Below are 55,958 nucleotides of genomic sequence, written 5' to 3' on the forward strand. Positions count from 1 at the left end.
TCAATCATTCCTGCACTTCTGGCCATGAAGTGAGGCGATGACCGCTCTGGGGCGAAAACGGCCGTTGGCTGTGGCTGTTTTCGACCCAAAGCGGACGGTGGGTCTGAGCTGTCAGCTCGTTATTCTCGAACAATCGTCCGCGCGAAACAGGTGAGTTAACCATCCACTGGGTCTCATTAAGTACGCGTACTGGACCATCTCATCATCGCAAACACGACAGCCGGTTCCCTGGCGGGTTGGCACCCACATCTCAAAAATCAATCGGACCCACCGCCCAGCGCACTTCGAACAATTTCATCGAGTTCTGGCGCATATACATAGTCGTGCCACGCCTGTTTGACGCCGTAGCGTTCGCCGTACCTTGATACAAGTGTTCGAAATCGCTCTTCAGTATCGTCACCAAAAATCGTCAGTTGTCGGTCAAAGACGCGAAAGGTATATGGGTCTTCAGAAGGCCTCCACGGAAAATAAACCTCTATATAAAGTTCTTTTAGCAACTTGAATTCTTTGGATTTTTGTATCTGAGAAGCGATTTCATTAGTTTCTCGCTTGGCCGAAAAATACTTAAATCCCGCTTTTCGGAATCCCTGATTACGGACACGGCACGACCCGGAATATGATTTCTGGTTAGAGAATATGGCCCGGATGGCCTGTTTTATCGGCTCGATCATCTCCTTGCGCGCTTTTTGTATGGCAACGTATTTACCGAAATTCCATCCATCATTCCAGATGAGCCGAGCCACACCACTCCTGTTCTCGCTTGTCATCACCAAATCATAGGGACAGACGTCTTTCGGCAAAGATACTTGGGCAGCACGCAGGCCCTGCAAAAAAATCTCGTCGCTTTCTTGTTTATGGTTCGATGCCATATTTACCTCGTGCTTCACTCAATGTTTTCAGAGTTTGAAATATTCGTATGCTTGGGTCATAAGCTCATCGAACCTAACGAGTAGCTGCAATCAGTTGATTCCGCAGTCTTAAGCAGACCCTTGTGGTCGTGCTTGTATTTCCGCCCATGGTCAGAATTCGACCCAAAGCAGACAGTCAAACTACTAACGTTAGACTTAAGCAGCGCCCTCAGACGTCCGCTTGAAGGAGGGGTTAGGTGCTGGCGCTCCGCATAATCTCTTGCCTGAAATGACGATGGATAAGCTATGTGCAGGCCGTCTTGAATTGCCTTCCGTACTCGTTGACGTAAAGGATGCTGCGAATTGCCGTCAGCTCCAGCTCCAGCTCGGGGTTTGCACGTCGATATCGTTCGAGGATAGGAATTAATTCTGGATGACTCTGAAGCTCGTCGTAGCTATCATTTCCCGCAGTCCGATCGAACATCAATTCAACGAGGCCAAATTTACTAAGCCTTAATATGCTTGCTGACGTGTCGAAAATGTCATGCCCATCAATCTTCCATCCGGTGAACCATTCGGGAACTGCGTTGACGAATATCTTGCTTTGGCTCTTGATGGCGACATTGGGATTGATCACTTTCTGATATCCAGTCTTGTTAGCCAGCCTTTCAAATACCTTTGCATCTATCGCGCTCATCTGCTTGATCAAGTCAACGAACGAAGGATGGACGCTTTTGTCCATTGCGGTGTCCATTGAATTGGAAAGAAGATTGAGGTACATCTCGCGCAACGTCTCATTCTGCGCCGTATAGGTGAGAGCCTGAATGAGCGGAACAGCAATTTCTGGATCGGGTGTTTTTCGCTGTTCCTCAGGAATTCTTTCGAATCGACGATTTACTCCATCTACAACGAGTTGCTCAATCCGTTCCCAGCTCCAGAGAAATGCCCTGACAGGTGACAGCAGTGCTTTCGCGGAGCGGCCTGCGACCACACCCACCTCTTGAGCCGCAGGTTTTACCAAGTCTTTGTAGACCTCTGGCGCGAGCTTTGTCACTTCGTCTGTCAGTTTGTCTTCGACGCTCATTCTTCCTCCCGGGGTGTTGATTCGGGAGTGTAACTAGATTTAAACGACATGCAAAGATGCTCGGCGCTCTTATAAAAATGACTCTATCCGTACCGATGAGAGTGAGCAATCGCAAGGAGGCCTTTTAGGCAAGCCTAAAAATTTCGAGATTAAAGCCTTTTGTGAGTCGTCTAAGACCAATGATGGAATGACTGCTCCTGGCCGTTTGCTGCCTCATAACTCTGATGGCCCTTTCTTTTTTAATGTAAAACGTCTTGTGTTCAACGTCTCACTTCCACAATTTGTTCCCAATCCGTTGTGTAGCAGGGCGTTTTTCGCTCTTGCCGCATTGTCCATGCTGCACCGCTTTCCTGCAATGCACAGGCAGGCACCAGAGTTGATCGCCCATAGCGCTGATTGACGCTATCCATGGCTAACATGGCTCGTGCGCTTCTGGAAGCCGTTTTGTCTGCTCCATTGCTGTCGAACAGGGGCATCTGCTGTGTCACGCTGGTCAACGGGGCGATATCAAGCAAGCAGACACCAGCTTTTGAATACTTAAACCCGGGCCTGAAGATCACCTTCAGGCCTTTTTTGACGGCGTGCAGCAACACCGAGGTGTCAGCGGTCGGGGTCCCCAAGGGAACCAGGGTACTGCCAGAGTAGGGGGCATCCTTTCTAAAGAAGCTGGTGCGCGCAAATACATTGATGGCCCCCGTGACGCTATTCTGACTTCGCAGACGCTCGGCGGCTCGGGTGGAAAATACACTTAGCGCCTCCAGTAGGTCACCAAAGTCCTGCACGGGCGAGCCGAAGCTGCGTGAGCACATGATCTGTTGTTTGCTGGCCGGCATATCGTCCCAAGCTAGGCAGGGTTGGCCTGCCAGTTCCTGCGCCGTTTTGGCCAGAACCACCGAAAACCGATCACGGATCGCGTTCGTATCGGCCTGCGCCAGATCGGCCGCTGTATTGATGCCCAGTTCACGGAGTCTGGGCGCAAGTCGCCTGCCGACGCCCCAAACATCCTCAATCGGCACATGCGCCAGTGCACGTAACCGCCGGGCGTCATCCACTTGCGCGAGGTCGCATACGCCCAACAAGCGCGGTACTTTCTTTGCTAGGTGGTTGGCCAGCTTAGCTAGTGTTTTGGTAGGTCCGATACCCACACAGGTCGGGATGCCGATCCATTGCTTAATGCGGTTTCGAATCGCCGTGCCAATTTCTCGCCCCGAGCCTGGTACACCCGTCAGGTCAAGGAACGATTCATCAATGGAGTAAATCTCTTGCCTTGGGGAAAACTGCCCAATGATATTCATCATGCGGTGGCTTATCTCGCCATACAGCGTGAAATTGGCCGACAAGGCGACCAGTCCGTGCGTATCGGTAAGGTGTTGAATCTTGAACCATGGGTCACCCATTTTGATGCCTAGATCTTTGGCTTCTTGTGTGCGGGCAATGGCGCAACCATCGTTGTTGCTGAGCACCACCAGGGGTTTACCTTCGAGGCTTGGGCGCATCACGCGCTCGCAGGAGCAGTAAAAGCTGTTGCCGTCGATCAGGGCGATACGCTGCTGGTGTGTGGTCGAAACGTCCATGTCACTACTCCCCAGACATACAGCTCTTGCCCGTCCTTAAGCTCAATGTTGGCAAACGTAGGGTTGGCGCAGTCCAGCCGAACCAAGCCTTTGCGCTTGTAAAGGCGCTTGACGGTGTATTCCCCGTCGACTACCGCCACCACAATACGCCCATGAGCCGGTGTGACTGACCGATCCACGATGACGTAATCCCCGTCTTGAATGCCAGCGTCGCGCATGGAGTCGCCGCGCACGCGCATGAAGAACGTGGCGTCGGGCTGCTTGACCAACAAATCATTCAGATCCAGCCGTTTCTGGGCATGATCTTGAGCGGGGCTAGGAAAGCCGCATTGCACAGTGCTGGGTATGCCCCAGACGGTGACTGGCAGCTCGCTTAAAGGGATAGGTTTGCCCATAGATAAACTGTATATAAAAACAGTATTTTAGCGTTATATGAGCAACAAATTAATCGTCGGCGGAAAATTCCTAACGAGGAAAACGGTTCGAGCCCTATCTGGGCTAACCTGACATCATTGGTGCGAGCTTCTTGGCAAGAAGATCAAGAGCTTCCCTTCGTTCATCGAAGTAGTCATGACGATTGTAGATGCCCTCTACACCTTTGAGCTTATGGTTAAGGCACCGCTCTGCCACATGCCCAGGAACGCCCAGCGAAGCTAACAAGGTGCGGCAGGTGCGTCGTAAGTCGTGAACGGTGAAATGCGCCAGATCTTCCATTTTGTTTTCAGGTTGCACATCTTTGCCAGGCTCCCTACCAAACAGTTTGCATATCGCCCGATTCAGTGTGTCTTTACCCATGTGGGGCATTTTGCTTGACCGTCGATTTGGGAAAACATAGTCAGACCCAAATGCACGCACTTTAAGTTCGTTTAGCCACTGAATGGCTAAGTCAGGTAATGGGATGTCAATCGCAACACCCGACTTGCTTCGTTCTTTGGGTAGGTACCAAACCTTTTCGTTCAGGTCGAATTCGCTCCACTTTGCTTCCGTTAGCTCGCCTTTTCTGACGCCCAACAAGACTAAAAGCCCACAGGCCAAGTAGTTTTCCCGGGTAAAGCTAGTTGCTTCTTCTCTGAACTTCTTGAACGCAAATGTAAGCTCTTCGAAGCTCAGGGCTCTGTCTCTGCTTTTTTCTATGCCGCCAGCATCGTCTACCGAAAAGGCAAAAGCTGGGTTGCTGGAAATGATGTCTAGTTTGATGGCGTGGTTAAACATCTGCTTGCAGTACAGCAACGCATCGTTGGCAATCGTTGGCCTGCCGCTTTCCGTAATGTTACGCAGAATCTGCCTGATATCGCGCCCCGTAACAGCCGCTGGCTGTATTTGCCCAATGACTGGGGCGATGTCTTTTGTGTAGACCCGAAAGGGGATGTGGTGGTGCTTCAGGCGCTTTTTATTGCCTTCGTGCCAGTCCTTGAAAAGGTCGTCGACGCAGTTGATCTCGCCATAACTGGCTCTCTTCTTTGCAACGAGGGGGTCAAGACCCTCTCGGAGTTGCTTCATCTGCAAAGCCGCCGCCACTCGGGCATCTGCAAGCGAAAGGTCGTCCACCTTGCCTAGAGTCATTTCTTTGCGCTTTGCGTTGGATGTGTAACGCAACATCCAGTACGCACGACCAACTTTGGGAACGACAAGGTAAAGGCCATTGCCATCGGCGAAACGTCCGGGCTCCCCCCTAATTCTTGCGCTTACGGCCTTGCTGGTAAGTTCTGCCATAACCCCCTCCAAATGTACCCACCACTAGGCTTGGTGGGTATTACATCATACCCACCATTATACCCACCGATTTAGACTTGATTCTGGTGGGTATCAGTAGACTTCCATGGAGTTAGGTTTTTATATAAATCATTGATTTTGTTGATTATATTGATCTATATTGACATTGATTTACATCACTCAATGTTCTGCGCCTGCTCCCGCATCTGCTCAATCAGCAACTTCAAGTCAATCGCCGCGCGCGTTACTTCAATACCTGCCGCCTTTGACCCCAGCGTATTGGCTTCACGGTTCATTTCCTGGAACAGAAAATCCAGCCGCTTGCCTACGCTGCCGCCCGGGCTTTTACCTTTGCCAGTTCCCGCTGCTTTGGCCTCGCCGGTCGTCAATACATGCGACAGCTCGTGCAGATGCGATTTCAGCCGTGACAGCTCTTCGGCGACATCTACCCGCAGCGAAAACAATGAAGTTTCCTGGGCAATTCGTGCCGACAATTCGGCACCCGAAATCTGTGCAAACCCGCCGGGGTTTGCCGCTTCAAGCGCCTCGCGCAGACGTGTGGCCAGTTTGGCCTTGTGGTCGGACAGCATTTGGGGCAGGGCGGTTTCAACCTGGGCCACAATGTCGTTAATCGAGGCCGCGCAATCAAGCATCATTTGTGCCAGTCGTGCGCCTTCGCGTTCGCGGTTGGCCTGCATGTCGGCCAGCGCGGCATCCAGCGCTTGCACCGACAATTGCGTCCAGACCTCAGGGTCGAAACCTTCGGCGTCGCCAGCACCGGAGCCTTTGATCAGTTCAGCCAGGGCAGGCGAGGCCGTTTCGGGTAAAACTGCGCGGGCTTGCGCCAGTTGTTCGGCTACTGTCTGTAAATAGCTTGTATCCAGTGCCTTGGCCGTTTCTGTACGGGTACGGGTATACGACAGCCGCACTTCGACCTTGCCGCGCGTTAATTGCTGCGACAGCCGTTCACGCAAGGCGCCTTCGGCAAAACGCAAATCGTCCGGCATCCGGAATGTCACGTCCAGATAGCGGCTGTTGACGCTGCGCACCTCAAGAGAGGCCAGCCCATCGGGGCCTTCGGTGCGGGCATTGCCGAAGGCGGTCATACTGCGAATAGTCATGAAAGTATCCTGTGTTGTGGTTCGTGGCGTGCGCTGAAATGCTTTAACATTGACGCTTCTTCTGTGTCTGTCCGGGTAGTTGCCGTGCTGTGCCGTTAACGGCTCGCAATGCCCAACTTCAAAGGAATACACTTTTGTCCGTCACTCAAGCCGCTCGCCCGTCGGGTCGCGAGCTCAACGCTCTGCGCCCATTGTCTATCGTTACCGGTTTTACACGCCATGCCGAAGGCTCGGTGCTTATTAAGGCCGGCGACACGCATGTCTTGTGCAACGCCAGCGTTCTTGAAAAAGTGCCGCCATTTTTAAAGGGGCAGGGCCAAGGCTGGGTTACCGCCGAATACGGTATGTTACCGCGCTCTACGCACACCCGTTCCGATCGCGAAGCCGCGCGGGGCAAACAAAGCGGCCGCACTCAAGAAATTCAGCGCCTTATCGGCCGCAGCCTTCGGGCCGTGTTCGATCTGGAAGCCTTGGGCGAACGCACCTTGCACCTGGATTGCGACGTTTTGCAAGCTGACGGGGGCACACGTTGCGCCAGCATTACCGGCGCGTGGGTGGCTGCGGCCCTGGCGGTACGTACCTTGCTTAATAACGGCCTGGTCCAGCGCAACCCCATTAAAGATCACGTAGCCGCTGTGTCGGTGGGCTTGGTCAACGGCCGCCCGGTGCTTGACCTCGATTACCTTGAAGACTCGGGGTGCGACGCCGACATGAATATTGTCATGACCGGTAAAGGGCAATTTGTCGAAGTGCAGGGTACTGCCGAAGGCGAAACCTTCGATCGCCCGACGCTGGATGGTTTGCTCGATCTGGCAACCGTCGGGGTAGCGCAACTGGTCAAGTTTCAGCAACAGGCGCTCGATCTGGCGCAGTCAAAAGGGTAAGGCCATGCGAAAAGTCGTACTGGCCTCGAATAACGCTGGCAAGCTCAAAGAGTTCTCTGAGATCCTCGCGCCTGCGGGGATTCAAATGGTGCCCCAAGGTGAACTTGGCGTACCCGAAGCCGACGAGCCTTTTGGTACGTTTGTCGAAAACGCCCTGGCCAAAGCCAGGCATGCCGCCAAACTGACGGGTTTGCCCGCCCTGGCTGACGACTCGGGCCTGTGTGTAGACGCGCTGGGCGGTGCACCGGGTGTGTATTCGGCACGTTTTGCTGCGTTAAACGGTTTTGAAAAGTCTGACGCGGCCAATAATCAGTATCTGGTCAGCCGGCTGGCCGGGCAAAGTAACCGCAAGGCGCGTTATGTGGCGGTGTTGGTGTACGTTAGTTCGGCCGACGATCCCCAACCCATTATTGCCGAAGGCGTTTGGCCTGGCGAAATCATCGACGCCCCAAAAGGCGGCAATGGCTTCGGTTATGACCCTCATTTCTATTTGCCGACATTGGGTAAAACCGCGGCCGAGCTGTCGGCGCAAGAAAAGAACCGTGCCAGCCACCGCGGCCAGGCCCTGCAGCAGTTGTTGCCCCGGTTGGCCGACCGGCTTGGGCATTAAACCTCATGCGCACCATTATTCCCATACAGCCGGCAAACTCTTCGGCTAGTGCGGCCCCTGCAACACCGGCGGGTGCGGCGCTATCGGCAGGCAGCGGCATTACGCTAACCAGTCTGCCGCCGCTATCACTGTATGTTCATGTGCCCTGGTGCGTGCGCAAATGCCCTTATTGCGATTTCAATTCGCACGAGCTTAAAGGCGATCTTCCCGAAGCCGAGTATCTGTCGGCCCTGCAGGCCGACCTGGAGCAGGTGTTACCCTTGATTTGGGGCCGCCCGGTCGTGTCGATATTTATTGGCGGCGGCACGCCTAGCCTACTGTCGGCGCAAGCGCTTGACCAAATGTTGGCAATGTTTCGCGCCTGCCTTACCGTTTTGCCCGGTGCCGAAATAACATTAGAAGCCAACCCCGGCACGGCCGAAGCAGGTCGTTTTCGCGATTTTGCCGCGAGCGGCGTCAGCCGTATCTCGCTGGGTATTCAAAGCTTCAATAATGCAGCCCTGAAAGCGTTGGGGCGCATCCACGACGCCGACCAGGCGCGTGCCGCCATCGCTATGGCACAAGCGGCCGTACCCCGGGTTAATTTAGACCTGATGTTTGCCTTGCCCGACCAAACCCTGGATCAGTGTGATGCCGACCTGGCCGAAGCTTTGGCGTTTGGCACCGAGCATCTGTCGCTGTACAACCTGACGCTTGAACCCAACACAGTATTTGCCAAGTACCCGCCCAATATCCCGTCGGAAGACGACGCGGCGATCATGCAAGAGCGGGTCGCCGACACGCTGGCGGCGGCCGGGTACGAGCGTTACGAGGTCTCGGCTTATGCCCGTCCGGGCAAACGTTGCCTGCATAACCTTAATTACTGGGAATTTGGCGACTATTTAGGCATTGGCCCGGGTGCACATGGCAAGCTATCGTTTCACGACCGCATTATCCGGCAAGCCCGCCTGAAAAATCCGGCCAGTTGGATGACGCAAGTACACCAGCGCGACGGCAGTCATTTGGCGCAAGACGATGTTGTGCCTGCACAAGACCTGCCCTTTGAATTCATGCTGAACGCCTTACGTCTGCGCGGCGGTGTCAGTGCTGCCACGTTTACCGAACGTACCGGCGTACCGGTGTCGGCCATTGCGCCGGCCGTTGATCGCGCCGTACGCAAAGGCTTGTTGGTTGACGATCCCACTCGCTTCCAGGCCACGGCGCTGGGGTGGCAGTTTCTAAATGACCTGCAATCCGAATTTTTGGATTAATGTGTAAAAACGGTACAACCGCACCTTCAAACGCACCATAATAGTGCGTATGCACCAATGTGAGTCAGTCGTCGCCACGGCAGCAGGCAAATTTATTTATCCGTGGTGCATTTCCCATCCATTTTGGCGAATTAAAAGTTGGCACGCTTATTGCTTGTATAGGCGTACGCAGTATCGAATTGTTGACCCCTCATTGCTCAGGAGTTCTTATGTCCACCCCAGAAGATGTTGTGAAGTTCATTGCAGACAAGGAAGTCGCCTTTGTGGACTTTCGTTTTACCGACACGCTTGGTCGCGAGCACCACATGACGGTGCCTGCCCATACGGTCGATGAAGAAAAACTCGAAGCCGGCCAGGCTTTCGACGGTTCTTCGATTGCGGGCTGGAAGGGCATTGAAGCCTCCGACATGCTGCTGATCCCCGATGCCAAATCGGCACGTATGGATCCGTTCCGTGAAGAGAACACCCTGATCCTGACATGCGACGTTGTCGAGCCGTCGGATCTGAAAGGTTACGATCGCGACCCGCGTTCGCTGGCCAAGCGCGCCGAAGCCTACCTGAAGTCCAGCGGCCTGGGCGATACTGCCTACTTTGGCCCAGAGCCCGAGTTTTTCGTTTTTGACGGCATTACTTGGAACGACGATGCGTCCGGTTGCTTCGTCAAGATCAAGTCCGAAGAAGGTTCGTGGTCGCGTGGCCTTGAGCTTGAAGGCGGCAACCTGGGCCATCGCCCCAGCGTTAAAGGCGGCTACGTGCCTGTGCCCCCGGTTGACTCTTTCGCCGACATGCGTTCCGAAATGTGCCTGCTGCTCGAACAGCAAGGCGTACCTGTCGAAGTGCACCACCACGAAGTGGCTGGCCCCGGCCAGCTCGAAATCGGTACCAAGTTCAGCACGCTGGTCGAGCGCGCCGACTGGAACCAGATTCTCAAGTACACCATCCACAACGTCGCCAACGTTTACGGCAAAACAGCCACATTCATGCCTAAGCCCATCGTTGGTGATAACGGCTCGGGCATGCACGTTCACCAGTCCATCTGGAAAGACGGCCAAAACTTGTTTGCCGGCAACGGTTACGCCGGTTTGTCTGAGTTCGCCCTGTATTACATTGGCGGCATTATCAAGCACGCTCGCGCGCTTAACGCCATTACCAACCCTGGTACCAACTCGTACAAACGCCTTGTGCCTCACTACGAAGCCCCGGTCAAGCTGGCTTACTCGGCCCGCAACCGTTCGGCGTCCATCCGTATCCCATACGTAGGCAGCCCCAAGGCCCGTCGTGTCGAAGCGCGCTTCCCCGATCCATTGGCCAACCCCTATCTGGCGTTCTCGGCACTCATGATGGCCGGTCTCGACGGTGTACAGAACAAGATTCACCCTGGCGATCCAGCTGACAAGAACTTGTACGATCTGCCGCCCGAAGAAGATGCAAAAATCCCGACCGTCTGCGCATCGCTGGAAGAAGCTTTGGCAGCCCTCGACGCCGACCGCGAGTTCCTGACCCGTGGTGGCGTGTTCAGCAACGACATGCTCGATGCTTATATCGACCTGAAAATGGCCGAAGTCACTCGCCTGCGTATGACTTCGCATCCGGTCGAATTCGACATGTACTACAGCCTGTAAGCCAGGCAGGGTGGATCGTGACATGACACACCCCGAAAGTTACGATCTGCTCGCTACCGCAGTTTTGCTGCTCGATGGCAAAGGCCAGGTGGCCTTTGCCAACAGTAGCGCCGAAGAATTGTTCGGCGTGTCGCGGCGTCAAATGCAGGGCGTGCCTGCGCAAGCCTTGTTTCATGCCGACGACGCGCTGGCGCATCGTTTTACCGACGCCTTGGCGGGCCGATTTGGCATCTTGCGTCAAGATGCCGCCATCCGTACGTCAACGGGGCAAAGCGTACCCGTTGGCCTGGTGCTGGTGCCGCTCGAACATCAGCCCTGGGTAGCGTTGCTCGAAGTCCGTAGCCTCGACCAGCACGATATGCTCGATCGCACGCTGCAGCTGACCAAAGAGCTCAATATTCAGCGCGAATCGTTGCGCAATCTGGCCCACGAGGTAAAGAACCCGTTGGGTGGTTTGCGCGGTGCAGCACAACTGCTCGAGGTCGAGCTCGATGACTCGGCGCTGCGCGAGTACACCCGCGTTATTGTGGCCGAGGCCGACCGGCTCAGCAGCCTGATCGACCGCCTGATTGCGCCGCAAGGCGACACGCTGGTGCGTAAGCGCTTCAATATTCACGAGGTATGCGAGCGCGTATATACGCTGGTCAGCGCCGAATATGCGCAAAAAATTCAGTTTGTACGTGATTACGATGCCTCTGTGCCCGACGTGCTGGGCGATCTGCCGCGCCTGGTTCAGGCCTTGCTGAATATTGCGCGAAACGCTTGCCAGGCGCTAACCGAAACGCCCGGGGCAGCGCCGCCGCGTCTGGTGTTTCGCACCCGCATTGGGCGTCAGTTGGTGTTGGCCACTCGTCCGGTCAAGATGGGGGTCATTGTTTCTGTGATAGATAACGGGCCGGGTGTCGCGCCCGACCTGCACGACAAAATTTTTCATCCGTTGGTGACTGGCCGTGCCAGCGGGAGTGGACTGGGGCTCAGTCTAGCCCAGGAATTTGTGCAGCAACATGGCGGAGTGATCGAATTCGACTCCCACCCGGGGCATACCGAGTTCCGCCTAATACTGCCGTTGGAGTAGTTTATGAAACCTGTCTGGATAGTCGACGATGATCAAAGCATCCGCTGGGTGCTCGAAAAGGCCCTGGCCCGCGTTTCGATTCCGACGCAATCATTTGCCAGCGCCGACGACATGCTCGAAGCGCTTGAACACGACGCGCCTTCTGTATTGGTAACCGACGTCCGCATGCCGGGCAAAGACGGGTTGACGCTGCTGCAAGAAATCAAAAGTGAGCATCCCAACATGCCGGTGATTGTGATGACGGCCTACACCGATCTGAACAGTACCGTAGCTGCATTTAAGAAGGGCGCTTTCGACTACCTGGCCAAACCCTTCGATATCAATGACGCGGTGTCTTTGGTGCAACGTGCCATTCCGCCCGAGCCGGTAGCCCCCGTTGTGGCAACTTCCGCACGGACCGAGTCTGCAGATGCCCCCGGGCCGGTCATGATGAAGTCATCGTCAGTGGCTATGCAGGAAGTTTTCCGCGCCATCGGGCGGCTGGCAGTATCGCCCGCAACCGTGCTTATTACCGGCGAGTCGGGTACCGGCAAAGAACTGATCGCACGGGCCTTGCATCAGCATAGTCCTCGTGCTGCCGGGCCTTTTGTTGCGCTTAATGCTGCGGCCATCCCCCGCGATTTACTCGAGGCCGAATTGTTTGGTCATGAAAAGGGCGCCTTTACCGGCGCCACCCAGCAGCGGCGAGGTCGGTTCGAAGAGGCCCATGGCGGGACGCTGTTCCTCGACGAAATTGGTGACATGCCTTTCGAGCTGCAGACCCGACTGTTGCGCGTTCTGGCCGAAGGTAGTTTTTATCGGGTAGGCGGCTCGCAAGCGATCAAGGTCGATGTACGTATTGTTGCGGCAACGCACCAGCCGCTCGAGCAACGGGTGGCGCAAGGGCTGTTTCGCGAAGACCTGTTTCACCGGTTGAATGTGATTCGGCTGCGCTTACCGCCGCTGCGTGAACGAAAAGAAGATATCCCGGCACTGGCCGAGCTCTTTTTGCAAAACAGTGCCCGTGCGTTGGGCGTTGCCCCGCGTCGGCTGACCAGCGCGGCCCTCGAAGTGCTCAGGGCATTTGATTACCCGGGTAATATCCGGCAGCTTGAAAACTTCTGCCATTGGCTTACCGTCATGTCTTCCGGGCAGGTGGTCGATGTTAAAGACTTGCCCCCCGAGGTTGCCCAGGCAAATATGCAGCGCAATGCCTCGTCGAGCGAGAGCTCATCAGCTTCTGTTGCGCTTGCTGCGTCTGCGGGCTCAGGCCTTCAAAGCCAGCCCCCCGCTGCAGGCGACTGGCTGAGCTTATTGAGCAAAACCGCCCAAGACAAACTGGAGCGCAACGAGCCGGCCATTATGGCCACGCTGACGCGAGAGTTCGAGACGGTGATGATCAGTACAGCGTTACGCCATTGCCGTGACCGTAAAGCCGAGGCCGCGCAACGTCTGGGCATAGGGCGCAACACCCTTACACGCAAGTGCCAGGAACTGGATATCAGCAGCGCAGACTAACACCCGGGGGGTTTAGTCTTTGTTGCGGGTGTCGTGTTTCATGATGCGTTCTTTCTCGCGTGCCCAGTCTTTGTCGCGGGAGGTGTCACGCTTGTCGTGCAGCTTTTTACCCCGACCCAAACCGAAATCCAGTTTGATACGGCCGTTTTTATAGTGCAGATTTAACGGCACCAGGGTGTAGCCGCGCTGTTCGACCTTGCCAATCAGTTTGCTGATTTCTTCGGCGCGCAGCAGCAGCTTGCGCGTGCGGGTATTGTTGGGGTGAACGTGGGTAGACGCTGTGGCCAGCGGGCTGATATGCATGCCCACGATAAAGATTTCGCCATCGCGCACAATGACGTAGCTTTCTTTGATTTGCACGTGCCCGGCCCGTATCGCCTTGACTTCCCAGCCCTCGAGCACGAGCCCGGCTTCGAAGCGGTCTTCAATAAAATAATCGTGAAAGGCTTTGCGGTTGTCGACAATGCTCATTAGGGTAGGGGGCTTGGTGTATAAACGTTAAAATCAACCTTACATTCTATCTACTAAACCGAATCAATGCATACTGTTCAGCGATCTGTTCTTGTTCCTTACAACTGTGCCCAAATGTTTGATCTGGTCGCAGATGTCGAAAAGTACCCCGAATTCATGCCCTGGTGCGGTGGATCAACAGTGCAATCGCGCGACGAGCACGGCATGCAGGCCTCCATTACCATCAGCTTTGCCGGTATCAAGCAGGCCTTTACTACACGCAATCGGCACGCCTACCCCACACAAATCGACTTCGAACTCGTCGACGGCCCGTTTTCAAAACTGTCCGGCAAGTGGGAGTTCATCGAACTAGCCCCCGACGCCTGTAAAGTCCTCTACACCATGGAATATGCGTTCTCGAGCCGTGCGCTCGAAATGGTCGTCGGGCCGGTGTTCAACCGCATCGCCACCAGTTTTATCGATTCGTTCACCCAACGAGCGCAGGCGTGTTATGGCTGAGGCCACCGTCGTGCACATTGAGGTTATCTACGCGCTGCCCGACACCGTCTGGCGTAAATCGCTAACGCTGCCGCAAGGCGCGAGCGTCAACGATGCCCTGCAGGCCAGTGGCTTAGCGGTTGACTACCCCGAGTTGTTCAGCGACCCTGTGTCAACGGGCATTTACGGCGTGGCCTGCGCAGCCGACCACATACTGGCCGATGCCGATCGGGTCGAGGTGTATCGGGCGCTGCGTTTCGACCCCAAAGAGTCGCGTCGGCGCAGGGCGCTGCACCGCTTTGCGACCAAAAAATCCCTTAAAGGCGGCAAGCCTTCGCGTCGAAACGTGCAGGTGCGTGCATGACATCGACGCAACCCCAGCTTGGGGCGGGTGAGGTCGCGTCTGTATTGTTCAGCACGCTTGCTGCCGAAGGCGGCTATCGCCTCGGGCTTATTACCCTGAACCAACCTCAGGCACTCAATGGGTTGTCGCTCGATATGGCACGGGCCATATCGGCGCAACTTACCGCGTGGGAGGCCGACCCGAGCATTGCCGTGGTGCTTATGCGCGGCGCGGGTGAAAAGGCGTTTTGTGCTGGCGGCGACCTGCAGGCCATTTATCCCAGTCTGCCTCAAACGCCTTACGCCAGCGGCTGGCAAAACGAATACCTGCGTACTTTTTTTCAGGTCGAATACACCCTTGATCACCACATCCATTGCTATACCAAGCCGGTGTTGTGCTGGGTCAATGGCATTGTGATGGGAGGTGGAGCAGGGCTGATGATGGGCGCCAGTCATCGCGTTGCGACTGAAACCACCCGTTTTGCCATGCCCGAAATCGTTATCGGGTTATTTCCCGACGTGGCTGGCAGCTGGTTGTTTAACCGGATGCCGCAGGGCATTGGCCGGTTTCTTGCCTTAACGGGCAGCATAATCAACGCGTCCGATACCCACTATCTGGGCATCGTGAACCACCATCTTGCATCAAGTGCATGGCCCGTTTTATTGCAACGCTTACAGGCAGTTAGATGGCATCAAGACAGGGCAAGCAATGATGCCTTGCTTGACGCCTGCCTGAATAGCCTGAAAACGCCGGCATTGCCGCCCGGCCCGGTTCAGCAGTATGCGCATGCTATGGCCGATTGGACCAACGCCAGCGATTGGCGGTTGGTGTATCGTAGTCTTTTGGCGCTGACCGAAGCTGATGACGCCTGGTTAACGCAGGCTGCGCAGCGTTTACACAAGGGTTGCCCGGCGGCGATCGCGCTGGCATTTCAGACGCTGACCCGAGCTAAAACAATGTCGCTGTCTCAGGTGTTTCAAATGGAGTACACCGTGGCGCTCAACGCCACGGCGCGCAGCGATTTCCGAGAAGGTATCCGGGCCTTGCTGATCGATAAAACCGGAAATCCGCACTGGTCGCCCTCAAACATTGACCAAGTCGATGATGACCAGATTGCCGCGTTATTCGAACCCGCCTGGCCGGCGTCGCAGCCTCATCCGTTGGCCGCAATAGGGTAGGGCAAGTCTTGCAACACAATGGCGGGGCCATCGGCTGCGCCAACCCGTAAGTCGGCTTGACCAACGTCAGCCAGTTGTACCTCGAACAGTACATGGGTCAGGTTGTTGACCACCGCAGCGTTAACAATTCGGCCCACAGGTGCATCGGGCGCGCCAGCATGAAACGTGTCTTGACCGGGCGTGATGTTGGCCAAAGACTCTTTGGCAGCGTCTAGCGTAATGACGCCACGCGCCATGCGTCGCTTTACGGTACCCCGATAATGACTACGCGCCACGACTTCTTGCCCCGGGTAACATCCTTTGGTGAAACTTACGCCGCCAATCAGGTCAAAGTTCAGGGTCTGCGGGATGAACATGTCTTGGGTGGCCAGTTCGACCCACGGCAAACCTGCAGCGATATCGGCAGCATGCCAAGCGCCGACTGCATTACTTTCGGCGGCATCAAGGGTTTGGACGTCGTCGCGGGGGTCGATATGCCACCAGCGGGCCTGGTCGGGGTTTGCGCAGGGTGCGGCAATAAATGCCCCTGCCGTCGTTTCGACAACGGTATAGGCTGCAGGTTGTTTGGGCCAAGACGCGGCTGCGGACGCAGCGGCCGGGGGCACCGCATCGGGCGTTGCGCAGCTTACGCCTTGAACCAGGGCAGGCAGCAGGCTTAATTTAACTTTGGCCCGCAGGACAAACATGGACAAACGTTTTACTATGGCGGGCGCGATGTCGTGGCGGATCAGGGCTCGGTAGGTAGGGGCTTGGGCATCGGCCACTTGCCACACCACCATGCTGGCAAGCATGCGCCCTTTGGGCGTGCAGTAAGCTGCCAGGCAGGCTTGCCCGGGCGTCAGACCGGCAATGTCGTTACTAAGCTGGCCTTGCAAAAAGCCGGCAGTATCTTCGCCAACGGCTTCTATAACAGCAAAGTCAGGCAATACGGTTGTCGTGCATGGGGTTTGATTCATGGGCTTTACGTCAGGTTCGTAAGGTTAGGCATTAACGTTTTATGATAACGACCTTCGTTAGGGTTTGTCAGGATAACTCGGCTGGTTGAAGGGCTATAGGGCCCCAGGCGGCCACAGGACGCGAATGATACGGATGTTTAAAAAAGGTTTGTTGTGGCTTTTGCTTTTGGTCATGGTGCTTTCGGCAGCGCTGGCCGGCGGCGCCTGGTACTGGGCGCACACGGCCGTTACGCTCAAGCAGGACCCGGCCGACTATCTGGTTGAAAGCGGCGCCGGCCTGAGAGCTGTTGCCCGCAGCATGAACGAGGCCGGCGTGGTCATCAATGAAGACTTGTTTGTTGTTATGGCGCGTCTGACTGGCTACGACACGCAAATCAAGGCGGGCGCCTACGAGGCCCGTCAGGGTGACACCCCCCGTAGTTTGCTCGAGCGTATGGCCGCTGGCGACATGATGCAAACGCGGCTCACGCTGGTCGAGGGATGGACGTATGCGCGTATCCGCGACGAATTGCGTCAAAACCCTGACGTCAAACAAACGCTCGAGGACGTAAGCGATGCCGCCTTGAAAGATCGTCTGGGCATCGACAGCCCCAGTCTTGAGGGGTGGTTTTACCCCGATACCTATGTGTTCACACCGGGCACGTCCGACTTCGACATCTTGCGCCGCGCTTATGCCGCACAAAAAGAGATGCTCGACAAACTCTGGGCGGCACGCCCAGATGGCCTGCCCCTTAAATCACCCTACGAGGCGCTGATTCTGGCTTCTATCGTCGAAAAAGAAACCGGGCATGCTCAAGACCGCGATCGCGTCAGTGGTGTATTCATAAACCGTCTGCGTCTGGGCATGCCGCTGCAGACCGACCCAACCGTCATTTACGGTATGGGCGACAAGTACCAGGGGCGCATCCGTAAAGTCGACCTTCAAACCGACACTCCCTGGAACACCTATACTCGGGGCGGCTTACCGCCCACACCTATTGCCAGCAGCGGGCGGGCGGCGCTCAAGGCCGCACTCAACCCCGAGTCACACAAATTTTTGTATTTCGTCTCGCGTGGCGACGGCACCAGTGAGTTTTCCGAAAATCTGAACGCGCATAATCGTGCCGTCGCCAAATACATTCTGGGGCGTTGACATGTCGGTTAAACAAGGGCTTTTTCTTACACTTGAAGGTTTGGATGGCGCCGGCAAGAGCACGCATATCGACGGGTTGATTCAGCAGTTGCAAAGCTATGGCATTAACGTGGTGTCTACCCGAGAACCGGGGGGCACAGCGGTTGGTGAGGCTCTTCGCGACATGTTGCTGCATCAGCCCATGCATCTTAAAACCGAGACCCTATTGATGTTTGCCGCACGCTGCGAGCACATCGAACAGGTCATCCGCCCGGCACTGGCGCGTGGTGAATGGGTGCTGTGTGATCGGTTTACCGATGCCACCTTCGCCTACCAGGGCGGGGGTCGTGAGTTGGGCGGTGCGGCCGTTACGGCGCTCGAGCAGTGGGTGCACCCCGACCTGCAACCCGATTTGACCTGGTTGTTCGATGTACCGCTTGAGGTTGCGCGGCAACGGTTGACGGCGACTCGCACGCTGGACCGGTTCGAGCAAGAGGGTAACGCTTTCTTCGAACGCACCCGTGCGGCCTATCATGCGCGTGTCGCCGCACAGCCTGGCCGCTTTCGGGTAATTGACGCGACGCAATCCATCGAACAGATTCGCACGGTTCTGCAGCAACAAGTCGAGGCCGCCGTAGTGGGCTGGCGAACCGAAGGTGTTGCGCGCCCAGTCGCTGACGGGCCTTCGTTATGACGGCAGCCGTTCCACAGTTTTTGCCCTGGCAGCTCGAGCAGGCCCGTGCCTGGTTGGGCAATCGTGAGCGTTTTGCGCACGCATGGTTGATTCATGGGTTGGCCGGTATTGGCAAAACCCAGTTTGCACTTGCCGCTGCGGCGGGGTTGCTGTGCGAAAGCCCTAAGGCCGGGCTGGCTTGCGGCGCTTGCGTAGCCTGCCAATGGGTAGCCTTGGGTAATCATCCCGATTTGCGGCGTATCCGCCCCGACGCCGTTGCGGCGCTTGAGGGCGAAGAGGCCGAATCTGCCGAAAGCACCACGTCGACAACTTCGAAGAAAGCGCCGTCCAAAGATATCCGTGTCGAGCAACTACGCAGTCTTTATACCTGGTTTAATACGGCTACCCATCGCGGTGGATACCGCGTTGCGGTACTTTACCCGGCGCATGCCCTGAATCAGGTGTCGGCCAATGCCTTGCTCAAAGTGCTTGAAGAGCCGCCTGAACATACCGTGTTTTTGCTGGTGTCCGATGCCCCCGACCGCTTGTTGCCCACCTTGGTTTCGCGGTGTCGACGCTTGCCGCTGGCCGTTCCTGGGCGAGCGCAAAGCGCAGAATGGCTAGAACAACAGGGCATTCAAACGCCCGACTTGTGGCTTGACGCTGCAGGCGGCGCGCCTTTAAAGGCGCTCGACGCGGCACAAAGCGGTGAAGCGGCATGCCCGCAATGGCTGGAATTATTGGCGCGCAGTCTGGCTGCCACGGCGCCGCCCGACCCGGGCCCAACGGCCGACGCGCTTGAAAAGCTACCCGTATCGGTTTGGGTCGATGTCTTGCAACGCTGGTTTGTTGACTTGATGCTGGCAACCCACAATACAGCCCCGCGTTACTACCCTGGTTTGTCAAAACTATCGCAACAAGTCGGGTGCGCGGCGTCGCCTCGGGCGTTGGCCGATGCGGCCCGCTGGCTGGCGCAACAGCGCGCGTTGGCTGATCACCCCTTGAATGCCAAGTTGCTGGCTCATACTGCAGCCCAGCGCATTATCGGGGCCTGCGCTCGTGCGCAAACCCAGCTTGGCTGACGCAAGTACAATACCTGTATTCGTTTTTTGTTGGTTTCATCATGTACGTCGACTCACACTGCCACCTCGATTTCCCCGAACTCGCCGATAATCTCGACGACATCCTCGCGCGTATGCAACAAAATCAGGTGGGCCACGCACTCGTTGTCAGTGTTAATTTGCCGAACTGGCCGCGCCTGCTCGAACTGGTCAAGCCGCACGCCAACCTGTCGGCCTCGGTTGGCGTTCACCCCGACTACGAAGACACCGTCGAACCCACCGTCGATGATCTAGTGCAGCGGGCGCAGTCTTCAGAAAAAATCGTGGCCATTGGCGAAACTGGGCTGGACTACTTTCGTCTGTCCGAGCCGCTCGACTGGCAGCGTAACCGTTTTCGTACGCACATCCGCGCGGCTCGCGAGGCTGGGCTGCCGCTTATCGTGCACACGCGCGAGGCTCGCGAAGACACCTTGCGCATCATGAAAGAAGAGGGTGCAGATCAATGCGGCGGTGTGCTGCATTGCTTTACCGAGTCCTGGGAAATGGCGCAAGCTGCCATCGACATGAATTTTTATATTTCTTTGTCGGGCATCGTGACGTTCAAAAAGGCCCAAGAGTTGCAGGCGGTTGCCGAACGCCTACCCATCGATCGTTTATTGATCGAAACCGACTCGCCGTACCTGGCGCCAGTGCCGCATCGCGGCAAAACCAACGACCCGTCAAAAGTCATTCATGTGGCCGAAAAAATCGCCGAATTGCGCGGCGTGACGGTAGCCGATGTTGCCCGCCAAACTACCGATAATTTTTACGCGCTGTTCAGCAAGGTCAAGCGCCAGGAAAATGCCCATGTCCAGTAAAACTGTTCACTTTGGCCTTACGGCACGTTTAGGCACGTTAAGCGCTGCTTTGCTGCTGGTTGCGGGCACTACGGCTTGGGCCGTGTCGCCCAACTGGTGGGTCGATATCAGAAACGACCGTGTTGACAGCGTAAAAGCCGAATTGGCTTTGGGCGAAGACCCCAACTTGAAATCGGCCGCCGGTGAGCCGGCTATCATGCAAGCCATACGCGACGAGGCATGGGGCGTATTCGATTTGCTATCGCGGCATCGCGCGCTCGATGTCAATGCCACCAACAAAAATAACGAAACCCCGCTGATGTATCTGGCCATTGTGGGCGATGTCGATCGCGCCAAGGTCCTCATCAAACGCGGTGCGCAAATCAATCGCCTGGGTTGGACGCCGCTGCACTACGCCGCATCCAAAGGTCAGGTCGATATGGTTCGTTTCTTGATCGACAATAAAGCATTGGTCGATGCGCCGTCGCCCGACGGCACGACGCCGCTGATGATGGCGGCGTTCTCGGGCAGCGAAAATACGGTAAGGATGCTACTGGACGCAGGTGCCGAAGTCACCACGCAAAATCTGTCCAAGCTCGATGCCGCCGACTGGGCGCGTAATAAAAACTTTACGTCGTTGGCCGACCGGCTTGATGCCTTGATTGATAGCACCCTGGCTCAGCGTTATGGGCGGCAGAGTGGTTCGGCAGCTGTGGCGCAGCCTGTAGCCCCACGCGCTCCGCAGATGCAAGCACCCGAGGCACCTGCCGCACCGTCATCTACATTAGCCACCGACCCAGACCAAACCCCAGAAGCGGGCTCTACATCGCGCTATTTCGACCTTGACCGCTTCGATCGTCAAGACAACTAAAAAAAACCATACCGGAACTTCCGGTATGGTGTTGAACGTCAGTTAGCTAGCGGCGGCTGCCGGCAAATATTCGCTGCGCAAAATGCCTTGCAGTTTGGCGTAAGGCACTAGAAGCTCAGGTAGGCCCGACGAATACGGTGCAAGTTCGTACGAGCCATATTTAGCCACCAGCCCCATATCGGTCAGGGCAAAATTATCGGTGGCTTGAAACGGCCATAGCCGCAAATAGCCGTCGGGGTCGTTTTTATAGTCGGGCTGCGTTTCAAGCCACTCGGTGTGTGCCGCTTGAAGCGCCGCCACATACGCGTCGTACTGCCCTGGGCGCAGTACATTGGCAAGACCAAGCACTTTTTCGGCCTGGTTGTCCCAGTTCAAAAATTGCGTGGCCGTAATGCCATGTGCCGCACCTGTGAAATATTGTCCGGTTGTCAGTTCGATGACGGTCAACCCCTGGCTGCGGTAGCGTGTTTTCGCCGACAAAATGACCTCGTCGCGCGACGCGGCGGTTTTCCAGAAGTAGTCTTCGAATTCGGCTATGGTCGTGTAGGGCGGCGTGGGCGCTTCGCCGATGCCCGTCATGGTCGCCAGGGCGTGATCGACCAGCGCGCTTAACTTGGCGTGGCCGGGGAACATGATCGAATCAACCACCAGTTTTGGACAATCGCCCTTGCATCCGGGGCGGGTGCGTTCGTACTTGACGGGTTGCGTAAACAACCCGGCCTTTTCGGTTTGCGAAGCCACCTGACCCGCAGGAATCAGTGAAATATTTTGCGCAGGCCCGCTGGCGCAGCCCGCCAGTACCAGCAGGCTTGCCAATGCCCAAGCAGGCCGATTCAAAAAAGAAGCAGACGTCATGTGCTTTACCTTACTTGACGGTATGGGCGCCTTGCCCAAACAAAATCTTTTTGGCTTCATCCGATTGCACTGTCGGGTTGGGATTGACCCGGGCGGCATGGGCATAGGCACGTTGCGTCGCCGGACGCGCCGCAATGGCATCGTACCAGCGCTTCAAGTGAGGAAAGTCGTCAAGGTTTTGCTGTTGTTTATCGTGCGACACAATCCAGGGGTAGCTGGCCATGTCGGCGATCGAATAATCGCCAGCGATGAATTCGCGATCGGCCAGACGTTTGTTCAGAACGCCATACAAACGTGCCGTCTCGCGCACATAGCGGTCGATGGCGTAGGGGATTTTTTCGGGGGCATAAGTGCCGAAATGGTGGTTCTGGCCCGCCATAGGGCCCAGGCCGGCCATTTGCCAGAATAGCCACTGCATGACTTCGAAACGGCCGCGCACATCGGCTGGCAAAAATTTACCTGTTTTTTCGGCAAGGTACTGCAACATGGCGCCAGATTCGAACAGCGCGACTGCAGGGCCGCCATCCGCCGGCGCATGGTCGATCATGGCCGGAATTCGGTTATTGGGCGAAATGGCAAGAAAATCGGGCTTGAACTGATCACCTTTGCCAATATTGATAGGAATGATCTTGTACTCAAGTCCGGCTTCTTCCAGAAACAGGGTGATTTTATGGCCGTTCGGGGTGGTCCAGTAATACAGATCGATCATGAGGTTCCTTCGAGTGCAGCAACAATGTCTTTTTCGAGGTCGGCCGGCGCGGTCGTTGGGCTATAGCGCTTAATGACCCGGCCGTCTTTGCCCACCAGAAACTTGGTGAAATTCCATTTGATGGCTTCAGAGCCAAGCAAACCGCGTTTTTCTGATTTTAGCCATTGAAATAGCGGGTGTGCTTTTGGGCCGTTGACATCGATTTTGTCGAACAACGGAAACGTGATCCGGAAGCGAGTGTCGCAAAAATCGCGGATTTGCGTAGCGTCGCCCGGTTCTTGGCTGCCAAACTGGTTGCACGGAAATGCCAGCACCACAAAGCCCTGCGCCCGGTACTGCTCGTAAAGGGCTTGAAGCCCTTGATATTGCGGCGTAAAGCCGCAATTCGAGGCCACATTGACGACCAGGGCCACCTGGCCTTCGTAGTGGTCAAGGGCCTGGTCGGTGCCATCGTTCAGACGGGCAGTAAATGTGGTCAATGTCGTCATTGGGGCTGGCCTGTGTTGTTTAACCGTCGTTATGCCGCTTCCAATTGCGGTGTGTAACCGGCTTCTTCAATAACTTTTTTAACTTCGTCCGCGCCGGGTACGTCTTCGACCCGCACTTTATGCTGGGCCAAGTCAAATTCCAGTCGCGCTTGCGGGAACGCAGCCTGAACAGCCTTGGTGATGGCGCCAACGCAGTGGTTGCAGCTCATATCGTTAACGGTAAATTCAATCATGATGGCCTCCTGGAGAGATGGATAGTGCTCATCGTAAAGCTTCCTATAATAGGAAGGTCAAGCGGCTAGGTGCCGGGCGGTCAACGCATCGCCTGTGCAAACCCTACGCTATCGCGCTGCGGTTTTGGGTACGCCGCCTTTTGAAGGATACACGATGAATATCGGCCAGGCAGCAAAGACCGCAGGGGTCAGCGCCAAAATGATAAGGTACTACGAGTCGATCGGGCTTATTGCACCGGCCGGGCGCACCGAGGCAGGCTACCGTCAGTACGCGCAAGCCGATCTCGACACACTTAAATTTATCAAGCGCGCCCGCGAGCTTGGTTTTTCGCTCGAGCGCATTCAAACTTTGCTCGAGCTTTGGCAAAACCGCAGCCGCAAAAGCCACGAAGTCAAGGCGCTTGCCCTGGCGCACATCGAGGCGCTCGATCGCGATATCGCCCGTCTCGTGGGTATTCGCAAGCAACTCGAAAGCCTGGCCAGACATTGTCATGGCAACGATGGGCCAGCGTGCCCCATACTCGACGACCTGGCGCGCAGCAGCACCGACACTACGGAGAAATAATGGGTTTACTTGTCGACGGAAAATGGCACGATCAATGGTATGACACCAGCAAAACAGGCGGGCGATTTGTACGCACTGAAGCCCAATTCCGAAACTGGATCACCCCCGACGGCAGCGCCGGGCCAAGCGGGCAGGGCGGCTTCAAGGCCGAGCCTGGACGTTACCACTTGTACGTTTCACTGGCTTGCCCTTGGGCGCATCGTGCCCTGGTTTTCCGCGCCATCAAAGGTCTTGAAGACATGATCGGCGTTTCGGTGGTGCACCCGCATATGGGCCAGCAGGGGTGGGCGTTTACCCCTGGCGAAGGGGTTGTTCCCGACACCGTCAACCAATGCGAGTTTATGCACGAGCTGTATACCCTCAACCAGTCTGATTATTCAGGGCGGGTTACCGTCCCAGTGTTATGGGACAAGCAGCGGCGATGCATTGTCAATAACGAGTCATCCGAAATCATTCGCATGTTTAATTCGGCGTTCGACGCGGTCGGCGCTAAGGCAGGCGACTACTACCCGGTGTCTTTGCGTCCGGCCGTAGATGCAGTTAATGCGCTGGTGTACGACAAGGTCAACAATGGGGTATACAAGGCTGGCTTTGCCACAACGCAAGCGGCCTACGACGAATCTGTTACCGATCTGTTTAACGCCCTGGAAACGCTGGAGGCCCGGTTAGGCGAGCAGCCCTGGCTGGCGGGCGATCAGATTACAGAGGCCGACTGGCGCTTGTTCACGACGCTGATCCGTTTCGATGCGGTTTATCACGGCCACTTCAAGTGCAACTTAAAGCGCATTGCCGATATGCCTAAGCTCTGGCGCCTGACCCGCTTGCTTTATCATTGGCCCGGCGTCGCAAACACCATCAATTTCGATCACATCAAGTCGCACTACTACGGCAGCCATCCCACCATCAACCCAACCGGTATCGTACCTAAGGGGCCAACGCTGGTTTTTGACCCGGTCTAGCGCCCCTGCCGGGGATCAAGGCTTGCGGTGGAGCGGGTCATGCGTACCTTGACGCTCGCTCTGCTGATCGTGGCCTGAACCTATCTGGCTGGTGTGGCCTTCTTTCTTGCTGCGGTGCTGTTCGCTGCGATGACTGGTCTGTTGTTCGCGCGTCGTGTCATCGCTTTGGGGTTTGACTGGCTTTTTTTTGTCCGAACGCAAAGTCATTTGACACCTCTATGGTTTAAGCTAGCACAGTAAAAATGTGTAGATTTGGAGTTGTTGCGATGGATATCGATGCTTTGTTGCTTGCCCGAATACAGTTTGCCTTCACGATATCCTTTCACATTATCTTTCCGGCCATCACCATCGGGCTAGCCAGCTATTTGGCGGTACTCGAAGGGTGTTGGCTTAAAACCCGCAACCCTGTTTATCGCGATCTTTATCATTTCTGGATAAAGATCTTTTCCGTCAATTTCGGTATGGGTGTGGTGTCCGGGCTGGTAATGGCTTACCAGTTCGGCACAAACTGGAGCTTTTTTTCCGAGTTTGCGGGCAGCGTTACCGGTCCGTTACTTGCATACGAAGTACTCACCGCTTTTTTCCTCGAAGCCGGCTTTTTAGGTGTGATGCTATTCGGCTGGAGCCGGGTCGGCCCGGGGTTGCACTTTTTCTCAACCATCATGGTCGCGCTAGGTACGCTGATGTCAGCCACCTGGATTCTGGCGTCCAACAGTTGGATGCAGACGCCGGCAGGCTTCGAAATCGTTGATGGTCGGGTCATCCCGGTTGACTGGCTAGCGGTTATTTTCAACCCGTCGTTTCCGTACCGGCTGGTTCACATGGTGATTGCGGCGTTTCTTGCTACGGCGCTTATGGTCAGCGCATCTGCCGCTTGGCATATGTTGCGCGGCAACCGCAGTGCACCCGTTAAGAAAATGTTTGCCATGGCCGTCGCCTTAATTGTTTTGGTGGCGCCATTGCAGGCGTTCGTGGGCGACGCCCATGGTCTTAATACGCTCGAGCATCAACCCGCCAAGCTGGCCGCCATCGAGGGCCACTGGGAAAACAAACCTGGCGAATCCGTGCCGTTGGTGGTTTTTGGCTGGCCCGACATGCAGGCCGAAACCAATCGTTTCGCCATCGAAATCCCGCACTTGGCCAGCCTGATTCTCACGCATAGTCTCGATGGGCAGATCCCGGCGCTTAAAGAGTTTGCCCCCGAAGATCGGCCCTACGTGCCTATTGTGTTCTGGTCATTCCGTGTCATGGTTGGTCTGGGGTTACTGATGATAGGTTTGGGGCTGTGGGCCGCGTGGTCACGTTGGCGAGGGCACTTGTACGAATCGCGCAACCTGCATCGTTTTGCGCTGGCCATGGGCCCTGCCGGCCTGGTTGCCATTCTGGCCGGTTGGTTCACCACCGAGGTAGGGCGCCAGCCCTGGGTGGTGTACAACGTCATGCGTACGGCCGATGCGGTGTCGCCGCACGGCCCTTACGAGGTCGGCCTGACGTTGCTACTGTTCATTGTGGTGTATTTCATCGTGTTTGGTGCGGGCACGGTTTATGTGCTTAAGCTCATCGGCAAAGGCCCCAAGCCTTTTGTCGAGCCGCCGTCCGTACCGCCAAGTTCATTGGTGTCTGCGGTCTCCACGACTGCCACGGCAGCGGCGCCAGCGGCAACGGCCAGCCGCCCCTTGTCGGCGGCCCTGCAAGATGACTCGACCAACTCAAAGGAGCACTGAGATGGGTATCGATCTGCCTTTATTGTGGGCCATTATCATTCTGTTCGGCGTCTTCATGTACGTGGTTATGGACGGTTTCGACCTGGGTGTCGGGATACTGTTTCCATTCTTCAAAGCTAAAGATGACCGCGACGTCATGATGAACACCGTCGCGCCGGTGTGGGACGGCAACGAGACCTGGCTGGTTCTGGGTGGGGCCGGTTTAATGGCTGCGTTTCCCCTGGCTTATGCGGTCATTCTTGAAGCCTTCATGCTGCCGCTTATTTTCATGCTGCTGGGCCTAGTGTTTCGCGGTGTGGCATTCGAATTTCGTTTCAAGGCCGCCGAGCAAACCCGGCATTGGTGGGACAAGGCCTTCATTTTGGGCTCAGCCAGCGCCGCATTTTTCCAGGGTGTAACGCTGGGCGCGTTTATCGATGGTATTCATGTGGTAAACCGCAGCTATGCCGGTGGCGTTCTCGACTGGCTCACGCCGTTTACGGTATTTACCGGGTTTGGCGTCATTGTGGTTTACGCGCTGCTGGGCTGCACCTGGCTGATCTTTAAAACCGAAGGGCAGCTGCAGACACGCATGTTGCATGTGGCCCGCCCGTTAACGGTTGTCATGCTGGCTGTGATCGGGGTCATCAGTTTATGGACCCCGCTCATCCATCCCGAAATCGCGCAGCGCTGGTTCTCAATGCCCAACATCTTCTACTTTGCGCCGGTACCGGTGCTGGTATTGCTTGCTACGGTCATGCTGTGGCGGGTTTTGGGGCGCAAGCCCGAAGCTGGGCCGTTCTTGTTGACCCTGGCGCTGGTGTTCCTGGGGTATACCGGCATGGGGATCAGTATCTGGCCCAATGTCATTCCGCCCGATATTTCCATCTGGGACGCCGCCGCACCGCCTCAAAGTCAAGGGTTTGCACTGGTCGGCGCTTTACTCATTATCCCGCTCATTCTGATGTACACAGCGTGGTCTTACTACGTATTTCGCGGCAAGGTCCGCGTCGGCGACGGCTATCACTAATGACGGCACCTCAAAATTCGCCTCCGTCGTCGTGGCGCAAGCGCCTGGGCTGGCTGGTGTTGCTATGGCTGGGCGGCGTACTGGCATTAAGCGCTTTTGCCGGGCTTTTACGCCTTATCATGAACTGGGTAGGGATGACGGCTTGACCTTCCCATAAGGTAAAGGTTTATGCTGATGTCATCTTCTAACTATCGGCATTAAACCATCATGAAAACTGTCCACGCCAGTCTGTCCGTCCAGGGGATGACCTGCGCATCTTGTGTGGGTCGCGTCGAACGTGTGCTTCGCGCTTTGCCCGGCGTCGCTCAAGCCAACGTCAACCTCGCCACCGAAAGGGCCGAACTTGAGCTTGACGATGCTGTTTTGGTCGATCAGGCGATCGCCGCAATAGAGAAAGCAGGCTACAGCGCGTCGCGTATTCATAATCAGTCAGAAGACAATCTTGCCCAGCGCCAGGCCGAAGAGGCTGCCCGACTGAAGACCTCGTTGATTATTGCTGCTGTGTTTGCGCTGCCGGTATTTGTGCTCGAAATGGGGTCCCACCTGATTCCGGGGATGCACCACTGGGTAGCGCAACACATAGGGCTGCAGAACAGCTGGATCATGCAATGGTTGTTAACGACTATTGTGCTGTTCGGGCCGGGTTGGCGGTTTTTCAAGGCCGGCCTACCTGCCTTGCGGCGTGGCTCTCCCGATATGAATTCGCTGGTCGCAGTAGGGACCAGTGCAGCCTATGTGTATTCGGTCGTTGCCGTTTTGGCGCCCCGGTGGTTGCCCGAAGGTACCGTTAACGTCTATTTCGAAGCGGCCGCTGTCATTGTGGCCTTGATATTGCTCGGGCGTTTTCTCGAAGCGCGCGCCAAAGGCAACACCTCTGAAGCTATTCGGCATCTGATGGGGCTGCAGGTAAAAACCGCGCGCGTCATCCGCGACGGGAAGGCCATTGATACAGATATCCAGCAGGTAAAGCGGGGCGATATCGTCGAGGTTCGTCCGGGGGAGCGTATTCCAGTCGATGGCGAGGTCATCGAAGGGCATAGCTTTGTCGACGAATCCATGATCAGTGGCGAGCCGGTACCCGTGGAAAAGGTGATTGGCGCCCGATTGGTTGGTGGCACAGTCAATCAGACGGGTGCCATGACGTTGCGAGCCACCAATGTTGGCAGCGACACCGTGTTGGCTCAAATCATTCGTATGGTGCAGCAAGCGCAAGGCGCCAAATTGCCCATTCAAGCCATGGTTGATCACATTACATTGTGGTTTGTGCCGGCCGTCATGGGTGCCGCACTGTTGACATTCTTAGTGTGGTTGGCGTTTGGCCCAAGCCCGGCACTCACATTCGCTGTGGTCAACGCGGTAGCGGTACTTATTATTGCCTGCCCTTGTGCCATGGGTCTGGCAACACCCACGTCGATCATGGTGGGCACCGGGCGCGGGGCACAAATGGGCGTCTTGTTTCGCCAGGGCGAAGCTTTACAGTCGCTGCGCGATGCGCGTGTCGTGGCGGTAGATAAAACCGGTACATTAACCATGGGGCGCCCCGAACTTACCGACTTTATCGTCGCCGACGGCGTTGATAAAGATGCCACGCTGGCCATGGTTGGCGCAGTCGAGTCCCGCTCCGAGCATCCCATTGCGCAGGCTATCGTAAAAGCCGCCCAGCAGGCCGGGTTGACTTTGCCGGCACTGACAGGGTTTGAGTCCGTGACCGGTTATGGCGTCAATGCGCGCATTAATGATCACATAGTGGCTGTCGGAGCTGACAGATACATGCGAAAGCTTGGGCTGGACGTCAGCGCTTTCTCTAGCGACGCCGAGCGTATGGGTTCAGAAGGTAAAACGCCCATGTACGCCGCCATTGATGGCCGCTTGACTGCCATCATCGCGGTTGCGGATCCCATCAAGAGCACAACGCGTGGCGCTATCAATGCCATGCACCATCTGGGTCTTAAAGTCGCCATGATTACCGGTGACAACCAACGAACGGCCCAGGCCATTGCCCGTCAGTTGGGTATCGATGAAGTCGTGGCCGAGGTGTTGCCCGATGGCAAAGTCGATGCCGTCAAGCGGTTGCAGGCGCAGTACGGGCCGGTTGCCTATGTCGGTGACGGCATCAACGATGCACCCGCACTGGCTTGCGCCGACGTCGGCATAGCTATTGGTACAGGCACCGATGTCGCCATGGAGGCGGCCGATGTCGTGCTAATGTCGGGTGACCTGGGTGGCGTCCCCGACGCCATAGCGTTGTCGAAGGCCACCATCAACAATATCCGCGAGAACCTGTTTTGGGCATTTGCCTATAACGTGGCCCTGATCCCTATTGCCGCAGGGGTGTTGTACCCCGCTTACGGCATATTGCTGTCGCCGGTTTTTGCAGCGGGCGCAATGGCGTTGTCTAGTGTGTTTGTAGTTAGCAACGCTTTGCGGTTGAAACGGTTTCAACCGCCTGCGCGTGTGCGGTAAACCGCGCGGCCACCAAAAACCAGGCCAACCAGGGCCACCAGTACGCCGGCCGTAACAATGCCATCCCAACCAAAATATTGGTAAATGGTCGCGGCCGCAAATGACCCCGATGCACCGCCTAGAAAGTACACGGTCATGTAGCCGGAATTAAGGCGGTTGCGAAGTTCGGGGTTGATACGCATGACGGCGCCCATATTGCTGACGTGCAACAACTGCGCGGCTAAATCAAGCACAATCACGCCGATAATCAGCGCGGCCAACGACGTTTTACCCAGGCCCAGCGGTAACCATGCCACCAACAATAAAACCAGGCTGATCAGCGTGGCTTCACGGTTTTTCCCACGGTCGGTCATGCGGCCGGCCCAGTTGGCCGCTAACGCCCCGGCAATGCCCGCCAACCCGAACAGGCCAATGACGGCTTCGCTATATTGGTAGGGCGGTTGACTAAGCAAAAAGGCCAGTGGCGTCCAGAAGAGGGCAAACAATACGAAAGACAAGAACCCCAGCAGCGCGCGCTGCCGCAGGATGGGTTCGGTTTTGAACAGCCGGACAACTGAACCAATGAGCTCGTTGTAGATAATGCGGGTTTCGCTGCGATGAGTGGGCAGGCTGCGCCACAACATAACGGCCAGCAGTATCAAAACCGCGGCCGCCACAAAATACACAATTCGCCAGCTTCCCAGGCTGGACAGCCCCCCCGATACAGTACGCCCCAACAAAATGCCGATAAGCAGACCACTCATGAGCATGCCGACTGCACGACCTTTGGCGTTGACCGGCGCCATAAGTGCAGCAAACGGAACAAGCACTTGGGTGACGGCCGAGAACAGTCCTGTCATGGCAGTGCCCAGCAACAGCCAGGGTAATGATGGCGCCAGGCCGCTAATCAGCAGACCCGCCGCCGTTAGCGCCATCATCAATACGATCAACCTGCGTTTCTCGAACTTGTCACCCAAAGGCACAAGAAACATCAGTCCGACACCGTAGCCTACCTGCGAAACGGTCACGATAATGCCGACGGCCGCATACGAAACGCCCAGATCGGTCGCAATGGAATCAAGCAAAGGTTGCGGATAATAGTTACTGGCGACCGCAGCGCCGGTGGCAATCGTCATGAGCCACAGCAAGAAGGGGCTCAATGCACAGCCTCCGGCCATGTCCAACCTGAAATATCTGCCGTATCGATGCCAAACTCGTGTGCATGGGACACGGCCGCAAGGCGTTGCTCTTTCAAATACTCTTTGAGATGTGCGCCCGCATTGCGCAACCGGGGTACGTGGTCAAGCGCATCGATGGCCAAACTGTAGCGATCAATACCGTTCTGTATGGCTAGCTCGAGCGGGGTGTTGATGTTGCCTTTTTCGCGGTAACCCCGTACATGAAAGCCGGTATGATTGTTGCGGCGATAAACCAACCGGTGGATGAGCCAGGGATAACCATGAAAGGCAAAGATGACGGGTTTGTCGCGTGTGAACAGCGCGTCGAAATCGGAGTCGTTAAGGCCGTGCGGGTGCGCCGAGGCCGACTGCAGCCTGAACAAATCAACCACATTGACGAATCGTAGCTTCAGGTCTGGCAAATGTTGACGGAGCAGGGCGGCCGCCGCCAGTGCTTCTTGTGTAATGATGTCGCCCGCGCAGGCCAAGACCACATCGGGCTCGACGTCGGCATCTGTACTGGCCCATGGCCATATACCTACCCCTTTGGCACAATGGGCTGCGGCCTCAGGCATGTCCAGATACGCCAGATGAGGCTGCTTGTCGGCAACAATCACATTGACATAGTCGGTGCTGCGCAGGCAATGGTCGGCCACACTCAGCAGGCAATTAGCGTCGGGCGGCAGGTAAATGCGGGCAACTTCGGCGCTTTTATTGCACACAACGTCTAAAAAACCAGGGTCTTGATGGGTAAAGCCGTTATGGTCTTGCCGCCACACCAGTGACGACACCAGAATGTTCAACGACGACACTGGCGCACGCCACCGGGCCTCTTGGCGAGACTTGTCCAGCCATTTGGCGTGCTGGTTGACCATCGAATCGACAATATGCACGAACGATTCGTAGGTATTAAACAAGCCGTGCCGCCCGGTCAGAAGATAACCTTCCAGCCAGCCTTCCAGCGTGTGCTCGCTCAGCATCTCCATGACGCGGCCATCTGGGGCTAGAAAGCCGCCGTCGGCGTCTTGGGGCAGCGTATTTGCCAGCCATGTCTTAGGGCTGGCTTCGTAGGCGGCCTGCAGTCGGTTCGAGGCGTTCTCGTCGGGGCTGAACAGGCGGAAATTGTCGGGGTTGGCGACCATGATGTCGCGTAGAAATGGGCCTAGTGCACCGGTGGGTGAAATCCGGCTTTGTGCATGCTCCTTGAAGGGGACGGCATAATCCCGAAAGTCAGGCAGTCGCAGCGGTCGGCGTAAACGCCCGCCATTGGCATGTAGGTTTGCCCCCATGCGTCGATGGCCTTCTGGAATGAGCGCTAGAACGTCGGGCGCAGGGTGGCCATCGTCATCGAATAGCGTTTCGGGCGAGTAACTGCGCATCCAGGCTTCCAGTGCAGCCAATTGCCCAGGGTTACTATGAACGTCGGCCAGCGGCACCTGATGTGAGCGCCACGACCCTTCGATGGCATGTCCATCCCAACTTTTGGGGCCCGTCCAGCCCTTTGGCGTACGCAACACAATCATGGGCCAACGCGGTCGGTGGGCCACGCCGCTGGCACGCGCCTGCGCTTGCGCCTGGCGAATACCGGTGACGCACTCTCCAAGTGCTTTTGCCATGGCCTGGTGCATGGTCGTAGGGTCGTCGCCTTCAACAAAGTAGGGCTCCCACCCGTAGCCTCGAAACAACTGCTCAAGCTCTTCGTGAGAAATACGCGCCAACAACGTCGGGTTTGCAATTTTGTAGCCGTTCAGGTGCAAGATAGGTAAAACCGCGCCGTCACGAATGGGGTTTAAAAACTTGTTGCTATGCCACGCAGTAGCCAGCGGCCCGGTTTCGGCTTCGCCGTCGCCTACGACGGCCGCTACGATGAGGTCTGGGTTGTCAAATGCCGCCCCGAACGCATGCGATAGGCAATAACCAAGCTCACCGCCCTCGTGAATCGAGCCCGGAACTTCGGGGGTGCAATGGCTACCCAACTGGCCAGGAAACGAAAATGCCCTAAACAGGGCGGTCATGCCGGTGGCATCACGGCTTTTATCGGGGTAGACGTCGGTATAGCTGCCCTCGAGCCAGGTGTGCGCCAACACCGCAGGCGCGCCATGGCCCGGGCCCGACAGATAAATCATGTTCAGGTCGTGCGCCTTGATAACGCGGTTCAGGTGCGCCCAGATAAAGGTCTGGCCCGGGCTTGAGCCCCAGTGACCCAGCAAACGAGCCTTAAGATGGCTGGGTGCCAGTGGCATCTTGAGCAGCGGGTTGTCCTTCAGGTAGATCATGCCCGCACACAAATAGTTGCTGGCACGCCATAATGCATCAAGTTTGTTGATGTCAGCTTGTGTCAGAATGTTATCATTCTGTTTTGGGTTGGACATAGACCAAGACTCCGCTCTAAATGCCCACGGGGCACACGTGTTAGGGGCAAAGTTTACCCCGCTTGAAGGCATTTGCAGTAATGTCGTTTTTATTGCACTTATACACAACTTTGGTTACGATAAACGGCTTAATAAATCTTAAGACGTCTGAATCAGGTCCGCAGGTTTACTAGCAACACTTCCAGATGGCCAACCAGTGCTGTCAAGAAGGGGACTCAAATTATTACCATCGCCGTGGTGGCCCGTAACACCTTATTACGTACGGGCGTATTACAGATTCTCACCGACGTCGTGCCAGGCGTGTCATTGCAGGGTTTCGCATACAGCGACCTCGACCGTCATCCCGATCCGGCGTCGTCTTACGACGTATTGTTGCTATCAATCGCCTCCCCCGAACGCCAAACGTCTTTGGTTTTAGCCAGTTTGAAGGCTTTTGCGCCTAAGAAAATAGTGCTTATGGCCGAGGGCCCACCCGATCGCGCCGCCATCGAAAAGTTACCGCCGCAAGTGGTGGGCTACATCGACAAGTCAGCGCCGCCCGAAGTATTTATCGCAACAGTGCGTAGGGTCATCGAAGGCAAACCCGGCTTTCCGTGGCCTATAACTGCAACAGCACACGACCACGTTTCTCCTATCAATGCACCTGTTCGTGAAGTCTTGACCGCGACGAAGCCACAGCAGCCTTCTGCAAGTAGCTTGCATGTGTCGTCTATTTTTGCCTTGGGCGCCGCAGCACGAACGGCACCTGATTCTGAAGTCGACCTGCTGGGTCTGACCCCGCGCCAATACGAGGTGCTGGTCCTGTTGTCGCGCGGGCACGCCCTTAAGTCGGTATCGCGTCTGCTTAATATTTCGCTAGGTACAACCAAAGCCCACACCGAGGCTGTCTACCAGCGTCTTGGCGCCCATAACCGCAACGAAGCCGTTTATATTGCCCGGGCCAAAGGCGCGCGGCTCGAATGGGAGCCTGAACCGGTCAACACCCGGGCCAAATCCATCGCCTGACCGCCGTCAGGCTTTTTTTATCCTTTGATGGTTACTGTTTAAGCTACGCAGCAGGTGTTGCCCTATGTGGGGTCGATCTGCACGTGCCCAAATAGCGCTAATTGCTATGACCCCGGGTTACGTCTGCGCGCAACGTGACGGTCTGGGTTGCCCACTGGGCAACATCCTGACCCAATTGCCGGGTAGCCTCGCCGAAGGTTTCAATTACCGAATCAAATTCGGCATTAGGTACCGGCCTTGAGAGCGCAAAGGACCGGCTTGCAATGACTTTGTTGTCAAAGGTGTCGACCAACGTGGCATCGAAATGAACGAGGACGCGGCGCGGGTTGCTTGCGGCGTCGACCTGAAAGGCATACAGCTCGCCGCCCAACTGATATCGTGCCGATACGTTCGCATCGTCGGTAGTGACCGCTTGCCATTGTTGCTTGCTTTTAAAGGCTTGCGACACGTGGTTTCGCACAAGGCGCGGTACGGCGTCGTACCACCGCACACCTTGGTAAGCCATGACCTGATAGGGCGCCTGCGAAACCAGGATGCGTGTACCGTTCAAGGTTGGGCTTGACGCCGGCGTATTGATACGGATCGATGGGAGTTCTGCCTGGACGGCAGATGACGACCGGCCTAATGCCCCTGTGCCTGGTGTGGTGCTTGGCGCGTTGCTGTTTTGCGACGACGCGCTTGCAGTCAACAGCGGCAATTCGTACACGGTAACGGGCGGCTGTTCGGGAAGCACCGAGCAAGCCGTCAGTGCGCCGGTTGCAAGCGTCATCAAAAACAGAGCCAGGAAACGGTCTCGCATCATGGTGCAACCTCTTTAAGTGATTCAGCACCCAACAGATAGCCTGCAGGGTTGTTATCCAGTTTGCGCAAGTTATTGCGCAGTGCCGCCAGCGTCATGCGCAGTTCTTGCAGTGTTGGCCCCAATTCATTCAAGCCTTGTAGCCCCGTCGACACTGCGCCCTGGTTTGACTGCACCAACTGCGCTACGTTGGCCGCCGCCGCATCGACCGAGGCCAGCGCCGTCCGGGCCTGTTGCATAGAGGCCGTGCCTTCGACGCGAATAAGGCGGTCGGCGGCTTGCAATGTCGTTGTAAATTGCTGCGTTGCCGCGGTCAGCGTATTAAGCAAAGTCTCGATATCGTCTCTGTTATCCGCCAATGCGCCAGATACGGTCTCAAGGTTTTGGATTGTCCGCGTAAAGCTCTCGGCATTCTGCCCAGATAAGAACTTGTTGGCGTTGGTCATCAGTTCGGCCATGCCGGTGAGCAGAGAGTCTCCGTTTTGCATGAACTGGGCAATGGGTGAGGGCGTTGCAATGATTTCGGGGTAATCTTGCCCTGGTTTTGCCTTCAGTAGTGGGCTACCTGGCTGGCCAGAACTAAGTGCGACAACTGAAATGCCGGTAATGCCCGCCAGCATCAACCGCGCACGCGTGTCGGTTTGAATGGGGATGCCGTCTTGAATGGTAATGAGTGCCCTGACATTACGCACATCGTTCGGGTCGAGCGAAAGCGCCGAAACCTCGCCGACTTTAATGCCATTGAACTGAACTGCGCTGCCACGTGACAAGCCTCTCACAGGTTCGTTGAAGATCACCTCATACGTGGCAACGGAGGTGTCTTTACCGTACTTGCCCAACCATAAGGCAGCAATCAACCCGGCAGTAATCACCACCAAGGTAAAAAGTCCTATCAAGACATGATGCGCACGTGGTTCCATAATTCAGGTATCCGTAATTGCCTGTGCAGCGTTCTTGGCCGAACGACCGCGCGGCCCGTGAAAGTAATCTTGTACCCAAGGGTCGTCGCATTGCTCGACTACGGGTAAAGCGTCGGCGACCAGCACCTTGCGTTGCGACAAAACCGCCACGCGATCGCAAATGGTGTAAAGGGTGTCTAGGTCGTGGGTGACTAAAAATACGGTCAAACCCAAGGCATCGCGCAAAGTCAGCAACAACTGATCGAATGCGCCAGCGCCAATGGGGTCCAGGCCAGCAGTGGGCTCGTCAAGAAAAAGAATTTCGGGGTCAAGCGCAAGGGCTCGCGCCAGCGCAGCCCGCTTGATCATGCCGCCCGATAACGACGCCGGGTACTGGTCGGCCGACTTGGCCGGCAAACCAGCCAGACCGATTTTCAGGCGAGCCAGGTGCTCGGCGCGCTGCCGACTCAGACCCAGGTGCTCAATGAGCGGCAGGGCAATGTTCTCTAGTACAGTTAGTGACGAAAAAAGAGCGCCGCGCTGAAACAGCACGCCAAAACGCCGTTGGGTGTGCGTCCGGCTGGCCGTAGGCCCATAGACATCAAGCCCACCCACCTGCACCGAGCCGACTGCCGGGCGTTGAAGCCCGACAATGGTGCGTAACAGCACCGATTTACCCGACCCGGAACCGCCGACCACGCCAAGAATCTCGCCTCTGAACACTTGAAGGTCAAGCGCTTGGTGCACAATGTGACTGCCAAAACGGTTCGTGACGTCTTTGACGTCGATGATGATCTCACGGGACGTCACCAGCCCATCTCCAGAAAGAACATGGCGGCAATTGCATCGACCAGAATGACCACAAAAATGGACTGTACCACCGCCGACGTGGTGTGTTCGCCCAACGACTGCGCACTTCCCTTGACCTTGAAGCCTTCAAGACAACCGATGATGGCAATAAGGTAAGCAAAAATAGGGGCCTTGACCATGCCCAATACAAAATGCCGCAGTTGTATATCGCGCTGGAAAATCGACATGAACATAGACGGTGAAATGTCGAGCGCGAGGGCGCACACCAGCATACCTCCCAATATGCCACTGACCATGCCGATAAATGTGAGCAGGGGGAGGGCAATAAGCAGGGCGATAATGCGCGGCAATACCAGCAGGTTGATCGGGTCTAACCCTGTCATGCGCAAGGCATCGATCTCTTCGTTGCCCTTCATTGAACCTAATTGGGCAGTAAACGCACTGGCGGTGCGCCCGGCCATAAGAATCGCCGTAAGCAGCACGGCAAACTCGCGCAAAAAAGAAAACGCCACCAGGTTGATGGTGAATACCGATGCACCGAAGTCGGCGAGAATTGTGGCGCCCAAAAAGGCGACCACCGCGCCCACCATAAATGTCAGCAGGGCGATGATCGGGACGGCATTGAACCCGGTTTGCTCAAGCTGTGCGACGACTGCCGTAACGCGCCAGGTTCGGGGGCGAAGGCACGTGCGGGCCAGCGCTTCGAAGGTGACGCCCATAAATCCCAGCAGGTCGCGCGCCTGATGCACTGTCTTTTCGACCGAAGCGCCGACACGCGCAAGAACCTCACGAGGTGTCGAAGTGGGTTTGGGCTCGGGCGCGTCGGGCACCTGACTGGAGGCCTGTAGCACAGCGCGCAGCAAGGCCTGTCGCTCGTGCGACAACGCTTCGAACAAGCCAGGTTGGTCACCGACTAGGTCAACCAGCAATTGCGCGCCCGATGTGTCAAGGGCTGTAATACCCGACATGTCGACGACGGAGAGCTCGCTGCCCGCAGCCTGAATTGAGACCAAGCGCGGCTTGTGTTGTACAACGATGTCGTAAAGGTCGTTGTAATGCTCAAGAGTCCAGTCTCCGACTGCGACCAGATACGAGGCCTGGTCGTGCGTTTCGAACTGCAGTTGCGGGGGCTGAGGGGTATGTTGTGTCAATGCGCTACGGGTGGCCCCGGAACGCCGAGGCTATGCTGATACGGGGCGTGAACCAATAGCGGTCAGTTCGTGATGGATCGCCACTTTTTCAAGCTTGTCGATGGGCATGTTAGCAAAAAGCGAGATACGAGTGGAGATCTGTCGAAATATTTTGTCGAATACGACCCGCTTTTGCTCGTCGGTGCCGATGGCGGCAGCCGGGTCTTCAAACCCCCAATGTGCCGAAATGGGGTGCCCAGGCCAAATTGGGCAGACTTCGCCGGCCGCGTTGTCGCATACGGTGATGATGAAGTCCATTTGTGGTGCATCGGGCGTAGCGAACTCGTCCCAGCTTTTACTGCGCAAGGTGCTGGTGTCGTAGCCCAGCGATTTGACCTTTTCGAGCGCAAAGGGGTTGACGCCTTGCCCCGGCATGCTGCCGGCACTGTAGGCCTTGAAGCGGCCATGCCCCATGGTGTTAAGCAGGGCCTCGGCCATAATGCTGCGCGAAGAGTTGTGTGTGCACAGAAAGAGTACGTTGTAAACCTTGTTTGTCATGGTGATTGCGTCAGAGCTAGAAGTACAAGATAAGTCGTCGGCGCACCAGTCCGACGACAGGGAAAGACAAGGGTTACCGTTACAGCAGTTGTCGGTCAGGTAAGACAGCAGGCTGGTCATGGCCACATAACGGGCCGAGTAAAATACAAACCGGCCTTCTTGCCGCGCATCAAGTAAGCCGGCATTCACCAGTTCTTTTAAATGAAAAGACAACGATGACGGCGAATTTTTGGTCAGGCGGGCCAGTTCGCCGGCGGGCAAGCCACCCGGGCCTTTTTGTACCAGTAGGCGGTAAACTTCCAGCCGCGACTCGTGCCCAAGCGCCATTAATGCCTTGACCGCGTCTTTGATATCCATACATTGACTCTTTCTTTTTAATATTTCAATTATAATTGAAATATAGAATCAATCAAACAGGAATCTGATCATGTCGAACGTCACGATTTACCACAACCCCAAATGCGGCACTTCGCGCAATACGCTGGCCCTGATCCGTCATGCTGGCATCGAACCCAATGTGGTGCTGTATCTTGAAACACCGCCAACGCGCGAAACTATCCAAAAAATGGCGGCCGATGCCGGGCTAACGCTACGCGAAGCCATGCGCGAAAAGGGCACGCCTTATGCCGAACTGGGGCTGGACAAGCCGGGGATCTCGGACGCACAGTTGCTTGATGCCATCGAAGCTAACCCAATCCTTCTGAATCGCCCGTTTGTTGTGACAGAAAAGGGTACACGCCTATGCCGTCCGTCAGAAGTTGCTCTGGAAATATTGCCTGCCATGCCAGCTAAACCATTTACCAAAGAAGACGGCACGCCCATGCTCGACGCGCAGGGCCAACTTATTAACAAGTAATAGTCATGGCGTACTACATCCCCGAAGACCTCTCCCTGCCGAATCTGGATGAAGCGCGTTTCCTGCGACCTGATCCCGACCGTTTGCAGGTGACTGATGCCGGCCATCATAAGCCGCGTATTTTGCTGTTGTACGGATCGTTGCGGCCAAGATCATTCAGCCGGTTGTTGGTTGAAGAGGCCGCACGCATTCTTGTGCATTTAGGTGCCGAGGTGCGTATTTACAACCCGGCCAACTTACCGTTGGCCAACAGCGTGCCGCCAGAGCACCCCGAGGTACAGGCATTTCGGGCGCTGTCATTATGGTCTGAGGGGCAAGTGTGGTGCAGTCCGGAAGTCCATGGCAGCGTGACCGGTTTATTCAAGAACCAGATAGACTGGTTGCCACTTGAGGTGGGCAGTATCCGCCCCACGCAGGGTCGCACGCTCGCGGTCATGCAGGTCAGCGGGGGTTCGCAGTCGTTTAATGCAGTAAATTCGCTGCGCGTGCTGGGCCGCTGGATGCGCATGGTGACCATTCCCAACCAGTCATCGGTACCCAAGGCGTATCAAGAGTTCGATGACAACAACCGCATGAAGCCGTCGGCATATTACGACCGGGTTGTTGATGTGATGGAAGAGCTGATGAAGTTTACGCTGCTGACACGCGAGCGGTCAGATTACCTGACCGATCGCTATAGCGAGCGCAAAGCTACCGAAAAAATGGCGGTCGATCAGCTCTAAGGCAAGCAACGCGATTTTTGTGCATGCGTCATCGCTGAACCATTGCCACCCGGTTATACCAGTCGCGGCTACGGTTAATGGTCCGTACCAGCCAGAGCATGACCGGGACTTCTATCAGTACACCCACGACGGTTGCCAGTGCAGCACCCGAATCGAAACCGTACAAAACAATGGCCACGGCTACGGCCAATTCAAAGAAATTTGACGCGCCGATCATGGTCGATGGCCCGGCAACGTCGTGCCGTACTTTCAATTTGCGGTTCCAGACATACCCCAAGCCGGCGATGAACAGGGTTTGCAACAAAATGGGGACGGCCAGAATGGCGATGATGAGCGGTTGCTCGATAATCGCTTGGCCCTGAAATGAGAACAGCAGGACAAGGGTCGCAAGCAGCGCAACGATAGTGTAAGGGCCAATTTTTTCCAAAACACTGGCAAAGCCTTGTTGGCCGCCGCACTTTACCAGCCAGCCGCGTAGCGCCTGGGCAATTGCCAGCGGGATAACGATATACATCACCACCGACAGCGTCAGCGTATCCCAGGGTACCGGAATCGATGAAACGCCCAAAAGCAGAGCAACAATAGGCGCAAACGCAAACACCATGACCAAGTCGTTCAGCGCGACTTGCGTCAGCGTAAAGTTGGCGTTGCCACGGCATAAGTTACTCCATACAAACACCATGGCGGTGCAGGGTGCCGCACCCAGCAAAATCAGCCCGGCCATGTAACTGTCGAGCTCGTCTGCGGGCAACCATGGGGCGAAAACAATTTTGATAAAAAACCAGCCGAACAATGCCATGCTGAAAGGCTTGACGGCCCAATTGACGGCCAGCGTAACGCCCATGCTGGCACGCTGGTCATACACTTCACGCAGGGCGCCAAAGTCAATTTTCATCAGCATGGGGATAATCATGATCCAGATCAGAACACCCACCGGAATATTGACATGCGCGACTTCCATGGCGCCAATGGCCTGCGCTGCGTCTGGCCAGTACAAGCCCAGCAGGGTACCGGCAACAATGCACAAGGCTACCCACACGGTAAGGTAGCGTTCAAAAAAACTAATGGGCGCGCCGGCAGCTTGTTTACCGGCAATTTTGCATTGGCTGGACATGGGTTTCCTTATCGGGTTTGGCTTTATCAAAGCTTGGGCTAGGTAAGCAAAAGCCTTGGACAAGCTTAAGTATGCGGACATCAGTTGAGCACCGATTATATATCTGCTTTTCCGCATATGCGGAATTTAGTTGTTGACGATATACTAAGTAACCCCCAACGTGACCCGTATCTCCTCATAGTCGGTAAATTCTCATCATGATGACAACAACGAATCCGGTGTCTTTTTTTAAGTGCATGAGCGACGAAACCCGCTGCCGGATCATGCTTTTGTTGGCTGCTGAAGGCGAGCTCTGCGTCTGTGATCTCACCGTAGCCCTGGATGAAGGTCAATCGAAAGTGTCTCGTCATCTGGCGCAGTTGCGTAATTGTGGCTTGCTTGAAGACCGGCGAGACGGTCAGTGGGTGTATTACCGAGTGGCTCCAAGTTTGCCCGATTGGGCCACGGCGTTGTTTACTCAGTTACGCACCGCATACGCCCAATGGCTGGCCACCGATGCAGCGCGCTTTAAGCAATCGCGAAAGGAAACCGGCTCGGATTGTTCTTGATGAACACAAACAATGGCATGCAAACCTGGGGTAAAACAGTCATGGAAGGTCATCTGCTTTTACTCTGAATAATTCGCATAATGTATATTATGTAAAGTCACTGAAACGAAGCGCCTGAACATCTCCCACGCGTCCGTGCAGCTAATATTGTTCCCATCAATGTCCAGTCGGACCAGGCCGTCATCCGCGAGGCCTAGCCGACACAGATCGCCAGCAAAGCAAACGAAACCAAGCGGCACGTTAATGTCGAAGGCCAGCGGCCCCACGCTATTGCGGGCGCTTCCAGTACGAATACAGGTCCGCCCTGTCGTCCAGGCGTGCTGGCATATGGTGGATCTTCATTGATTGTTCCGAGCGAGGCTTGGCCAGGTCGGCATAGACCTGCGCCGTGGACAAGCCAAAGGGTTCGCCGTCTTCGTTGGAATAGGCGTAAGTGACGTCCTGGATGCCGGCCATGCGCATGGCAGCCATGCACATAGGGCACGGATGGCCGCTGGCATACACAGAGCAACCCGCCAGCGAAGCCGAACCCAGCGCTTGGCTTGCCGCCCGGATAGCCAGGAGCTCGGCGTGGGCCGTAGGGTCGTTCGTCGTCATGATTTCGTTGACGCCCTGGGCAAGCACTTTGCCATCCTTGACGATCAGTGCTCCGAAGGGGCGCCCGCCTTTGTCGGCATTGGCATAAGCAAGTTCAATAGCCTGCAAGAGAAAATTGGCGTTCTTTTCCATACTGTTAACTCCTTACTAATCTAACGTTCGCCGGCGGAGAGCAAAGCGATTTCCCGCAAGCCCAAACGCAAGCCTCGCCCATCAGGGCGAGGCCAGGTAAAGCAGCTGCCATGCAGAAACTCAAGTGTGCGGCAAGTGGCAAAAACCCAAGCCGGCACGCCGGAGTTTTTCACACGGTTTATTCTGCGCCGATAGCCTTGAGGCCGGCGGCAGCGCAAGCCGCGTCGATATCGCCCGACGGCGCGCCGCCAACACCGATACCAGCCACCAGCGCCTTGCCGAACTTGACCGGCAGGCCGCCAGCCTGAATCACCATGCGTGGGTCCATGTCGCGCAGGCCATCATTGGCGGGCTTGCTAGCGATGAAATCGGCCAGCCCGGCGGTATCGCGGCCCATGCCAGCCGACGTAAAGGCCTTGCCTTCTGCGCTGCTTGCGGTATGAGCACCGGAATTATCGCCCTTGAGCAATACCTTGGTGGAGCCGTCGCGGCCGACGACGGCGACGCTGACGTTATGGCCTTGGTCGCCGCAAGTCTTCAGAGCAACCTGGGCAGCCTGGGTGGCCAACTCCAGAGGCAGGTACGGCGCGGTGGGCAATTGCGTAGCGGCGGAAGCCAGAACGGGGGCAAACAAAAGAGCTGCGATGGAAAGATTGCGAATCATTTTTGTTTCCTTATTAAACAAAACGGTTTGTTGGGTGAACGATTAAAGAATACTGCGCTCAGCATTGCCGCAGTATTCGTAGGCCTCGCACACAACTACGTAGTTCTACGCAGAACCGTTACCCTCGAGCCACAAGCGCGTCAACTCGGCCTGAGACGTCGTACCCAGCTTTCCTCCGATGGCCGCCCGATGCGTATCGACTGTGCGCGGCGAAAGCCCCAGTCCGTCCGCAATTTCTTTGGTGCTAAAACCCTGAGCCACGCGATCGAGGATCTGGCTTTCGCGCGGCGTCAGCGCGGCCAGCAGGCTCAGCGTTTCCGCCCGTTGGGCCAATTGCCGCAAACTGCGGTCAAGCACCTCTTGTCCCTTTTGTATGGCATCGATCAGGTCCTGCTCATCGACGGGCTTGGACAGAAAATCCACTGCGCCATTGCGGAATGCGCGCCGGCAGGCCTCTATGTCTCCATGGCCCGAGATGACAATGGCGGGCCAATCGACGCCCTTTTCAATCAGTTGCTGCTGCATCTTCAGCCCCGAAATCCCTGGCATGCGGATATCCAGGATCAGGCAGCCGGGCTTGAGCTGCGCAACCTGCGCAAGAAACGCCTGGGGATCATTGAAGGCAAAGGCCTTAATCCCGACGGTGGAAAGCAGCAGGATCAGGGCGCGACAAACGGCCTCGTCGTCGTCCACCAGATAGACCGGATGCATCATGGCGCAAGCTTCCTTGAAGAATTCGACGATTTCAGTGTGATCCTGAATGTCGTACCGGGCCCTGCTTCGGCCAGGAATATTTCTCCACCAGCGCGCTCTATCAGGCGCTGGCTAAGTGCCAGACCCAGGCCTGTACCATCAGGTCGGTTCGTCGTAAATGGCGTAAACAGCCTGTCGCGAATCTCGGGCGCAATGCCCGGGCCATTATCGGACACATCAAGCGTCACCCCCGACGCCGACTGCTTCAGGGTAACGGCCACGCGGCCTTGCTCGGGCGCTACCGCCTCGAGCGCATTGCGCACAAGATTGAAGACGACCTGCTCCATTTCCACCGAATCTGCTTTAACCTCCACCTTCGACGCGGGGACGTCGAAATCCAGCCTGACCTTGCGCGCGGCCGCCTGGGGTGCCAGCAAGGCTTGGACATTGCTCAGGGCTTCGCGCAAATCGAACACTGACGCACTTTCAAGCTGGGGTCTCGACCAGTTCCGGAACCGCTCAAGAATAGCGGAAGCCCGCTTGGCCTGCGCGATTGTATCTTCAACTACCGGCGCCAGGTCTTGCCGATCGGCCTCTTCCCGGCCCAACAACCTGCGGCAAGCCTGCACCTGGGCCAAAATCGCGGTCAAGGGCTGGGTGAGCTCGTGGGCAAGGCCGCTGGCCATTTCGCCCAGCGCATTCACGCGCGAAGCGTGCGCCAGACGGGACTCCAACGCGCTCAGGCGGGCCTGCTCTACCGCCGCCCTCGCCCGGGCCCGCTGCCGCCAAGCCGCCAGCACGACCGCATACGCGGCGCTGACCAACAAAAGCGTCAGCACTGTAGGCAGCCACGGCAAAAGATCACTCAAGCCAATGCGCATGCCTGTTTCAAGCAGTAAAGGCTGCGAAGCGCTGGCCAACACTCTGGAAAACCGGACGGTATCCACCGAAAAAGGCCCGCGGCTGACTAGAGGCGGACCGCCGTCCGGCATGGACAGCCGCAAGGCCACACCATGCTCCGACCAGAACGGACTGGCTTCTTCAATGAGTTTGCCCGCATCGATGCCTAGCATCAGGCCGTAACGTGCCTGCGCCGTATTGGGGCTACGCTTGACCAAGATATAGTGATCGGCCCGGCCAGGGTAGGCCAGCAAAGCCAGGCTTGCGTCGGACGTCCTGGCCGCAGCCCGCACAATCCGCGCCAGTTCGGGCGTACGCGGCCCCAGCCCCACAGGTTCTATTCCGGAATCCAGCGGCACAAGCTGCACATCGTCGATACGCGGATAAAACTGCGCAATGGTCGCCGCCACATCAAGAAAAAGGCTGTGACGCACATCGTCCGAAGCAACGGCTATTGCAGACAAAGCGGTCAAGTGGGCATCATGCTGGTCCGCCCGCTGCGATGACAGCCTGAGCAAGACATCAGTTTCTTGCTCCAGCGTGCCAACCAGCGACCGGTATTGCCAGGCCGCCAACGCGCTGCCCGCAAGCAGCAACAAAAAAACCCAGACTGAAATCCGGCAGGCCAGGCTTCTGAAAATCAAAGGGCTATAAGATGTCATCCGTTCCTTACCACTGACGAATCCAATATCTGTTCTGGACTCGATACGACAAGCATCATGAGGCTCTTCATCATAAACGAGGGGCAGCGGTATTCATTAGACTTGTTCTTGGGAAGAATTCGTCATCAAACAACGAGATCTCATACATCAGACACATGCCCGCCCTGTCGGGCAGCCACTTTAAACGCATTAGCCAACTCTTGCCGCAGCTCGGCTTCGTCCCAGGGTTTGGTTAGAAACTTGTAGATTGCGCCGTGGTTGATGGCTTCGGTAACGGATTTAAGATCGGAATAGCCCGACAAAATAATACGCACAGTGCCCGGGTGAATATTTTTGACGCGCCGAAAAAATTCGGTGCCCGTCATTTCGGTGAGCCGTTGGTCAGACAAAATCACTTTAATCGGGTGTGCGGCCAGAATATCAAACGCCTCGCGGGTGGTCGTGGCCTTGTATATGGTGTAGCCGTCACGCCGAAGCAGCCGCTGCAGTGCTCGCAAAATATTTTCTTCGTCGTCCAGCAGCAATAGGGTGCGCTCTTCGTCAACGTCTTCTTGTCGTGTGGGCAAAGCCTCTACCCCACCGTTACGCTGAAGGCGCTCGGCCAAATCCCGAACCGGCATGGGTCGGGCAAACAAGAAGCCCTGAAACTCATCGCAGAAGTTGCGTTTCAAGAACCAGTACTGCGCAGCCGTCTCAACGCCTTCGGCAACAACCTTTAAATTAAGGTGATGCGCCAAGCTGATAATGACTTTGCTAATGGCGGCGTCGTTGCGGTCGCTGGCGATTTCTTTAACGAAAGAACGATCGATTTTGATTTTGTCGACGGGTAGATTTTTCAGATAGCGTAAGCTGGAATAACCCGTGCCGAAGTCGTCTACCGAGATCTTGATACCCAAAGCCTGCAGGTTACGCAGTTTGCTAATGGTGTCATCAACCTGCTCTAACAGTACACCTTCGGTAATTTCAAGTTCAAGGCTATCGGTGGGTAAGTCGTATTTGGACAGCATGTCGGTGACATCGCGGACGAAGTCGGGGCGCTGAAAATGAAGCGGCGATACATTGACAACAAAGGGGAAATCGACAAGCACCTGAGTTTTCAGTTCGCGCAGATTGCGGCAGGCGGCTTCGAGCACCCATTGGCTTAAGGCATGAATCAGCCCTGCTTCCTCGGCCAAAGGTACAAATACAGAAGGTGAAATGTAACCGCGTTCGGGGTGTGGCCAGCGCATTAATGCTTCGGCTCCCATGACGCGGCCCGTGTAACCGTTAACAATAGGCTGATAATGCAATACGAACTGCTCTGTGTCGAGCGCGCGCTGCAGGTCGGCCCGCAAGGCCAACCGCACCTCGACATTACTGCTTAGCTCAGGTGAGTATTCTCGCCAGGTGTTACGCCCAGTACGCTTGGCATAAGTAATGGCCAGGTCTGCTTCACGCAGTAAGTCGGCCGGTTGTGCCAGGGCGCCGTCGGCAAAAGTAATGCCGGCACTGGCCGTCAGGTGTAGCTCTATTGATTCGTGCCGGTAGGGCTTACGAATAGCCGATAGAATCCTTTTAGTGCACTGGATGGCATCGGCTTTGCCGACGCCGACCATCAAAACAATAAATTCGTCGCCCTCAAGACGCGCCACAATGTGACTGGGCTCGACCACATCGCGTATACGGCGTGCCACTTCGGTCAGAATCTGGTCGCCGGCTTGCAAACCTATAGAGTCGTTGATCAGCTTCAAACCATTGAGATCGAATAACAACACGGCAAGGCGTTCGCCCGACGCTTGGCTGCTTTCACTGGCAAAGGTTAAAGCATTCAGAAAACTGCGTTTGTTGGGTAGTGCTGTCAGGTGATCGTGCGACGAAGCGTAGTCGAGCTCTGCCGACCGCTGCATTAAAATGACTGAAATTCGTACCGTCCGGGCCAGTAACCACGTAAAAAAGTAACATACCAAAAACAACAGGTCGGGCAAATAGCGACCCAGCGGCGACACCGTCGAAAACGCGTCTTGTTGCGGCATCAGTTGCCCGAAGAATTCGAAATACATGCGGCGGTCTTGCTCGGCCAGCACAAACCAAACCAAAACGGCGACGCATGTCCCCCCCAGACTGATGACAGTTAAAGGGACGTTTCGTACGGGAATAGCCAAGGGCTTTTGGCTGGCCACTACTACGGCGTAGGCTGCAATCATGCCTAATATGACCCCTATTTTGCTGTATACCCCTGTTGCGTTAATACTTAAGACCGACAAGCCCGAGACATTGAACAGCAAACCCAGCGCCAGCACGCCGACAAGCACCCCACTGACAAAACTGAACTGGCGCCCTTGCATCCCCTTGGACTGCACCAAGCACAACAAAAAGATAGCCGCTGACGCGGCCATCGGGATAAGCACCCATTGCGCATTGAAAAGCCCATTAGCCAAAAGCACACCAAAGGCAGATGCTGCAAGAGGCAGACTAAATTTACGCCATCGGCACAGAGCCACCAGCGACAAGCCGCACAATAGCCAGGCCGCCAACACCCACAACGAAAACAGCGGCGCCATCTGGGCGATGTATGTAGACCAAACACAGTCGGCAATGCCAAATAAGCCAAACCACAACAAGGCTTTACCCGGAATCAGGACGTCGAGACAGCGTACGGTGTCGTCGTTGCGGTCGCCGTGGGCGGCAAATGGCCCACCCCCCGGTCTTGGATTCAGCGTTTCAGTGCCTTGCCGGCCTTGGCCTATGGGCGTCACCCTTCCTGTTCCTCTTCGGCGGGTATGCGGACATAGATGGTATAGCGTGTTTCTTCGTTCTCTTCGAAGTCTTGCAGTTTGCGAATAAGACGCTCGGAAATGACCGCCCCTTCGCGCAACAACAGCATGCCTTCCAAATTATGCAGGTTGCGAGCTATGATCATGCCGGCTTCCAGCGTGTCGGTTTTATGCAAAATGACGTCGGCCGGTTCTTTATGCGCCTCAGCCTCGATTTGCTTGGCCATTTCGACAAAGTCGTAACACAGGGTCGGGTCGTAAAGCCGCCCTGCAAATTTGGGCATGTTGTCGACCACTTCGGCTATCGGCACCTTGCGTGCAAAGACCATCCCCATCTGTATTTCGACGTAGTCAACCGCAAGTTTCAAAATACGCGCGCCCAGCGGAATGTTCTCACCCGTCAGACCGTCAGGAAAACCTGCGCCGTCCCAGCGTTCTTGATGGTGCCGGATGATAATGGCGGCGTCATGAACCGGTTCGAGCGCCATGAGCAAGCGCTCTCCGGTTTGTGGGTAATCGCGATAACGCAAACGCTGGTCGCGATCCATGAGTTCAGGCGGCAAAGCAATAAGCGGGTCGTTCCAGGTAAGTTTGCCCACGTTGTACAACGCGGCAGCCATGACGACGTCGTCGGTAAACTTCTGCGGGTATGCTTTAAGTTTGCAAAACGCACGGACCAACTCGATGATTTCGCGATTGGTATGGCGGCTTCGCGGCAGACGCTGACTTAACAACGACGAAAACACTTCGGTGGCCGTGACGTAGGCGTGTTTCAGCGCCCGATGGGCGTCTGTCAGCATTTCGGCTGTACGCGTCAGCTCTTCGGTACGCAAGGCCACGCGGGCCTCGAGTTGCCCGTTGGCTTCTTGCAAGGCCTTGTTTTGCAGTTGGGTAAGCTGCTGCAATCGTGCGCGGTCGCGCTGCAAATACTGATGGGCCAACGCCTGGTCTATCGACCTCATCAGGTCGTCGGTATCCCAGGGCTTGGCAATGTACCTGAATATCTTGCCTTCGTTAATGGCTTTGATGGTTTGCGCGTTGTCTTCGTAGCCTGTTAACAGTATGCGCATCACGTCGGGCCAGCGATGTTCGATTTCTCCCAGCAATGTGGGGCCATCCATGCCTGGCATACGGCTATCAGAAATGATCAGGTCGATGGATTCGCGCTGGAGTACGTCGAGTGCCGCAACGCCGCTTGTTGCAGAGTGGATTTGAAACGCCTGACTGCGCAACGCCCGAATCAGACTGCTGATGACATTGGGTTCATCATCGACAATGAGGAGTCGGGCTTCTGTGGGGTGGGACATTGCAATATCCTCTTTTACGATGCCGGCAAGGCTTCGGGGTTAACAGGCAACCAGACCCGTAATGTCGCACCCATTCCGGGCGTTGAAACAACGTCGATACGGCCATGATGCTTTTTGACAATGTTGAACGAGAGTGAAAGGCCTAATCCAGTGCCCAACCCTGCGGGCTTGGTAGTGAAGAAAGGGTCGAACATGCGCCGTTGTATGTCGGGCGTAATACCAACGCCAGTGTCTTCAATCTCGAACCAGACCCAAGCACTTTCGTGGCCGGATCTTATGGTGATTGTGCCAGAATTCGTAATGGCCTGAAGTGCGTTCATAAGCAAATTCATGACCACCTGATTAATTTGAGACACACTGCATATAACGTTGGGTATATCACCCAATTCGGTTACGACGTTCGCCTTGTACTTGATCTCGTTGCCAGCAACCAGTAATGTCGATTTGATGCCGTCGTTCAGGTTGGCCGAACGCATCGTGTCGTCGTCGGCATACGAAAAATACTTGAGCGCAGCAATGATGTTTTTGACCCGCTCCACCCCCTCTTCCGACTCGCTGATCAGGTCTTCGATATCGTTACGGATGTAGTCGTATTCGAGCGTACGCTTGAGCTGACGCAAATCGTCTATGGCATTGACATGCTCAATGGCATCAATAATTTTCAACATGTCTTGCATATATGACTCGAGGGTCTTCAGGTTTGAAAACACATAGCCCATGGGGTTGTTGATTTCGTGGGCTACCCCTGCCGCCAGTTGCCCTACCCCGGCCATTTTTTCATTTTGCATGAGCTGGGCGGTGGTGTGTTCGAGCTGACACAGCAGCGCCGCATGGCGTTCTAGCTGAACGCGCTGCAGTTGCTGGACAACGCGGGCGTAGTCGCGATGGTGTTTTGTACCGTCATTCTGGTCGTAAAAGAAAAGTGCATAACTGGGCTCGCCCTGTGCCGTTTCGTGGGGAAAGCATAATAATGAGTCGAGCCGGCCGCGCGGTGTCGTAATATGCAACACGAAGACATCGGGCAAATCGAGCACCTTGAACGACGACGATACCTGACCAATATAAGACGGCTTGGGCGCACCGGCCGCCGGACCAAACGGCCAGCCTTGGGCTAATACCTCTGGGTACAAGTGCTCAAACGGCATGCCGGCCACTGCGCTGAGCGTGTGACCACTCCAATCGGCCATCCAGCGGTTGATATGCAAGATGACGCCATTGGCGTCGACTACAACAACCGCCAGCGGCGTGTTTATATCGAGCACATAGTCGAGATCCTGCATATGGACCGCCTACCGCTATTTAAACGGGTGTAGCTGTGTCGTCGCGTGTTGCCTTCTTCATACGATACAGGCCTTCGTCGGCCTGCTGAAGCAGTGTGGGCATGTCTAGCCCGTCTTGGGGATAGTAGGCAATGCCCAGACTGGCGCCAATACCGACGGTCTGATCGCCAATGATAAACGGTTCGAGCATGGCACGACGAATCTTTTCGAGAACCGTTTTACCGCCCTCTTCTTCGGCGACTTCGGGCAACAGCAATACAAATTCGTCGCCGCCGATGCGAGCGACGGTATCGGAGGCGCGAACGCACAAACACAGCCGTTCGGCGACCTGTTTTAGCAATTCGTCGCCGAACACATGCCCGTAAGTATCATTGATGGCTTTGAAACGGTCGAGATCGACAAAGACCAGCGCCAGTATGGTGTCGTGGCGCTCGGCCTGCAGCAACGCCCGATTACCCCGCTCGATCAGCAAGCTGCGGTTGGCTACACCCGTAAGGTCGTCGTGCCAGGCCATTTGCTGCAACTGCATTTCGTATTCTTTCTGGCGTGAAATGTCGGAAAACACGCCCACATAATGCTTGACCCGTTGGGTATGAGGGTCACGTATAGCGCTAAGTGTGAGTACTGTTGGGATAATCTGACCATCGGCTCGCTTGGCCCAGGCTTCGCCCTTCCATTGGCCGTCGGTCTCGACCGTACCCACGGCATTGCGGAAGAATGCCTTGTCGTGCCGGCCGGACGGTTTATGGATAAGGCCCAAAAACCATTGGCCGCCGGCTTGCTCTTTGGTGTAACCGGTAATTTGCGTAAAGGCCGGGTTGACCGACATGACGTTACCCCGGTGGTCCATGAGCACCAAGGCGTCGCCAGCATGTTCGACAGCCGCTACTGTCAAGCGCAAGCTTTCTTCAAGCAGCTTCTGGCAGGTAATGTCGATCCACTGCCCCAACAAGCAACGTTGGCCGTTGAAATCAATAATTTCAAGGTTAATGAGCAAATAAGACTCTTTACCGTTGATTTCGGTGTGCAGTTCGAAGTCGCGCACTCGGCCTTGCTCATGTACTTGCGTAATGAGTTCGTTACGGCAGCGATTAGGCGGCCATAGTCGCAGCTCGCAGGTGGTGCGCCCTACAATCTGTTCAAGCTGTAAACCCATGACACGCATCATCTCGTCGTTGGCGTCGAGACACAGGCCAGTGTCGTAGCTGGTGATCAAGCTGGGAATAGGACTGTTGCGAAAGGCGATTTCCCATCGCTGCTCCGACTGCCGAGCGCGTTCGGCCGCCTGCTTTTGTTCGGTAATGTCTTGAATGGTCCCGGTAATGCGTACTGGCTTGCCGGAAATATCAAACCGCCCCTGGGCTTGCACCAGCACATGACGGAAGCGCCCGTCTTTGGCTATAACTCGGTGCTCGACGGTGACAATGGGATGCTCCTGGCGCTGGGCCCCGGCAAGCATGGTTTGCAGGTGCACCTGGTCTTCGGGCGGCACTATCGCGTACAGCGCGTGTAAATCGCGCGGCAACGACTCGGGGGTTAAGCCTAGCACTGCGGCGGTATCAAGGTTGCCATGCAACTGCAGGTTGACCAGATTCAGTTCCCAATAAGCCATGCGAGCAATGCGATGGGCTTCGGCCAGTTTGGCGTTATTGTCGTAAAGTTGCTGCTCGAGATGGCGCGCTTCAATGAACTGGCCGATATCGCTGCTTAATGCCTGAAACAGGCCCAGCGCATGGGCGCTGCAAACCCGAGGACTGCGACTGAAAAGTTCGAGCACACCATAGATTTTGTCGCCCACCCTAAGCGGTAACCCCATGCCAGACGTCAGCCCAAGCACCATGGCCTCGCGATTTCGAGCCCATGCGACATTAGGCGCAATTTGCTCGATGAATATCAATGCCCCCCGCTTTTGCGTTTGGTGAGCTAAACAAGCGTCTAGGTCGAGCTTGGGGTCTTGGGTAACCTGCAAGAAGTTAGCAGCGTCCAGCGCAGGGTGATGCCAGGCGCACTGGAACTTGATACCGCCCGGGGTATGTAACCACATGATGCCCAGATCCCAGCCATCGCCGCGTACCACGCGTTCGAGGGTGCTGCTTAAGCCCTGTCGCAAACCGTGCGCGCCCGAAAGCGCCTGCACGACGTCGTAAAGCAGTTGCAAGCCTTCGTTTGATGGCGCACGACCAAGCTGCGCAATGGCTTCGGCACCCAGAGCGTGTTCTTGGACTTGATCGGGCGGGGCATTAACCATTTATGTTCCAGTAATGTGGCGCAAAGCAAGCCATAGCTATAGGTGTCGCTGAGCCCTTGCTGATGACAAAACTTATAGCATAGGTTGCTTTAGGCGCAATCGCAACAATTTGTTAAACGCATCGAACCCCATCTAGGGCAAACCCTTAGATTGGATTGGCCCCCGTCAAATGGCTTACTTTGTATCGTAAGCGAGCCCTGGCCTTTATACTGCACGCAACGCGTACTGCAAGGGTCGCAAGCTGTCGTTTGCCCGCCCGGGAGAGCTCATGTACAGCCTTGAAAATACCGCAGCCCCGCCCATCATCCTTTCGCTGCTGCAATGCTTGGCGCCGACTCAAAGCGCCCAACAGGTGGTGGGTTCAAATATTCAGGCCGTCAACACGATACCAAGTCATGCCTTCGCACTGAAAAGGTTGCGACCTCGCCAAGTGCTGTTCAGGGAGGGGCAACCATTCAACAACATTTATCTTGTACGTACCGGCTACCTTAAAACGGTACGTCACACCGACACCACCCACGAACGCGTATTGCATTTTCCAATGATGCTTGATTGGGTGGGATTGGAAGGCATAGGGCTGGGTAATCATGGTTACGATGCCATTGCCCTTACGCACACAGAATTAGTTACCCTCCCCTTCAACGGTTTGTTGAATGTGGCTCGACAAGATCCAAAGTTGGAGCGCACGCTCTATGAAGCGTTTAGTCTGGCTCAAAGCGCTCACGAGCGCGACGCCGATTTGATGGCAGTTGTCGGGGCCGAGCAACGCGTGGGCCGATTTCTGGCGCTGCAGGCGCATCGTCATGCCCGGCGCGGGTTGCCTGCCTCGGCTTTTGCGCTGCCCATGACACGCAAAGACATTGGCGCCTTTCTGGGGCTAAGCCTGGAAACGGTATCCCGTGCGCTATCGGCACTAGACGCGCGCGGCACGATTTGCGTCGACCGACGCACCATCCATATTATTCACGCACATCACCTTGCCAAATAACAATCAGCGTCGTACGAAGGTGCTGCTTGTTAGTCGATGCTCAGGGTTTTAGCGCCATTGCCGCCAGCTTTTTTAGGCAGGGTCAGCTCAAGCACGCCGTCTCGGTAACGCGCGCTGGCCTTGCCTTGGTCAATATCGTGCGCCAATGTAAAGCTGCGCATCTGTTCGCCAAAATAGCGTTCGCGACGCACCACTTTTTCATCTTTTTTCTCTTCCTTTTCCTGGCGTACCTGGGCCGAAATACTGACTTGGTTCCCGTCAATGCTGACTTTGATGTCGTCTTTTTTTACACCCGGTATTTCAGCTTTAATGCGATAAGCGTCGTCGCTTTCAGCCACATCCATCCGAATGGCAGGCTCGGCGTCAAACGTTTGCAAGCTAGGCCTGAAGCGAAAGTCGTTAAAGAAGGTTTCGAGATTTCGAAACGGCTCGAAACGGGCCAGGTCATTGAAGGAACTGATGGGGGTTAATTTGTTGGCCATGGTGAGAAGCCTCCGGTTAGACAAAGACGATAAAGACAACTGGACTTGAACTGCACCAAATCATCGTAGTGATGCTCGCTGCAGCAATGTTTGACGCTCATCAAATTTCCAGGCTCCGCCAAACGGCTACGGTAATTGCGTCTGGCCTGAAAGCCTGGCCCCTTCGCCCAAACCTTCCTTTTCTTCTCGCCCTGTTTGCCGCCCCTGGTTGGCTGCGCGCCTTGACCGCATAAAAATTTATCCGTAGAGTTCAGACTCCACCGAAAACAATATCAACGGAGACACTATGAAATTCACCCGTAAACTGGCCTCGCTGGCCGTCGCCGGCACGCTTGTTTCTTTCTCGCTGGCCGCCCATGCCGACATCAACGTCGGTATTTCTTTGTCCAGCACTGGTCCGGCCGCAGCGCTGGGTGTACCCGAACGCAATACCGTCCCGCTCTTCCCCACCGAAATCGCGGGCCAAAAGGTTAATTACATCGTGCTCGACGATGCGACCGATGCTTCACAAGCCGGTAAAAATGCACGCAAGCTCGTCACTGAAGACAAGGTCGATATTTTGTTCGGCTCCTCTGCCACTCCCACTAGCGTGGCCATGGCCGAAATCGCCAACGAGTACCAGGTGCCTCAAATTGCAGTCGCACCCCTTGATCTGCCCGCCGACAAAGACAAATGGGTATTCCGTTCACCCCAGCACGTACGCCTTATGGCGGGCGCACTGGTCGACCACATGAAAGCCAACGGCGTAAAACGTCTGGGCTTCATTGGTTACGCCGATGCTTACGGCGAAATCTGGCTGAAAGAAACCAAGCCTCTGGCCGAAGCCGCCGGCATCAAAGTGGAAGACGTCGAGCGCTTTAACCGCAACGACACCAGCGTGACGGGTCAGGCCGTGAAACTGGTGGCTGCCAAGCCCGATGCCATACTGGTGGTCGCTTCGGGCACGCCCTCAGTCTTGCCCCAGGTCACACTGCAAGAGCGCGGTTTCAAAGGTCAAATCTATCAAACCCACGGCACGGCAA

The 55,958-nt window shown here is 56.0% G+C and carries 56 protein-coding genes and 1 pseudogene (1 of these 57 running past the window's edge); 26 read left to right on the plus strand and 31 right to left on the minus strand.

The window, feature by feature from the left end; all coding sequences use genetic code 11:
- Window positions 1-257: 257 nt before the first annotated feature.
- The 6 genes from PuT2_RS15890 to PuT2_RS05715 form a co-directional block, all read right to left on the minus strand.
- On the minus strand, window positions 258-869 hold the full coding sequence (locus PuT2_RS15890; protein WP_173862514.1) for a hypothetical protein: 612 nt from the start codon (window positions 867-869) through the stop codon (window positions 258-260).
- A 283-nt stretch (window positions 870-1,152) separates the two neighbouring features.
- Entirely contained in the window at window positions 1,153-1,932 is a 780-nt protein-coding gene (locus tag PuT2_RS05695) for a DUF4393 domain-containing protein (protein ID WP_093970098.1), read from the minus strand.
- 260 nt (window positions 1,933-2,192) lie between these two features.
- Window positions 2,193-3,506 (minus strand): Y-family DNA polymerase, encoded by a 1,314-nt coding sequence (locus PuT2_RS05700; protein WP_093970099.1) that lies wholly within the window; start codon window positions 3,504-3,506, stop codon window positions 2,193-2,195.
- Entirely contained in the window at window positions 3,467-3,901 is a 435-nt protein-coding gene (locus PuT2_RS05705; protein ID WP_093970100.1) for a LexA family transcriptional regulator, read from the minus strand. Before PuT2_RS05705 ends, PuT2_RS05700 begins: the two co-directional genes overlap by 40 nt.
- Before the next feature lie 103 nt (window positions 3,902-4,004).
- A complete protein-coding gene (locus PuT2_RS05710) occupies window positions 4,005-5,219 on the minus strand; it encodes a site-specific integrase (RefSeq protein ID WP_093970101.1) in 1,215 nt (404 codons plus the stop codon).
- A 176-nt stretch (window positions 5,220-5,395) separates the two neighbouring features.
- Window positions 5,396-6,340: a YicC/YloC family endoribonuclease gene (locus PuT2_RS05715; protein WP_093970102.1), complete on the minus strand. Its 945-nt coding sequence runs from the start codon at window positions 6,338-6,340 to the stop codon at window positions 5,396-5,398.
- Between the two features lie 134 nt (window positions 6,341-6,474).
- Between PuT2_RS05715 and rph the strand changes: the two genes are divergently transcribed.
- The 6 genes from rph (at window position 6,475) to ntrC (ending at window position 13,278) form a co-directional block, all read left to right on the plus strand.
- Entirely contained in the window at window positions 6,475-7,224 is a 750-nt protein-coding gene (gene rph / locus PuT2_RS05720) for a ribonuclease PH (protein WP_093970103.1), read from the plus strand.
- Between the two features lie 4 nt (window positions 7,225-7,228).
- The gene (gene rdgB / locus PuT2_RS05725; RefSeq protein ID WP_093970104.1) at window positions 7,229-7,834 is read left to right on the plus strand and encodes an RdgB/HAM1 family non-canonical purine NTP pyrophosphatase; all 606 of its coding nucleotides are present in this window, start codon (window positions 7,229-7,231) and stop codon (window positions 7,832-7,834) included.
- 5 nt (window positions 7,835-7,839) lie between these two features.
- Window positions 7,840-9,084, plus strand: coding sequence for a radical SAM family heme chaperone HemW (hemW, locus tag PuT2_RS05730; RefSeq protein ID WP_093970105.1), 1,245 nt, complete (start codon window positions 7,840-7,842; stop codon window positions 9,082-9,084).
- Window positions 9,085-9,293: 209 nt separating this feature from the next.
- Window positions 9,294-10,706: a type I glutamate--ammonia ligase gene (gene glnA, locus PuT2_RS05735; RefSeq protein WP_093970106.1), complete on the plus strand. Its 1,413-nt coding sequence runs from the start codon at window positions 9,294-9,296 to the stop codon at window positions 10,704-10,706.
- A gap of 22 nt (window positions 10,707-10,728) precedes the next feature.
- Window positions 10,729-11,781, plus strand: a complete 1,053-nt coding sequence (gene glnL, locus PuT2_RS05740) for a nitrogen regulation protein NR(II) (protein ID WP_093970107.1) — start codon at window positions 10,729-10,731, stop codon at window positions 11,779-11,781.
- 3 nt (window positions 11,782-11,784) lie between these two features.
- The gene (gene ntrC / locus PuT2_RS05745) at window positions 11,785-13,278 is read left to right on the plus strand and encodes a nitrogen regulation protein NR(I) (protein WP_093970108.1); all 1,494 of its coding nucleotides are present in this window, start codon (window positions 11,785-11,787) and stop codon (window positions 13,276-13,278) included.
- A gap of 12 nt (window positions 13,279-13,290) precedes the next feature.
- On the opposite strand, the gene smpB is transcribed toward ntrC, so the two are convergent.
- Window positions 13,291-13,749 carry an SsrA-binding protein SmpB gene (gene smpB, locus PuT2_RS05750; protein ID WP_093970109.1) on the minus strand — a complete coding sequence of 153 codons (459 nt, stop codon included), beginning with the start codon at window positions 13,747-13,749 and terminating at the stop codon, window positions 13,291-13,293.
- A 66-nt stretch (window positions 13,750-13,815) separates the two neighbouring features.
- Here smpB and PuT2_RS05755 point away from each other — a divergent pair, with 66 nt between their 5' ends.
- Genes PuT2_RS05755 through PuT2_RS05765 form a run of 3 tightly spaced genes read left to right on the plus strand, consistent with a single transcriptional unit; the run spans window position 13,816 to window position 15,747 of the window.
- On the plus strand, window positions 13,816-14,247 hold the full coding sequence (locus PuT2_RS05755) for a type II toxin-antitoxin system RatA family toxin (protein WP_093970110.1): 432 nt from the start codon (window positions 13,816-13,818) through the stop codon (window positions 14,245-14,247).
- The gene (locus PuT2_RS05760; protein WP_093970111.1) at window positions 14,240-14,590 is read left to right on the plus strand and encodes an RnfH family protein; all 351 of its coding nucleotides are present in this window, start codon (window positions 14,240-14,242) and stop codon (window positions 14,588-14,590) included. Before PuT2_RS05755 ends, PuT2_RS05760 begins: the two co-directional genes overlap by 8 nt.
- The gene (locus PuT2_RS05765) at window positions 14,587-15,747 is read left to right on the plus strand and encodes an enoyl-CoA hydratase/isomerase family protein (protein WP_093970112.1); all 1,161 of its coding nucleotides are present in this window, start codon (window positions 14,587-14,589) and stop codon (window positions 15,745-15,747) included. The genes PuT2_RS05760 and PuT2_RS05765 overlap by 4 nt, the downstream gene beginning before the upstream one ends.
- On the opposite strand, the gene PuT2_RS05770 is transcribed toward PuT2_RS05765, so the two are convergent.
- Window positions 15,723-16,703, minus strand: coding sequence for a folate-binding protein YgfZ (locus PuT2_RS05770; protein WP_093970113.1), 981 nt, complete (start codon window positions 16,701-16,703; stop codon window positions 15,723-15,725). The genes PuT2_RS05765 and PuT2_RS05770 overlap by 25 nt on opposite strands.
- A 133-nt stretch (window positions 16,704-16,836) precedes the next feature.
- On the opposite strand from PuT2_RS05770, the gene mltG reads away from it, so the two are divergent.
- The 5 genes from mltG to PuT2_RS05795 are packed head-to-tail and all read left to right on the plus strand — an operon-like array spanning window position 16,837 to window position 21,255.
- Window positions 16,837-17,835, plus strand: a complete 999-nt coding sequence (mltG, locus tag PuT2_RS05775) for an endolytic transglycosylase MltG (protein WP_093970114.1) — start codon at window positions 16,837-16,839, stop codon at window positions 17,833-17,835.
- 1 nt (window position 17,836) lies between these two features.
- Window positions 17,837-18,508, plus strand: a complete 672-nt coding sequence (tmk, locus tag PuT2_RS05780) for a dTMP kinase (protein WP_093970115.1) — start codon at window positions 17,837-17,839, stop codon at window positions 18,506-18,508.
- Window positions 18,505-19,569 carry a DNA polymerase III subunit delta' gene (gene holB / locus PuT2_RS05785; RefSeq protein ID WP_093970116.1) on the plus strand — a complete coding sequence of 355 codons (1,065 nt, stop codon included), beginning with the start codon at window positions 18,505-18,507 and terminating at the stop codon, window positions 19,567-19,569. Before tmk ends, holB begins: the two co-directional genes overlap by 4 nt.
- 41 nt (window positions 19,570-19,610) lie before the next feature.
- Window positions 19,611-20,405: a TatD family hydrolase gene (locus tag PuT2_RS05790; protein ID WP_093970117.1), complete on the plus strand. Its 795-nt coding sequence runs from the start codon at window positions 19,611-19,613 to the stop codon at window positions 20,403-20,405.
- Window positions 20,395-21,255, plus strand: coding sequence for an ankyrin repeat domain-containing protein (locus PuT2_RS05795; RefSeq protein WP_093970118.1), 861 nt, complete (start codon window positions 20,395-20,397; stop codon window positions 21,253-21,255). Before PuT2_RS05790 ends, PuT2_RS05795 begins: the two co-directional genes overlap by 11 nt.
- Before the next feature lie 42 nt (window positions 21,256-21,297).
- Here the strand turns inward: PuT2_RS05795 and PuT2_RS05800 are convergent, their stop codons facing one another.
- Genes PuT2_RS05800 through PuT2_RS05815 form a run of 4 tightly spaced genes read right to left on the minus strand, consistent with a single transcriptional unit; the run spans window position 21,298 to window position 23,540 of the window.
- On the minus strand, window positions 21,298-22,110 hold the full coding sequence (locus tag PuT2_RS05800) for an RsiV family protein (protein WP_093970119.1): 813 nt from the start codon (window positions 22,108-22,110) through the stop codon (window positions 21,298-21,300).
- A gap of 10 nt (window positions 22,111-22,120) precedes the next feature.
- Window positions 22,121-22,819 (minus strand): glutathione binding-like protein, encoded by a 699-nt coding sequence (locus PuT2_RS05805; RefSeq protein WP_093970120.1) that lies wholly within the window; start codon window positions 22,817-22,819, stop codon window positions 22,121-22,123.
- Window positions 22,816-23,307, minus strand: a complete 492-nt coding sequence (locus tag PuT2_RS05810) for a glutathione peroxidase (RefSeq protein ID WP_093970121.1) — start codon at window positions 23,305-23,307, stop codon at window positions 22,816-22,818. Before PuT2_RS05810 ends, PuT2_RS05805 begins: the two co-directional genes overlap by 4 nt.
- A gap of 29 nt (window positions 23,308-23,336) precedes the next feature.
- Window positions 23,337-23,540 carry a heavy-metal-associated domain-containing protein gene (locus tag PuT2_RS05815; RefSeq protein WP_093970122.1) on the minus strand — a complete coding sequence of 68 codons (204 nt, stop codon included), beginning with the start codon at window positions 23,538-23,540 and terminating at the stop codon, window positions 23,337-23,339.
- A gap of 154 nt (window positions 23,541-23,694) precedes the next feature.
- Here PuT2_RS05815 and cueR point away from each other — a divergent pair, with 154 nt between their 5' ends.
- Together cueR and PuT2_RS05825 are read left to right on the plus strand one after the other, a co-directional pair.
- Complete coding sequence (gene cueR / locus PuT2_RS05820) at window positions 23,695-24,105, plus strand: Cu(I)-responsive transcriptional regulator (protein ID WP_093970123.1); 411 nt, start codon at window positions 23,695-23,697, stop codon at window positions 24,103-24,105.
- Window positions 24,105-25,064, plus strand: a complete 960-nt coding sequence (locus tag PuT2_RS05825; protein WP_093970124.1) for a glutathione S-transferase family protein — start codon at window positions 24,105-24,107, stop codon at window positions 25,062-25,064. The genes cueR and PuT2_RS05825 overlap by 1 nt, the downstream gene beginning before the upstream one ends.
- A 15-nt stretch (window positions 25,065-25,079) precedes the next feature.
- On the opposite strand, the gene PuT2_RS05830 is transcribed toward PuT2_RS05825, so the two are convergent.
- Window positions 25,080-25,271, minus strand: coding sequence for a hypothetical protein (locus PuT2_RS05830; RefSeq protein ID WP_093970125.1), 192 nt, complete (start codon window positions 25,269-25,271; stop codon window positions 25,080-25,082).
- Between the two features lie 59 nt (window positions 25,272-25,330).
- Between PuT2_RS05830 and PuT2_RS05835 the strand changes: the two genes are divergently transcribed.
- The 4 genes from PuT2_RS05835 to PuT2_RS05850 all read left to right on the plus strand — a co-directional run bounded on the left by PuT2_RS05835 (window position 25,331) and on the right by PuT2_RS05850 (window position 30,260).
- The gene (locus PuT2_RS05835; RefSeq protein WP_093970126.1) at window positions 25,331-26,788 is read left to right on the plus strand and encodes a cytochrome ubiquinol oxidase subunit I; all 1,458 of its coding nucleotides are present in this window, start codon (window positions 25,331-25,333) and stop codon (window positions 26,786-26,788) included.
- Between the two features lies 1 nt (window position 26,789).
- The gene (gene cydB / locus PuT2_RS05840; RefSeq protein WP_093970127.1) at window positions 26,790-27,797 is read left to right on the plus strand and encodes a cytochrome d ubiquinol oxidase subunit II; all 1,008 of its coding nucleotides are present in this window, start codon (window positions 26,790-26,792) and stop codon (window positions 27,795-27,797) included.
- Entirely contained in the window at window positions 27,797-27,943 is a 147-nt protein-coding gene (locus PuT2_RS05845) for a DUF2474 family protein (protein ID WP_093970128.1), read from the plus strand. Before cydB ends, PuT2_RS05845 begins: the two co-directional genes overlap by 1 nt.
- Before the next feature lie 61 nt (window positions 27,944-28,004).
- Window positions 28,005-30,260, plus strand: coding sequence for a heavy metal translocating P-type ATPase (locus tag PuT2_RS05850; RefSeq protein ID WP_093970129.1), 2,256 nt, complete (start codon window positions 28,005-28,007; stop codon window positions 30,258-30,260).
- Here PuT2_RS05850 and PuT2_RS05855 read toward each other — a convergent pair.
- Window positions 30,236-31,375, minus strand: a complete 1,140-nt coding sequence (locus tag PuT2_RS05855; protein ID WP_254046959.1) for an MFS transporter — start codon at window positions 31,373-31,375, stop codon at window positions 30,236-30,238. The genes PuT2_RS05850 and PuT2_RS05855 overlap by 25 nt on opposite strands.
- Before the next feature lie 20 nt (window positions 31,376-31,395).
- Window positions 31,396-33,789 (minus strand): phosphoketolase, encoded by a 2,394-nt coding sequence (locus tag PuT2_RS05860; protein WP_093970131.1) that lies wholly within the window; start codon window positions 33,787-33,789, stop codon window positions 31,396-31,398.
- 306 nt (window positions 33,790-34,095) lie between these two features.
- Between PuT2_RS05860 and PuT2_RS05865 the strand changes: the two genes are divergently transcribed.
- Window positions 34,096-34,794 (plus strand): response regulator transcription factor, encoded by a 699-nt coding sequence (locus PuT2_RS05865; protein ID WP_143516112.1) that lies wholly within the window; start codon window positions 34,096-34,098, stop codon window positions 34,792-34,794.
- A gap of 97 nt (window positions 34,795-34,891) precedes the next feature.
- Here PuT2_RS05865 and PuT2_RS05870 read toward each other — a convergent pair whose 3' ends face one another.
- The 6 genes and pseudogenes from PuT2_RS05870 to PuT2_RS16105 form a co-directional block, all read right to left on the minus strand.
- Window positions 34,892-35,596, minus strand: a complete 705-nt coding sequence (locus tag PuT2_RS05870) for an ABC-type transport auxiliary lipoprotein family protein (RefSeq protein WP_093970133.1) — start codon at window positions 35,594-35,596, stop codon at window positions 34,892-34,894.
- The gene (locus PuT2_RS05875) at window positions 35,593-36,513 is read right to left on the minus strand and encodes an MlaD family protein (RefSeq protein WP_093970134.1); all 921 of its coding nucleotides are present in this window, start codon (window positions 36,511-36,513) and stop codon (window positions 35,593-35,595) included. The genes PuT2_RS05870 and PuT2_RS05875 overlap by 4 nt, the downstream gene beginning before the upstream one ends.
- 3 nt (window positions 36,514-36,516) lie before the next feature.
- Entirely contained in the window at window positions 36,517-37,302 is a 786-nt protein-coding gene (locus tag PuT2_RS05880; protein ID WP_093970135.1) for an ABC transporter ATP-binding protein, read from the minus strand.
- On the minus strand, window positions 37,299-38,453 hold the full coding sequence (locus PuT2_RS05885) for an ABC transporter permease (protein ID WP_093970136.1): 1,155 nt from the start codon (window positions 38,451-38,453) through the stop codon (window positions 37,299-37,301). Before PuT2_RS05885 ends, PuT2_RS05880 begins: the two co-directional genes overlap by 4 nt.
- 30 nt (window positions 38,454-38,483) lie before the next feature.
- Window positions 38,484-38,990, minus strand: a complete 507-nt coding sequence (locus PuT2_RS16100; RefSeq protein ID WP_254046975.1) for an arsenate reductase ArsC — start codon at window positions 38,988-38,990, stop codon at window positions 38,484-38,486.
- A 123-nt stretch (window positions 38,991-39,113) separates the two neighbouring features.
- Window positions 39,114-39,347 (minus strand): annotated as a pseudogene (locus PuT2_RS16105) (ArsR/SmtB family transcription factor); the annotation flags it as partial.
- 70 nt (window positions 39,348-39,417) lie between these two features.
- Here PuT2_RS16105 and arsC point away from each other — a divergent pair.
- Both arsC and arsH read left to right on the plus strand, forming a co-directional pair.
- Window positions 39,418-39,846, plus strand: coding sequence for an arsenate reductase (glutaredoxin) (gene arsC / locus PuT2_RS05895; protein WP_093970138.1), 429 nt, complete (start codon window positions 39,418-39,420; stop codon window positions 39,844-39,846).
- 5 nt (window positions 39,847-39,851) lie between these two features.
- Complete coding sequence (arsH, locus tag PuT2_RS05900) at window positions 39,852-40,568, plus strand: arsenical resistance protein ArsH (RefSeq protein WP_093970139.1); 717 nt, start codon at window positions 39,852-39,854, stop codon at window positions 40,566-40,568.
- Window positions 40,569-40,596: 28 nt separating this feature from the next.
- On the opposite strand, the gene arsB is transcribed toward arsH, so the two are convergent.
- Window positions 40,597-41,682 (minus strand): ACR3 family arsenite efflux transporter, encoded by a 1,086-nt coding sequence (gene arsB, locus PuT2_RS05905; RefSeq protein WP_093970140.1) that lies wholly within the window; start codon window positions 41,680-41,682, stop codon window positions 40,597-40,599.
- A 200-nt stretch (window positions 41,683-41,882) separates the two neighbouring features.
- On the opposite strand from arsB, the gene PuT2_RS05910 reads away from it, so the two are divergent.
- Window positions 41,883-42,230, plus strand: a complete 348-nt coding sequence (locus PuT2_RS05910) for a metalloregulator ArsR/SmtB family transcription factor (protein ID WP_093970516.1) — start codon at window positions 41,883-41,885, stop codon at window positions 42,228-42,230.
- A 267-nt stretch (window positions 42,231-42,497) separates the two neighbouring features.
- Here the strand turns inward: PuT2_RS05910 and PuT2_RS05915 are convergent, their stop codons facing one another.
- From PuT2_RS05915 to PuT2_RS05950, 8 genes are all read right to left on the minus strand, one after another.
- Window positions 42,498-42,959 carry a nucleoside deaminase gene (locus tag PuT2_RS05915; protein WP_093970141.1) on the minus strand — a complete coding sequence of 154 codons (462 nt, stop codon included), beginning with the start codon at window positions 42,957-42,959 and terminating at the stop codon, window positions 42,498-42,500.
- Between the two features lie 178 nt (window positions 42,960-43,137).
- Window positions 43,138-43,623, minus strand: a complete 486-nt coding sequence (locus tag PuT2_RS05920) for a heme-binding protein (protein ID WP_093970142.1) — start codon at window positions 43,621-43,623, stop codon at window positions 43,138-43,140.
- A 105-nt stretch (window positions 43,624-43,728) separates the two neighbouring features.
- A complete protein-coding gene (locus PuT2_RS05925) occupies window positions 43,729-44,337 on the minus strand; it encodes a response regulator transcription factor (RefSeq protein ID WP_093970143.1) in 609 nt (202 codons plus the stop codon).
- Complete coding sequence (locus PuT2_RS05930) at window positions 44,334-45,878, minus strand: ATP-binding protein (RefSeq protein ID WP_093970144.1); 1,545 nt, start codon at window positions 45,876-45,878, stop codon at window positions 44,334-44,336. Before PuT2_RS05930 ends, PuT2_RS05925 begins: the two co-directional genes overlap by 4 nt.
- Window positions 45,879-46,018: 140 nt before the next feature.
- Window positions 46,019-48,613 carry an EAL domain-containing protein gene (locus PuT2_RS05935; RefSeq protein ID WP_093970145.1) on the minus strand — a complete coding sequence of 865 codons (2,595 nt, stop codon included), beginning with the start codon at window positions 48,611-48,613 and terminating at the stop codon, window positions 46,019-46,021.
- Window positions 48,610-49,938, minus strand: coding sequence for an HD domain-containing phosphohydrolase (locus tag PuT2_RS05940; protein WP_093970146.1), 1,329 nt, complete (start codon window positions 49,936-49,938; stop codon window positions 48,610-48,612). Before PuT2_RS05940 ends, PuT2_RS05935 begins: the two co-directional genes overlap by 4 nt.
- Before the next feature lie 14 nt (window positions 49,939-49,952).
- Window positions 49,953-51,218 (minus strand): ATP-binding protein, encoded by a 1,266-nt coding sequence (locus PuT2_RS05945; protein WP_143516114.1) that lies wholly within the window; start codon window positions 51,216-51,218, stop codon window positions 49,953-49,955.
- A 19-nt stretch (window positions 51,219-51,237) separates the two neighbouring features.
- Window positions 51,238-53,466, minus strand: coding sequence for a PAS domain S-box protein (locus PuT2_RS05950; protein WP_093970147.1), 2,229 nt, complete (start codon window positions 53,464-53,466; stop codon window positions 51,238-51,240).
- A gap of 268 nt (window positions 53,467-53,734) precedes the next feature.
- Here PuT2_RS05950 and PuT2_RS05955 point away from each other — a divergent pair, with 268 nt between their 5' ends.
- Window positions 53,735-54,454: a Crp/Fnr family transcriptional regulator gene (locus tag PuT2_RS05955; protein WP_093970148.1), complete on the plus strand. Its 720-nt coding sequence runs from the start codon at window positions 53,735-53,737 to the stop codon at window positions 54,452-54,454.
- A gap of 29 nt (window positions 54,455-54,483) precedes the next feature.
- On the opposite strand, the gene PuT2_RS05960 is transcribed toward PuT2_RS05955, so the two are convergent.
- On the minus strand, window positions 54,484-54,936 hold the full coding sequence (locus PuT2_RS05960) for an Hsp20/alpha crystallin family protein (RefSeq protein WP_093970149.1): 453 nt from the start codon (window positions 54,934-54,936) through the stop codon (window positions 54,484-54,486).
- 286 nt (window positions 54,937-55,222) lie between these two features.
- On the opposite strand from PuT2_RS05960, the gene PuT2_RS05965 reads away from it, so the two are divergent.
- Window positions 55,223-55,958: the 5' portion of an ABC transporter substrate-binding protein gene (locus PuT2_RS05965; protein WP_093970150.1), read on the plus strand. 419 nt of this gene lie beyond the right edge of the window; the window shows 736 of its 1,155 coding nt (coding positions 1-736); its start codon is at window positions 55,223-55,225; its stop codon lies off the right edge, out of view.

The organism is Pusillimonas sp. T2 (assembly GCF_002236805.1).
Lineage (GTDB): Bacteria > Pseudomonadota > Gammaproteobacteria > Burkholderiales > Burkholderiaceae_B > Neopusillimonas.

What these genes read in the sequence shown, in the direction of transcription:
- PuT2_RS15890 (WP_173862514.1), bottom strand. Translation starts at nt 869, where the DNA reads ATGGCATCGAACCATAAACAAGAAAGCGACGAGATTTTTTTGCAGGGC.
- PuT2_RS05695 (WP_093970098.1), bottom strand. Translation starts at nt 1,932, where the DNA reads ATGAGCGTCGAAGACAAACTGACAGACGAAGTGACAAAGCTCGCGCCA.
- PuT2_RS05700 (WP_093970099.1), bottom strand. Translation starts at nt 3,506, where the DNA reads ATGGACGTTTCGACCACACACCAGCAGCGTATCGCCCTGATCGACGGC.
- PuT2_RS05705 (WP_093970100.1), bottom strand. Translation starts at nt 3,901, where the DNA reads ATGGGCAAACCTATCCCTTTAAGCGAGCTGCCAGTCACCGTCTGGGGC.
- PuT2_RS05710 (WP_093970101.1), bottom strand. Translation starts at nt 5,219, where the DNA reads ATGGCAGAACTTACCAGCAAGGCCGTAAGCGCAAGAATTAGGGGGGAG.
- PuT2_RS05715 (WP_093970102.1), bottom strand. Translation starts at nt 6,340, where the DNA reads ATGACTATTCGCAGTATGACCGCCTTCGGCAATGCCCGCACCGAAGGC.
- rdgB (WP_093970104.1), top strand. Translation starts at nt 7,229, where the DNA reads ATGCGAAAAGTCGTACTGGCCTCGAATAACGCTGGCAAGCTCAAAGAG.
- hemW (WP_093970105.1), top strand. Translation starts at nt 7,840, where the DNA reads ATGCGCACCATTATTCCCATACAGCCGGCAAACTCTTCGGCTAGTGCG.
- glnA (WP_093970106.1), top strand. Translation starts at nt 9,294, where the DNA reads ATGTCCACCCCAGAAGATGTTGTGAAGTTCATTGCAGACAAGGAAGTC.
- glnL (WP_093970107.1), top strand. Translation starts at nt 10,729, where the DNA reads ATGACACACCCCGAAAGTTACGATCTGCTCGCTACCGCAGTTTTGCTG.
- ntrC (WP_093970108.1), top strand. Translation starts at nt 11,785, where the DNA reads ATGAAACCTGTCTGGATAGTCGACGATGATCAAAGCATCCGCTGGGTG.
- smpB (WP_093970109.1), bottom strand. Translation starts at nt 13,749, where the DNA reads ATGAGCATTGTCGACAACCGCAAAGCCTTTCACGATTATTTTATTGAA.
- PuT2_RS05755 (WP_093970110.1), top strand. Translation starts at nt 13,816, where the DNA reads ATGCATACTGTTCAGCGATCTGTTCTTGTTCCTTACAACTGTGCCCAA.
- PuT2_RS05760 (WP_093970111.1), top strand. Translation starts at nt 14,240, where the DNA reads ATGGCTGAGGCCACCGTCGTGCACATTGAGGTTATCTACGCGCTGCCC.
- PuT2_RS05765 (WP_093970112.1), top strand. Translation starts at nt 14,587, where the DNA reads ATGACATCGACGCAACCCCAGCTTGGGGCGGGTGAGGTCGCGTCTGTA.
- PuT2_RS05770 (WP_093970113.1), bottom strand. Translation starts at nt 16,703, where the DNA reads ATGAATCAAACCCCATGCACGACAACCGTATTGCCTGACTTTGCTGTT.
- mltG (WP_093970114.1), top strand. Translation starts at nt 16,837, where the DNA reads ATGTTTAAAAAAGGTTTGTTGTGGCTTTTGCTTTTGGTCATGGTGCTT.
- tmk (WP_093970115.1), top strand. Translation starts at nt 17,837, where the DNA reads ATGTCGGTTAAACAAGGGCTTTTTCTTACACTTGAAGGTTTGGATGGC.
- holB (WP_093970116.1), top strand. Translation starts at nt 18,505, where the DNA reads ATGACGGCAGCCGTTCCACAGTTTTTGCCCTGGCAGCTCGAGCAGGCC.
- PuT2_RS05790 (WP_093970117.1), top strand. Translation starts at nt 19,611, where the DNA reads ATGTACGTCGACTCACACTGCCACCTCGATTTCCCCGAACTCGCCGAT.
- PuT2_RS05795 (WP_093970118.1), top strand. Translation starts at nt 20,395, where the DNA reads ATGTCCAGTAAAACTGTTCACTTTGGCCTTACGGCACGTTTAGGCACG.
- PuT2_RS05800 (WP_093970119.1), bottom strand. Translation starts at nt 22,110, where the DNA reads ATGACGTCTGCTTCTTTTTTGAATCGGCCTGCTTGGGCATTGGCAAGC.
- PuT2_RS05805 (WP_093970120.1), bottom strand. Translation starts at nt 22,819, where the DNA reads ATGATCGATCTGTATTACTGGACCACCCCGAACGGCCATAAAATCACC.
- PuT2_RS05810 (WP_093970121.1), bottom strand. Translation starts at nt 23,307, where the DNA reads ATGACGACATTGACCACATTTACTGCCCGTCTGAACGATGGCACCGAC.
- PuT2_RS05815 (WP_093970122.1), bottom strand. Translation starts at nt 23,540, where the DNA reads ATGATTGAATTTACCGTTAACGATATGAGCTGCAACCACTGCGTTGGC.
- cueR (WP_093970123.1), top strand. Translation starts at nt 23,695, where the DNA reads ATGAATATCGGCCAGGCAGCAAAGACCGCAGGGGTCAGCGCCAAAATG.
- PuT2_RS05825 (WP_093970124.1), top strand. Translation starts at nt 24,105, where the DNA reads ATGGGTTTACTTGTCGACGGAAAATGGCACGATCAATGGTATGACACC.
- PuT2_RS05830 (WP_093970125.1), bottom strand. Translation starts at nt 25,271, where the DNA reads ATGACTTTGCGTTCGGACAAAAAAAAGCCAGTCAAACCCCAAAGCGAT.
- PuT2_RS05835 (WP_093970126.1), top strand. Translation starts at nt 25,331, where the DNA reads ATGGATATCGATGCTTTGTTGCTTGCCCGAATACAGTTTGCCTTCACG.
- cydB (WP_093970127.1), top strand. Translation starts at nt 26,790, where the DNA reads ATGGGTATCGATCTGCCTTTATTGTGGGCCATTATCATTCTGTTCGGC.
- PuT2_RS05845 (WP_093970128.1), top strand. Translation starts at nt 27,797, where the DNA reads ATGACGGCACCTCAAAATTCGCCTCCGTCGTCGTGGCGCAAGCGCCTG.
- PuT2_RS05850 (WP_093970129.1), top strand. Translation starts at nt 28,005, where the DNA reads ATGAAAACTGTCCACGCCAGTCTGTCCGTCCAGGGGATGACCTGCGCA.
- PuT2_RS05855 (WP_254046959.1), bottom strand. Translation starts at nt 31,375, where the DNA reads ATGACGATTGCCACCGGCGCTGCGGTCGCCAGTAACTATTATCCGCAA.
- PuT2_RS05860 (WP_093970131.1), bottom strand. Translation starts at nt 33,789, where the DNA reads ATGTCCAACCCAAAACAGAATGATAACATTCTGACACAAGCTGACATC.
- PuT2_RS05870 (WP_093970133.1), bottom strand. Translation starts at nt 35,596, where the DNA reads ATGATGCGAGACCGTTTCCTGGCTCTGTTTTTGATGACGCTTGCAACC.
- PuT2_RS05875 (WP_093970134.1), bottom strand. Translation starts at nt 36,513, where the DNA reads ATGGAACCACGTGCGCATCATGTCTTGATAGGACTTTTTACCTTGGTG.
- PuT2_RS16100 (WP_254046975.1), bottom strand. Translation starts at nt 38,990, where the DNA reads ATGACAAACAAGGTTTACAACGTACTCTTTCTGTGCACACACAACTCT.
- arsC (WP_093970138.1), top strand. Translation starts at nt 39,418, where the DNA reads ATGTCGAACGTCACGATTTACCACAACCCCAAATGCGGCACTTCGCGC.
- arsH (WP_093970139.1), top strand. Translation starts at nt 39,852, where the DNA reads ATGGCGTACTACATCCCCGAAGACCTCTCCCTGCCGAATCTGGATGAA.
- arsB (WP_093970140.1), bottom strand. Translation starts at nt 41,682, where the DNA reads ATGTCCAGCCAATGCAAAATTGCCGGTAAACAAGCTGCCGGCGCGCCC.
- PuT2_RS05910 (WP_093970516.1), top strand. Translation starts at nt 41,883, where the DNA reads ATGACAACAACGAATCCGGTGTCTTTTTTTAAGTGCATGAGCGACGAA.
- PuT2_RS05915 (WP_093970141.1), bottom strand. Translation starts at nt 42,959, where the DNA reads ATGGAAAAGAACGCCAATTTTCTCTTGCAGGCTATTGAACTTGCTTAT.
- PuT2_RS05920 (WP_093970142.1), bottom strand. Translation starts at nt 43,623, where the DNA reads ATGATTCGCAATCTTTCCATCGCAGCTCTTTTGTTTGCCCCCGTTCTG.
- PuT2_RS05925 (WP_093970143.1), bottom strand. Translation starts at nt 44,337, where the DNA reads ATGATGCATCCGGTCTATCTGGTGGACGACGACGAGGCCGTTTGTCGC.
- PuT2_RS05930 (WP_093970144.1), bottom strand. Translation starts at nt 45,878, where the DNA reads ATGACATCTTATAGCCCTTTGATTTTCAGAAGCCTGGCCTGCCGGATT.
- PuT2_RS05940 (WP_093970146.1), bottom strand. Translation starts at nt 49,938, where the DNA reads ATGTCCCACCCCACAGAAGCCCGACTCCTCATTGTCGATGATGAACCC.
- PuT2_RS05945 (WP_143516114.1), bottom strand. Translation starts at nt 51,218, where the DNA reads ATGCAGGATCTCGACTATGTGCTCGATATAAACACGCCGCTGGCGGTT.
- PuT2_RS05950 (WP_093970147.1), bottom strand. Translation starts at nt 53,466, where the DNA reads ATGGTTAATGCCCCGCCCGATCAAGTCCAAGAACACGCTCTGGGTGCC.
- PuT2_RS05955 (WP_093970148.1), top strand. Translation starts at nt 53,735, where the DNA reads ATGTACAGCCTTGAAAATACCGCAGCCCCGCCCATCATCCTTTCGCTG.
- PuT2_RS05960 (WP_093970149.1), bottom strand. Translation starts at nt 54,936, where the DNA reads ATGGCCAACAAATTAACCCCCATCAGTTCCTTCAATGACCTGGCCCGT.